Raw genomic sequence first — 56,053 nt, forward strand, 5'->3', positions numbered from 1 at the left:
GATTGGGCCGCCTGCGTCATTCCCTTCGTGCAGGAGGTGATAGAGCCTGGAGCGCAGGTGCGCACAGATGGCTCGGCCGCCTATCGGGCCTTGAAAGAGCTGGGATATGACCACCAACGCACCGTCATGCTTGGCTCAGGCGTACCCGCCCATGTGTCCATGGCAGGAGTGCATCGGGTGGCCTCCTTGGTACAGCGCTGGGTGTTGGGAACACACCATGGATCGGTGCAACCCGAGCACCTGGACGCTTATCTCGATGAGTTCGTGTTTCGCTTCAACCGGCGCACCTCCAACTCACGAGGCATGCTGTTTTATCGCTTGCTGCAACAGGCTGTGGTGACGCCACCGGTCACTTACTCCGATGTGGTGGGGCACAAGACAGCAGACGTGCAATCGGGTACCATTGCTGGATGAAAACACAGTATCTGGAGTGCCGCTGGAGCTAAGTGGATACCCCTTATGAAAATACAGTATTCCATCGCTTTCCCAGCCCTGCCGGGCAGGATGCCCCGGGGTGGGGTGCTCAAGCCGCACCTGTCTGCCTGACCCCGTGCATGTCCATCCCGGGTTGCCTTGCTCATGTCCGCCGTCCCCCTCCGTTCCGCGCCAACTGGTGCCCCGCCCCGGCTGGCAGGCGTGTGGCTGGCCGACCAACTGGGCACATCCGCCACCGCGCGGGTGCAGGCCACGGGGCATGCGGGGCTGGATGCGCATTTGCCGGGTGGGGGCTGGCCCCTGGGGGCCATGACTGAGGTATTGCAGCCGGCAGCGGGCCTGCATGTGTGGCAACTGGTGCTGCCGGCCCTGGCCCAGACCACGGCTGCCCGGCCCGGGGCCGTGGTGCTGGTGGCCCCGCCGTATGAGCCTTTTGCTCCCGCCCTGCGCGCGGGCGGGCTGGATGCGGCGCGGCTGTGCCGCGTGCAGACGACCTCTGCAGCGCAGGCGCTATGGGCAGCTGAGCAGGCGTTGCGCTGCCGCGATGTGCAGGCAGTACTGGCCTGGCTGCCGCAGGCCGCGCCCGAATCACTTAGGCGGCTGCAACTGGCCGCCGCGCAGATGGGGCAACTGCTGTGGGTGTTCCGCCCGGCCAAGGCACGCCAGCAGGCCTCGCCTGCGCCGCTGCGGCTGTGGGTCGATGCCGTTGCCGAATCGGGCGGGGCAGAGCTGCAGGTGCAGGTGCTCAAGCGCCGCGGCCCCCCCATGGAGCAAGCCCTGGTGCTGCCCGCCAGCAATGCCGCGCTGACCCGGGTGCTGGCCGCGTCGGCCGCACGCGGAGCAGGGCGGCGTGCGCAGCCGCAGCAACCGCCCCTGGTGCACGGCGCCGTGCTGCCATGGGCCGCATGGCTGGGGCGCCTGCCGGCAGGAGGTGTGCAGAATGCACTGGATCGCATGGCCGTTGGCGCCCATCCCCACTGACGGTTCGCACGGCGGTGCCGGCCCCGACGCGGCGGTGCAGGCCGCTGCCGGGCCGCGCGAGCCCGTGCCCCAGGCCCCGCATGCGCACTGGTGGGCGCTGCAGTTCACCCCGCGTGTGGCCCGGGTGGGCGACGAAGCCCTGTTGCTGGAAGTGTCGGCCACCGAGCGCCTGTGGGGCGGGCGCGGGGCGCTGCTCGCGCAGCTGCAGTTGAGCAGCCCACCCTGGCAGTTGGAGACGGCCGCCCCATCGCCCGAGCCATCCGCTCCCAGTGCGCAGCCCACGCCCTTTGCCGAAGCGCCCACCTCGCTGCAGGCCTTGGCCCTGCTGCGCCTGCGCTTGGCTGGCCAGCCCATGCCCCGGCACCTGCCCGATGGCCTGCCGCTGCACACACTGACGGCACTGCACCCGCACCTGCCCAGCCTGGCGCGCATGGGCTGCCGTACCTGGGGCGCCTTGCGAGCGCTGCCACGCGGCGGCGTGGCCCGGCGCCTGGGGGCCGCGGTGCTGCTGGCTTTGGACCAAGCCTACGGCCATATCGCCCACAGCCACACCTGGGTGGAACTGCCAGAGCGCTTCGAGCTGACGGCCGAGCTGCCCGCGCTGGCCACCTCGGCCGATGCACTGCTGTGGTCGGCGAGCCGCCTGTTGTCAGCCCTGCAGGCCTGGCTGCAGGCACGCCAGCAGGGCGTGCTGGCCCTGGAGCTGGCCTGGCGCCACGACCTGCGCCGGGTGGATGGCGTGGCCATCGCCCCCTGGCATGCGCTGCCCGTGCGCACGGCCCAGCCCACGCACGAGCTGGCCCACCTGCGCCGCCTGCTGGCCGAAAACCTGGCGCGCACGCCCCTGGCCGCGCCCGCCAACCAGATCACGCTGCGCGCGCTGGAGACCGCGCCCCTGCCCCATGCCAGCGCCCACCTGCTGCCGCCCGATGGATCGTCGGCCGCCGGTGACCAGGAGGGCGAGGCCTGGCACCAACTGGTCGAGCGCCTGTCTGCGCGCCTGGGGGTGGATGCCGTGCAGTCCGTCACCCTGCTGGCGGACCACCGGCCCGAATGCATGCAGCGCTGGCAGCCCATGGCCGGTGCGGGCCCGGTGCACGCACCGAAAGCACTGCAGGGCGAACATGTGCCCGAGGCCGTGCTGTGGCCTACCTGGCTGCTGCGAACCCCGCAGCGCCTGGCCATGCAGGGTCACCGGCCGTGCTACCAGGGGCAACTGGGCCTGCTGGCCGGGCCGCACCGTTTCGACATGGCCTGGTGGGAGGAGGGCGAGAGCCAGGTCCCTGCCAGCGCTACCGACATGGTGCAGCGCGACTATTTCGTGGCCGTGAGTCCGGGGGCGGGGCGGGTCTGGGTGTTCCGTGAACGCCTCGTGCATGCGCCGCCGGGGGCATTGGCCTACCGCTGGTTTTTGCAAGGCCTGTATGCATGAGTGGGCAGGGCCATGAGCCATACCCTTCCTGAGCGCAGCCCCACCGGGTTGGCATCGCCCCTCACCTTGCCGGACTATGCCGAGCTGCATTGCATCTCCAACTTCAGCTTCCAGCGCGGTGCCTCGCAGCCCCGCGACCTGGTGGCGCGTGCAGCCGAGCTGGGCTACCGCGCCCTGGCATTGACGGACGAATGCTCGGTGGCCGGCGTGGTGCGTGCCCATGGCCCGGCCAAGGAACTGGGCCTGCAGTTCATTCCGGGCAGCGAGTTTGCCTACCCCGGCTTTCGGTTGGTCGTGCTGCCGCGCAATGTAGAGGGTTGGGGCAACCTGTGCGAATTCATCAGCGCGGCACGCCGCACTGCACCCAAGGGCACCTACGAGCTGGGGCCTGCGTCCGATGTGGCGCGGCTGCAGGACTGCGAGCTGCTACTCATTCCCGACCGCAGCCTGCAGCACGCAATGGTGCCAGATGCCTTGCTGGCTTGCGTCCACCAGGCGCAGGCGGATTTTGGCCAGCGCTTTTGGCTTGGGGTGGAGCTGCTGCTCGCGCCCGACGACGACCTGTGGCTGGCCACGCTGCAGCAGGTGGGGCGTCAGACGGGCGTGCCCTTGGTGGCAGCGGGCGACGTGCACATGCACCTACGCTCGCAAAAGCGCCTGCAGGACGTGATCACCGCCGTGCGCCAGGGCTGCACCGTGGCCGAATGCGGCTTTGCGCTGCAGCCCAATGCCGAACGGCATCTGCGCCAGCGCGTGCGCCTGGCCGGCATCTACCCGCCCGAACTGCTTGCGGCCACCCTGGAGATCGCGGCGCGCTGCACCTTCAGCCTCGACGAGATCAAGTACCAATACCCGCTGGAGGCCGTGCCCGCGGGCATGACGCCGGCGGAAGGCCTGGCCTGGCTGACCTGGGAGGGCGCGCAAAGCCGCTACCCGCAGGGGGTACCGGACAAGGTGGTGGCTCAGATACTGCGCGAGCTCGTGCTGATCGCCGACTGCAAGTACGAGATGTACTTCCTCACCGTGCACGACATCGTGCGCTATGCGCGCGGCGAGGGCATTCTGTGCCAGGGCCGGGGCTCGGCCGCCAACTCGGCGGTCTGCTACTGCCTCGGTATCACCGAGGTGGACCCCGAGCGCACCAAGCTGCTGTTCGAGCGCTTCATCAGCAAGGAGCGCAAGGAACCACCTGATATCGACGTGGACTTCGAGCACAACCGGCGCGAAGAGGTCATCCAGTACGTCTATGGCAAGTACGGCCGCAACCGCGCTGCCATCGCCGCCGTGGTCACCACCTACCGCACCCGCAGCGTGCTGCGCGACGTGGGCAAGGCGCTGGGCGTGCCTGCGCGATTGGTCGATGCCTTTGCCAAGGACCACCACTGGTTCGATGAGGCATTTGCTGCGCACCGCTTGCAGGAGATGGCGCAGGACATGGGTGAGTCGCTGAGCCTGCACACTGCCGGGCTGTGGTTGAAGCTGTCAGGGGAACTCAAGGGATTTCCGCGCCACCTGAGCCAGCATGTGGGTGGCTTTGTGCTCACGCAAGGTCTGCTCACGCGCATCGTGCCGGTGGAGAACGCGGCCATGGAAAACCGCTCCATCATCCAGTGGGACAAGGACGACCTCGACGACATGGGGCTCATGAAGGTCGACGTGCTGGCCCTGGGTATGCTGAGTGCGCTGCGCCGCTGTCTGGACCTGCGCGCCGGCCTGCGCGACGAACGCCTGGCATTGCACCAGATACCGCCCGAAGACCCCGCCACCTATGACATGATCTGCGCCGCAGACACCGTGGGCGTCTTCCAGATCGAAAGCCGAGCCCAGATGAGCATGCTGCCGCGCCTGCGGCCGCGCGTTTTTTATGACTTGGTGGTGGAGGTGGCCATCGTGCGGCCGGGGCCTATCCAAGGGGGCATGGTGCATCCCTACCTGCAGGCGCGTGAAAAGCAGCGCAAGGGGGAAAAGCTGAAACTGGAAAAGGAAGAGCTGGGCGATGCGCTGGAACGCACGCTGGGCATTCCTATCTTCCAGGAACAGGTGATGCAGATCGCGATGATCGCCGCCAAGTTCTCCGCATCGGAGGCCGATGCCTTGCGGCGCTCCATGGCTGCATGGAAGCGCACAGGTGGAGTGCACCGTTTCGAGAAGCGACTGATCGATGGCATGGTGGACAACGGGTACAAACCTGATTTCGCCCAGCGCGTGTTCAAGCAGATGCTGGGCTTCGGCGAATACGGCTTCCCCGAAAGCCATGCCTACAGCTTTGCCCTGTTGGCTTACAGCAGCAGTTGGCTCAAATGCCATGAGCCCGCCTGCTTTCTCGCAGCGCTGCTCAACTCGCTGCCCATGGGCTTCTACACCGCCTCGCAACTGGTACAGGACGCGCGCCGCCACGGTGTGCGCGTACTGCCCATTGACGTGACCCGCAGCGACGTGGACTGCACGCTCGAAGGCACGCCCGAGGTGCTGCAGCCCGACAAGGGCCTGCCCGTGCCGCCCATGCCCCAGCCCGCGGTGCGCCTGGGCCTGCGCCTGGTCGGCAGCCTGGAGCAGGGTGCGGCCAAGCGCCTGGTGGCGGCCCGTGCACAGAACGGACCCTTTTCCAGCACCGAAGACCTGGCCCTGCGCGCGCGCCTGAACCACCAGGACATGCAGGTGTTGGCCGCGGCCGATGCATTGGCCCGCCTGTCGGGCCACCGCCGCCAGCAGATGTGGGATGCGTCTGCCCAGCATGCCGCCCCCATCCTGCTGCGCGATGTGCCGGTGAACGAGGCGCCGCTGCAGCTGCCCGAGGCGCCCGAGGGCGAGGAGATCCTGTTCGACTACGCGGCCACCGGCCTCACATTGCGCCGCCACCCGTTGGCACTGCTGCGCGGCCGGCTTGATCGCTGGCGCCTGCTCACCGCGCTGCAACTGCGCACCGTGCCCGATGGCCGGCTGGTGCGTGCCTGCGGCATCGTCACCGTGCGCCAGCGGCCCGGCTCGGCCAAGGGCACCATGTTCGTCACGCTGGAGGACGAGACCGGCCCCGTCAACGTCATCGTCTGGCCGGCCATGGTGGAGCAGTGGCGCGACGCCATACTGCGCTCGCGCCTGCTGGCCGTGCAGGGTTTATGGCAGTGCAGCCGGCATGGCGAGGATGAGGAAAAGGGGGCAGCAGGCGGTTCGGGGGAGCCCTTCGTGGTGCGCCATCTGGTGGCCCAGCGCTTCAAGGACCTGACACCGCTGCTCGGGCGCATGGCGGGGGCATTGGACGGAAGCCGGGACTTCCACTGAGCGCAGGTCGCAGCTTCACTGCTCTTGCAGGTAGGCGCTGGGGTCGATGAAGAAGGCCTTCTTGACCCCTTGGGTTGCCCCGTCGATCTCCCACGGTGCGGGCAGCAGCCGCACGATGGAATAGTGCAAATGCGGCGGCTTGCCCTGTGCATTGCCGCTGGCGCCCACGGTGCCGATGGCGCTGCCCGAGGCCACCGGCGCCAGCGCATGGGTGTTGATGCGGTCCAGGTGTGCAAAGTAATGCAGCCGCCAGCGCGGGCCCAGCACCAGCACCACCTTGCCGCCCTTGGCGATCTCGCCCGTGAAGAGCACGATGCCATCGGTGGTGCTGAGCACGGGCGTGCCCAGCTTGCCGAAGATGTCGATGCCCTTGTGCACGCCCGAGGTTCCCCAGGGCTCGAACCAGAAGGAGCGGGCATTCCAGTCCCGCGTGCTGGCCCCAGCCACGGGGATGCGGATGCGCTCCGGCATGGCCAGGCCCAGGGCCAGCACCACCAGGGCAGCGAGGCCCAGGTACTTGAGAAACTTCATGGACAGAAAAGAAGCGCCGCCCCGGGGGGCGGGCGCTTGGAGTGGCGAAGGGTGCGATTATTCCCGCACCCTTGCTTCCCTTCAGCGCGCGGCGGCAGGCTTGCTGGCCGCGCGCCGCGCAGGCTCGGTCGCGGCGCCCGCCGCACCCTCGGCGCCGGGCTTCACCGGCGCCTTGCCCAGGTCCAGCAGCGGCTTGCAGTAGGTGTCGTCATCGGCCGCGGGCACGGTCACGGGCACCAGGGCCAGCGCGGCAGGGGCCGCCACGGCGGCCACCACCGCCGCGCCCGCGCGCAACAGCAGCGGGCCGGGCTCCACGCCCACGTTGGGGTTGCCGAAGGTGCCCTTTACATACAGCGGCGTGCGCAGCGAGAAGAATTTCCACTCCAGCGACTCGGGCTTGATGCGCATGTTCATTTCTTCCGTGCCCAGGTCGATGGTGCCCGTGGCCTCGATCACGGCATCGTCAGTGCTCATCTTCACCACACGGCTCTGGGCCACGCCATCGACCACCGTGAAATCGGCAACGGCGCAGCGCAGGTGCACCTCCTTGTCGTCCCCGAACAGCTTGCCCACGATGATGCTGCCCACGTTCAGGGACGCCAGGTCCAGCATCTGCTTGCTCAGCGTGCCCTCGCGCACATACAGGCGCGCCTCGCCCGTGCCCTTGCCCAAGAGGCCCGCCACGCTGTTGCCCTGGCTTTGCAGGGCGATGGCGCCATCCATGCGGCCAAAGCTCTTCTTCATGAGTTCCACCTTGGGGAACAGGGCCGAGAGCTTGAGCCCTTCCACCTTGCCGTGGATGCGCGCCTTGAGCGGCGGTGCGCGCCCGTCGATGGCGACCTCGGACTCGATCTTGCCCTCGGCCACGCCAAAGGTCAGCGGCGCCAGCCGGAGCTGGGCGTTGTCCATCACGGCGCGCATGCTCAGGTTTTCGAGCGGCAGGCTTTCGGACCGGATGATGCTCTTGCCCTTGAACAGGATGTCCATGTCCATGGCGTTCCAGCGCTGAGCCGCAAATGGGGCGTCCGGGAGCACCTTGCCCTTGTTCTTGCCATTGCCCCGGCCGTCGCCCTTGCCGCGGTGGGTGTTGTCGCTCTTGTTGGTGCCCAGCGAAGGGCCCAGGTCGGCCAGGCGCAGCTGGTTCGAGGTCATGCTGCCAGTGAGTTTGGGGCGCGGTTGGCCCGAGGTGTATTTCAGGTCGCCATGCAGGTCGCTCTGGCCCACCTTGCCGTGGAAGTCGCTATAGCTCCACACCGCGCGCTCGGGCTCCAGGCTGCCGGTCAGGTGCCCGCGTATCTCGAAGGGCGGGGTGTTGGGCAGCACCAGTCCCGTGGCTTCATACAGGTCGGCCATGCTGTCGGCCTTGAGCATCACCTCAAAGTCCATGCCCGAGAGCGAGGCCGGGTTGGCCAGGATGCCCTCGGCCGACAGGGCCGCGCTGCCCGCCGTGGCATCGATCTTGATCGGGTAGTTGACCACCTTGTCGCGCAGGCTGATCACCTGGCCCGCCAGACCGCTGCCCTCAACCTTGGCCTTGGCGATGCGGCCCTGCAGCTCGAACTTCAGGCCATAGGGCACAGGGGTGCCGCTGTTACCGCTTTTGCGGGTTTCCAGATCGCGCGAAGCCGCTGCCTCGGCCGACGACGCGGCGGCCGAAGCGGGCAGAACGACCGGCTTGGCCGCATTGGCATGGGCGACCTTTGACGGGTCGATGGGCTCCGTGGTGTTGACCTTCGCCTGCACGTCCACGTCCTTCATCGCATCGGCGTAGGCCAGCAGGCCCTGGTTGACCACCAGCCGGTCCACATCGAAGGTCCAGGGGCTCTTGGGCTCGTCCTTGTGCTTGAAGGTCCAGTTGTTGGCGCCGTCCTTGGTGCGGGCCAGGGCCACCTCGGGGTCGGTCAGGGCCACGGTGTCGATGGACAGGTGGCGCCGCAGCAGCGGCAGCAGGCTGATGGCGACGCTGGCACTGCCGATGCTGGCCATGGTGGCCGTGCCCGGCAGCGTGGCGGTGGTCGGAGTAGTGGAGGCCGATGCCGAGCCCACCGACGCAGCGCTGGCCGCAGCCCGTGCGGCCGTGGCGGCCTGGGGCCTTTTGCTGCCCTTGCCTTTTTTCTCTTCGTCGCCGCTGAACGGGGACTCGAACCCTGTGGGGTTGTCCATCACCAGGCGCTCGGCCTTCACCGTCACGCCGGGCACCCAGCGGCGCCAGCCTTCTTCCAGCGGCTGGGGCCAGCGCCAGGCGGCAGACAGGTCGCCCTCGATCTCGAAGCGCCGGCCTGTGGCCTCGCTGACCTTCTCGTTGACCCAGGGCTTGTAGCGGTTCAGGTCCATCAATGCCAGCAATACACCGAACAGGATGAGCAGGCCCACGACGAGGCCCAGCACCACCATTGCCCACTTCAGCACGCGGCCCAGGGGGCGGCGCCGGTCAGGGGGGCGGCTTGCCGACGGGTTGGGCTGGTCGGTCGATGGCGTGGCGGCAGGTGTCATCAAAAAGCGCGGAGATAGGTGCATTTGCCGAGGATCGGCAAGCTCTTGGGTGCGGTTGCGGCCATGCTAGCCGGCAACCCGTCCGGCAGGGGCGGCCTGCTTTCAACTGCCGCCCTTGTCCTACAGCCCCGGTGCGGCCCTGGCAGGCCCCGCTTGCGCAGCAGGGCCTGGGCACATTCGACGAGTGCATCGCGCAGCGCGGGCGGGTGCAGCACCTCGAAGTCGAAGGACAGCCGCGCTAGCTGCCGCGCATACCAAGCAAGGTCTGGCCGTGCAGCAGCACGCCGCCTTCCTGCGGTGCAAACAGGCCGATGGCAACAAACAGCTCCTCGCGCGCCGTGGCCAGGTCGGTGTGCAGCAGCACCTGCACGCTGGTGGGTGGGCGGCGGGCCGGGCTGGGTGCCGTGGCCGGCGGGGCCTGCCACACGGCCATGGGGGCGCTGGGCGTGGGCGTGGTGCTCAAGCTGTTTCTCACTGCCTTCAAAGCGCTGCCGCTGGCGTCGGCCGGGACAGCATGGGAGGGCCGGCGGCTGTCACCCTAGAATCGCCCCCCATGCACAACGCCCACCACCCCTTCGCCCCGCCCATGCGCGACGGCGTGGGGCCGAGCTGCGTGGTGCTGCCCACGGCAGGGCAGGGCAGCATGCTCGACTTTCTGGCCGAACGCCTGCCTGCCGTGGACCGCTCCGGCTGGCTGGCCCGCATGCAGGCCGGTGACGTGGTGGACGAGCGCGGCGTGCCGGTAGCGCCGGATCGGCCGTTCGAGCCCGGGCTGCGCCTGTACTACTACCGCCACCTGGCCGACGAGCCCGAGCTCCCCTTCACCGAAACCGTGCTCCACCAGGATGAGCACCTGCTGGTGGCCGACAAGCCGCACTTCATGCCCGTCACGCCCTCGGGCCGTTACCTGCAGCACACGCTGCTGGTGCGCTTGAAGCGCCGCCTCAACCTGCCCGAGCTGTCGCCCCTGCACCGCATCGACCGCGACACGGCCGGGTTGGTGCTGTTCTCGGTGCAGCAGCGCACACGCGGCGCCTACCAGGCCCTGTTCCGCGACCGCAGCATCACCAAGCACTATGAGGCCGTGGCCCCCTGGCGTTCAGATATTGAATTCCCGCGCGAGCACGCGAGCCGCATGGAGGAAAGCCCGCAGTTCTTTCGCATGCACGAGGTGCCTGGCCCGCCCAACAGCCATACCCACATGGAGGTGCTGGAGGTGCGCGGCGACTGGGCGCGCTACCGGCTCTCGCCCGTCAGCGGCAAGCGCCACCAGTTGCGCGTGCACATGGCGGCGCTGGGCCTGCCGCTGCGCAACGATGCCTTCTACCCCGAGGTCAACGACCCACCCGAGGGCGATTACTCGCGCCCGCTGCAGCTGCTGGCGCGCTCGCTGGCGTTCACCGATCCGCTGACGGGTGAGCATCGGCAGTTTGAAAGCAGGCTGCAGCTGCAAGCGCTGGCCTGATGGGCGACCCGCTCAGGTGAATGCCACCGACAGCCGCGACAGCGGCGCGTCGAAGTCCGCGCTCCAGCGCTGGCCGGGCTGTACCGGCCAGGCATCGGTCCAGGTGCCGGTGGTCACCACGTCGCCGGGCTGCAGGTCCGGCGCGCCAGGGCAGGCGCGCAGTTCCTTCAGGAAATGGTGCAGGGCGTTCAAAGGGCCACCCAGGACGTTGGCGCCCTGGCCCTGTTCCCTGGTTTCGCCATCGCACTGCAGGACCACGCGCGCGGCGGCCAGGTGCTGGTCGAGTTCAGCCGCTGACCTCGCGAAATCGCGCACCGGCCGCTGCGTGCCCACCAGCAGGCGCGCATGCAGGGCGCTGTCGGCCACGGTCTGGGCGGCGGTGAACTTCCAGCCAGGCTGGTGCGACTGCACGATCTCGAAGCCCGGCGCCACCCAGTCGATGGCATCGAAGAGATCGTCCAGGGAGGCGTCGGGTGCGGGCGTAGCCTTCAGCCCCAACACCGCCTCGGGCTCCAGCCGTGGCTGGGCGCAGCGGTCCAGGGACACGCTGCCCTCACCCTCGCAGAAGCTCAGCGTGGTTGACCAGACCGTGCCCCAGATCGGGCCGAACACCTGGTAGTGCGCCCAGATGTTGCGGTTGGTGAAGCCGATCTTGTAGCCGCGCGGCACCTCGCCCCGCGCCTGGCGCAGGCCGCGCACGGCCAGGGCCTGCTGGTAGGCGGCGGGCACGTCAGTGGTGATGCCCGCGGAGACCAGGGCAGGCCACAGGGCGCCGCTGTCGTAGTGGGCGAGAAGGGTGTCGGCTTTCATCGTTGCAGGCTCCATTGAAGGCCAGTTTACAGGGCGGTCCGGCAGGAGCGGGACGCGGATTTCGCGCGTGCCTTGGGTTTCCCCGGGGTCGGGGCTCTGGCGGTGGGGCTTTCAAACGCTTACATTGACCCAGGTCAAGCCCCGATTGATGTGCTCAATCGATTCCAGGGAGCCTTCCATGAAAAACTTTGCCAGCCGGTCCATCGCGTTCAAGCTGTCTTTCGTGGCCCTTGCCAGCCTGCTGTTGGTGCTGCTGTCGACCATGGCCCTGGTCAGCAGCATGGTCTGGAAGAGCTTTGGCGCGGCCTCGCGCGGCGAGGTGCGGCAGAATGCCGCGCAGGTCGCCACCCTGGTCAAGACCATGGACGAGTCGGCCCAGCAACTGGCGCGGCGCGATTTCGGCCTGCTCAAATCCAGTTTTGCCGGCAACTTCAGCCTGGCCGAGCAGCCGGGGGCCGACGGCAAACCCGAAGCCGTGCTCAGCTTCGGGGGCAACCCGCTCAATGGCAATTTCGACCTGGTGGACCGCTTCACCAAGGATTCGCAGGGGGCGGTGGCCACGATTTTCGCGCGCACGGGCGACGACTTCATCCGCGTGACCACCTCGCTCAAGAAGCAGGATGGCGAGCGCGCCTTCAAGACCCTGCTGGACCGCAAGCACCCGGCCTATGCGCTCATGGCCGAAGGCAAGCCCTACATCGGCCGCGCCAACCTGTTCGGCCGCGACTACATGACTGTGTACGAGCCCATCCGCGAGGGCAACCGCACCATCGGCATCCTGTTCATCGGCTCCGACATCGCGCCCATCCTGAACAGCCTGGGCGAGCTCATGGCCAGCCGCAAGCTGTTCGACACGGGCGCCGTCTATGCAGTCGATGTTTCCTCGGGCCCGGCGCGGGGCCGTATCACCGGCCTGGGCGGCTCGGGCACGCCCCCGGTCGTGGATGAGAAGACGGAGGAGGGCAAGGCTTGGCTCACCTCCCTCACGGCGGCGGAGCAGTCCGGCGATTTCGAGGCCGTCTGGTCGCCGCGCCCATCCGCCAAGACAGGCGAGCGCCGCTTTGTAGCGGTGGAGCGCTACAAGCCCTGGAACTGGGCCATCGTGGCCGAGGCGCCCGTGGCCGAAATCACGGGCGAGGCCCGCAGCGCACTGACCTGGCTGTGGCTGGGCGTGCTCGTGGCATTGGTGCTGCTGGCCGTGGTGCTGGTGGCGGCCACCCGGCGCCTGGTGGGCGCTCCGGTGCAGCAGCTGAGCACGGCGCTGGGATACCTGGCGCAGGGCGATCTGACACACGGCGTCAGCATCCAGTCGCGCGACGAGATCGGCACCCTGGCACAGGCGATGGAAGGCTTTCGCATGCGCCTGCTGGAAAGCCTGGGCACCGTGCGCAACAGTGCCGAGAGCGTATCGGCCGCCAGTTCCGAGATTGCCCAGGGCAACCAGGATTTGTCGGCCCGCACCGAAAGCCAGGCCAGCTCGCTGGAGCAGACCTCGGCCAGCATGGAACAGCTGGGCGCCACCATCCGCCACAACGCCGATGGCGCCGCCCAGGCCAACCAGCTGGCGGTGCGTGCCAGCCAGGTCGCCACCGACGGCGGCAAGGTTGTGTCCCAGGTGGTGAGCACCATGCACGGCATCAACACCAGCAGCCAGAAGATCGCCGACATCATCGGCGTGATCGATGGCATCGCCTTCCAGACCAACATCCTGGCGCTCAACGCCGCCGTGGAAGCGGCGCGCGCCGGCGAGCAGGGCCGGGGCTTTGCCGTGGTGGCGGCCGAGGTGCGCAACCTGGCGCAGCGCACCGCCGCCGAGGCCAAGGCCATCAAGGAGCTGATCGGCGCCAGCAGCGCCATGGTGCAGCAGGGCTCGGTGCTGGCCGACCAGGCAGGCAGCACCATGCAGGAGGTGGTCGACGCCATCGGGCGCGTGGCCACCATGGTCGCCGAGATCAGCGCCGCCAGCCGCGAGCAGACCGCCGGCGTGGGCCAGGTGGGCGAGGCCGTCACCCAACTCGACCAGGCCACGCAGCAGAACGCCGCCCTGGTGGAGGAAATGGCGGCTGCCGCCAGCAGCCTGCGCAGCCAGGCCGAGCAGATGGTCGGCGCGGTGGCGCAGTTCAACCTGGGTGCGGTGTCGGGTTCGGCATTGCCCCGGCCATCATTGCGGCTTGCCGGTCGCTAGCCTCCACCCTCGCAGGGGCTTGACGGAAAGGGCGTTTGCTGCCGCAAAGCCGCTGCTGGAGGTTTAGGTCTGGTGTTTGCAAAAGGCCGTGGCTACACTGCCTGCCGCGCACGCGTTCGCACCATTCTCAAGAGGGACCCAGCAGGTATGACGATTCATCTGGACAGAGCTCCGCAGTTCATTGCGCCCACGCAAGGCCAGGTGGCCGGCACGGGTTTCGACAAGGGTGCGGTGGCCTTCAAGGGGCTGGAGCGCGCGGGCAAGGCCGACAAGCTCTGCGTGTTCCAGCCGTCTTCCCACAAGCACGTGATGACCGATGTGCCCAAGGCCGACTTCACCCGGCTGATGAAGCTGGACCCCGCCACGGTGCGCTTTGCCAGCAGCCATGAAAAGGAGTTCCAGGCGGCCCGGTCCATCCTCCAGCATGCGGGCGTGCCGGGCGTGGAAGGCATGAGCACGCGGCTCACGCTGAGCCTGGCCAAGCAGGTGGGCTCCGGCCAGATGACGCCGGAGGCGGCGGCGCTGGTGGCGCGCACCCCCAATGCCGCCCAGCGCGAGCACCTGATGGCACTTGCCGGTGCCAGCCCGCAGGTCGTTCAACTGATGGCTGCGGCGGACAAGGGTTCGGTCACGGCGTCCCAGCTTCAGGGCCTGCAGGACCTGGTCGGCATCCACCCCGCCGCGGCCGACCGCCTGGCGGAGAAGGTGCTCGCCCACCTGGCCGATCCTTCCCAACCCATGCCGGACATGGATGCAGGGATTGTCCGGGGCGGCATCGACGCGAGTGCCGAGGCCGGTACCCGTCAGGGCGCGAGCGGCCTTCAGGATGCAGGTGCCGCCAGGAAGACGGCCCTGTCGCTCAACCTGGCCAAGCTGGTCACCAACCCGGACGGATCCTTGAACGCGGGGCGCCTGGATGCTGCGATCACCCAACTGGGCCAACCGCCCACGCCGCAGACCGAGCACACGCGTGTGGCCGTCAAGATGCTGACCCGCCTGCGCGATGACGGCGACTTTGCCGCCCAACTGCAGTCCATCGGCGCGCCGCGCACGGCAGACAACCCTGCACACGGCATCCTGCGGGCCACCCTGGGCCTTAAACCCGACCAGACCGTGACGGCCGCACACGCGCGGCAGGCCGCGCTGTCCGCGCTGATGTCGGACCTGCGCCAGAGCAGCGTGGGCTCGTGCTTCGGCACGGCAACGGCCGTCATGGTGCACGACTCCATGCCGGAGACCTTCCTCGCCGAGATCAAGTCGCTGATCGAGGATGGACATTTCGACAAGACCGTCGATGGCCACGACGAGCAGGTGGCGATCAGCCAGCGCGTGAGCACGAAGGAGCTGCAGCAGAGCATCACGTTCAACGCCCAGGGCCTGCTGGCCACGGCGGGGGGCAAGCCGGTGGACCCGCCCACCGCGCTGCATGAAACGCCGGGCATGCGTGCCGGGCTGGCGGCCTTGGGCGTTGCACCGGATGCCATGGCGTCCACGGTCAGCGGCGCTGTGAAGGCCATGGGCAAGAACGCGGTGCTGACACCCCAGGCCATCCTGCAGCAGATCGCCATGCGGCAGGAGGGCCTGAGCGCCGAGCATCTGGCCGGTGTGGAGCGTGTCCGCACCCTGGAAGGGCAGGTGCGCGAGCTGTCCATCGCGGTGCAGCGTGGCGGCCCGGACGCCGCCGAGGCGCAGCGGCAAATGGCCGGCGTGCAGCGCGATCTGCAGAAAGCACTGAGCGGTATCGGGTTCAGCTTCAAGACGGAAGCCATGGATCGGCTTGCGCAGGCCATGGGCCGGGCGACCGATGCCTTCCAGGGGCAGATGGACAACCGCCTGCTGCGTGCCTGGGAGTACACCGTGTCGTCCGTGCTCGAAAAGGGCGAAGGCGACCGGGTCAAGGCCGATGCCCTGAAAGGTCTCAACGGCCGGATTGGATCTTCCGGTGCGGATACGGCGGAAATGGGCATGGACACCTTTGCGCGCCATACCCTTTTCTCATCGAATACGGTGACCATCGAAAGGGGCAAGCGGGGGCACCTGGACAAAACTGGCGAGGTCTTCACGGTGCGTCCTGATCTGGGTATGCCGGCGATCGACCGCTCGCTCGTGACCGAAGACGACCGGGCCAAGTTCAATCCCAACCCCGCGACCCGGGCGCCCAGCGAAGACAACCCCACTCCCAAGAACTGGCCACCCAGCGATGAGGTCGTCTTCCTGCACAAATTCCAGACCCAGATGCAGAGCCGCTTCGAGGAGGTCATGACGGAACGCCTGGCAGTGCAGTACGACGCTGCCGCCATGGGCTCCGGCGAGATCGCGGCGGATGGCAGCTCGGACCGGGGAGGCTTTGTGCTGCATGACACGGCGGGCCAGGCCGACCCCCTGACCTGGCGCCCCATCGACACCCCGCAGGCCTACAAGGCGCTGGCTGCCAGTGTCATGCGCGACGTGGGGCGCGAAGTGGCCGCCAGCGTGGCGCGCGGCCAACCCGCCGCAGTGCAGCAGTGGCTGACCCAGTTCAGCGACAAGGTGGGCGCCCATGCCGAAACCGAGGCCTTCACGGCCGTGATGGTGGACAGGGCGCGCTTCAATTCGCCCCTTCCCAGCGACTCCAACCCCAAGCCCTGGGAGCCCGCATCGGGCGGCAAGACCCATGTCACCGGCAAGTACCTGGGTTCCGGTGCCCCCAAGGAGGTGTCGCTGTATGGCAGCTCCGGTGAAAAGGGCGTGACTCCCGTTCATGCCCAGGGTGTGGATTTCGTGACCAAGGTGCTCGACACCTTCAAGGGCATGAAAGATGCATTGCCCCTGGCCGAGCAGGGCCGCGATGTGGGCGTTCCTGTGCGCACCACCGGGCACGCGTTCCTGGCCCGTCCAGGCCATCCGTCCCTGGCCGGCGCACTGGCATCGCCCGACACGGCGGCCTGGGTGACGGACAAGCTCGTGACCCCGGGGCAGGTCCAGGCCAGCACACCCCTGTCGGCGGCCGAGCAGCGACCGGTGATCGAGGCCGTGCTGACGGCGCTGAAAGTGCCGGACACCCATCCCAGCCGTGCGACCATCCTGGGCGCATTGGCCAGCGGCAAGACACCGGCCCAGTTGCATACCTGGGTCAAGGACCAGCTCGAAACCCACAATCCCGAGGCCTTCGGAGACAAGCTCAAGACCCCCGAGACCCGCGCCGCGGCCATCGAAGTCGCCATGGTCAAGAGCCTGAAACCGGCCGTGCCCGGCATCGTGATGGCAGACACCAACTGGGAGGTGCGGGGCGGCCGTGTGGAACTGGGCATGGTGTTCAATCCGATTTCGGGCGGTGTGGAGCCGTGGTTTTCGCACGAGGACGGAAGCCTGCTCGGCGCCAACGCCAAGCCGGAGGCATCGACCTGGGCATCCTGGAACCTGATGACCAACCCCGCCGAATTTGGCTACACCTGATTGATTGGACGAAGGAAAGAAGCGAGATGACCCTGAACGAAACGACCGTGGTGAACCAATGGCTGGCCGCACTGGCCGCCAAGGCCGGCCTCGACGGCCTGGGCCTGGATGGGCAGGGCGGCGTAGCGCTGCGCTACGGCGATGACATCGAATTGCTGATGGAACTGCCCGAGCAAAGCCCGGTGCTGCACCTCTATGTGCCGGTGCTGCAGCTGTCGCAGGGCATGGAGCAGGCGGCCATCTTTCGCCAGTTGCTGGCGCGCAACCTCTTTGCCCTGGAGACCCAGGGCGCGACCTTTGCGCTGGATGAAGGCAACGAGCGCATCGTGCTGCAGTACCCGCTGGTGGTGGCCCAGTCTGACGCGGCCCTGTTCGAGCGCGTGGTGGGCAACCTGCTGGAAGCCGCCGTGGCGTGGAAGGCGCGCCTGCGCGACGAGCAGTCAGGCGTGGTGCCGCAGACCCCGGTGGCCAAGGAGCCGGTGCTGGCGGTGGAGCCCGCTTCCTTCAACGCATTCATGGTGCGGGTGTGAGAGCGCGGCAGCACCACCATCGTTGATCGGCGCTGCGCACACAAAAAAGCCGGCCCTGCAATCCTGCGGGGCCGGCTTTTTGGCATCTGGAGCGGGTGAAGGGAATCGAACCCTCGTATGAAGCTTGGGAAGCTGCCGTTCTACCATTGAACTACACCCGCGTGCGCCGGATTATAGGGGCAGCGCAGGGTCGCGTTACGCCGCCTGTGCCAGCACCGTACGCCGCCCTTCGGTCGCAAGCACCTGCTGCGCATTGAGGCTGCGGATGGGAATCGACGCATCCTGCGGTATGCCGCCCGACAGCTGCAGGGCCATGTAGCGGCCGCAGCACACGCGCAGGAAGGAGGCGAAGTTCTCCACCTCCCCGCGCTCCGCCACCAGCTCGTCGTAGAGTTTGGTGCACAGCTGGGGCACGCCCATGCCGTCGCGCCGGGCGATCTCGCCAAGCACCTGCCAGAACAGGTTTTCGAGCCGGATGCTGGTGGCCACCCCGTGCAGCCGCACCGAACGTGCGCGGCTCTCGTACAGGGTGGGGTCGGCACTGATGAATACCTGGCACATGGCGTGGGCCTTTCAGAACGGCCTCCATCATCGGGGGCTGCCCTGACCGCGTCAAATCGGTTTACAAGCTGATGCGCGTGCCCAGCAGCGCCAGGAATTGAGCGATCCAGGCCGGGTGCGCCGGCCATGCCGGTGCCGACACCAGGTTGCCCTCGGTCACGGCGGCATCGATGGCAATCTCGGCGTAGGTGCCGCCCGCGATCTCCACTTCCGCCCGGCAGGCCGGGTAGGCCGAGCAGGTGCGGCCCTGGAGCACGCCGGCACCGGCCAGCAACTGGGCGCCATGGCATACGGCAGCCACCGGCTTGTTGGTGTCGAAGAAATGCTTCACTGCCGAGACCACCGCCGGGTAGGTGCGCAGGTACTCGGGGCCGCGGCCTCCGGGGATCACCAGGGCGTCGTAGCTGGCCACGTCCAGGCCGGCAAACGTGGCGTTGAGCGTGAAGTTGTGGCCCGGCTTTTCGCTGTAGGTCTGCGCGCCCTCGAAGTCGTGGATTGCCGTCTTGATGTGGTCGCCGGCCTTCTTGTCCGGGCACACCGCATGCACCGTGTGGCCCACGGCCAGCAGCGCCTGGAAGGGCACCATGGTCTCGTAGTCCTCGCAGTAGTCGCCGCAGAGCAAGAGTATCTTTTTCGCCGCCATGTTTGTCTCCTCAAAGGTCAGGGAAAGCCATTGTTGGGCTGCGGGGCGTGGGGCGGGTGTTAGCCGGCTACTACATGCGGCCCAGGTCCAGGGCAGCCCCGGTGTCTGCGGAGATCCCATTCGGTCCATCCGGTCATGCTCGCGCCTTTTTCGCATATCCAAGCGCGTTTTGCTTTGTTCCACTGGCGGCCGGGCTCCCCTAAATTCCATTCATCGGTTGCCGCAATGGTTGCAGCACCGGCCACCCGAAAGAAAGGATGACCCGCATGAGCCAGCCACAGCACACGACGACGATCCACCCCGCACAGCCCCTGGGCCGCCGCCTGAGTGCATGGGTGCTGGGCGCCGGCATGGCGCTGGGCGCATCGCTGGCCTGGGCCGCCACGCCCATCCCGGCTGGCCCGCTGGTCAGCACCGAATGGCTGGCGCAGAACCTGGACAACACGCAGGTGCGCATCGTCGAGGTCAGCGTGAACCCGGGCCTGTACGAACGCAGCCACGTGCCGGGCGCCGTGAACTTCTCCTGGCACCAGGACCTGAACGACAAGGTGCGCCGCGACATCGTCGGCAAGGAGGCCTTCGAGGCCTTGCTGTCCAAGGCCGGGATCGGTCAGGACACCACGGTGGTGCTCTATGGCGACACCAACAACTGGTTTGCTGCCTGGGGCGCCTGGGTGTTCGACATCTATGGCGTGAAGAACGTCAAGCTGCTCGACGGCGGCCGCAAGAAGTGGGAGGCCGAGAATCAGCCGCTGAACAACCGCGTGCCCGAATTCGCGGCCACCAGCTACAAGGTCACGCAGGTCAACACGCAGCTGCGCGCCCGCCTCACCGACACCCTGGCGGCCGCCGAGGGCAAGAGCAACGCCAAGCTGGTGGACATCCGCTCGGCCGATGAGTACAGCGGCAAGATCTTTGCGCCGGCCGGCGTGCCCGAGCTGAGCATCCGCGCCGGCCATATCCCGGGTGCTGCGAATGTGCCCTGGGGCCAAGCGGTCAAGGAAGACGGCACCTTCAAGTCGGCTGACGATTTGAAGAAGCTCTACGCCAGCGTCGGCATCGACGGCAGCAAGCCGGTCATCACCTACTGCCGCATCGGCGAGCGTTCCAGCCACACTTGGTTCGCGCTGTCCAAGATCCTGGGCTACAGCGTGAAGAACTACGACGGCTCGTGGACCGAGTACGGCAATGCCGTGGGCGTGCCCATCAACAACCCGGCCGGCACGGTCTGGGCCGCCAAATAAGGCGCACAGGGTTTTTTGGTAGGGGGTCTCTTCATAGCCCGCTTCGTGCGGGCTTTTTTTCGTTCCGATGCCATGGCCACGACAAGCAGCAATCACCACCATCCATTCCGACGGTACCTGTCTCCCGCTGCAGCCGCGCTCCTGCTGGCTGTGCTGTGCCTGTCCACCCGCTGGATCGAAGGCCTGACCGGCGGCCGCACGCTGGTCTTTGCCCTGGTGACGGGCGCCGTGCTGGGCCTGGTGCTGCAGCGCTCGCGCTTTTGCTTCTATTGCCATGCCCGCGACTGGTTCGAGGACGGCAACCCGCGCGGCCTGCTGGCCATCGTGCTGGCGCTGGCCGTGGGTCTCGTTGGCTACACGGTGGTGCTGGGCGGTTGGCTGCCGGTGCCGCAGCCTGGCAAGCTGCCGCCGGACATGCACATCGGCCCGGTGAGCTGGGTGCTGGTGGCGGCGGGTCTGTCCTTCGGTGCGGGCATGGTGGTTTCAGGCTCGTGCATCAGCGCGCACTGGTACCGGCTGGCCGAGGGCTCGGCCGTTTCGCCGTTCGCCTTGCTGGGATCGGCGCTGGGCTTCATCCTGGGGTTCAAGACCTGGAACAGCCTGTACAGCCTGAGCGTGGCCGAGGCGCCCGTGGTCTGGCTGCCCGCGCACCTGGGCTATGGCGGGGCCTTGCTGGCGCAACTGGCAGTGCTGGCCGTTGTGGCGGCCTGGCTGTGGCGCGGGTTTGCGCGCGAGGCCGCCAGGGAGGGGGCTCCAGCGATCCGCGTACCCGGTCTGGGCGCCGTGTGGCAGCGCTTGTGGGCCGGCCGCTGGAGTTACTGGGTGGGCGGCCTGGCCGTCGGGCTCATCGGCGCGTTGGCCATCGTGCGCATGCGCCCGCTGGGCGTGACGGCCACACTGGGCAGCGCGGCGCGCCAGTGGGCGCAGGGGCTGGGCTGGATCCCCGAGCGGCTCGATGGGCTCGACGGTTTTGCCGGCTGCGCCACGGCGCCGCAGTCCACCTGGCTCACGCCCAATGCACTGCTGCTGGCCGGGCTGGTGGCGGGCGCCTTCATCGCCGCACTGGCCAGCCGCCAGTTCGCCCCGCGCTGGCCCACCTGGCGCGATGCCGTTCGCGGGCTCTCAGGCGGCGTGCTGCTGGGCTGGGGCGCAATGACCGGGCTGGGCTGCACCATCGGCACGCTGCTGTCGGGCGGCATGGCGGGTGCGCTGTCGGGCTGGGTGTTCGCGGCGGCCTTGTTCCTTGCCGTGTGGGCGGGGCTGCGCATCAAGGCGATGCCGGTGCCAAAAGCCTGATACCCGTGGGGCCATGTCAAGGCGTTGGCTGACGCCGCTGGGCCGCAGGCTGCGGCACCATGCAGCGATGGCCCCGTGTGCGGGCCTTCATCGCGTGAGGAATGCATGGCATCGAAAGACAAGGACCAGGAAAAGGACACCAAGAAATCCAAGCAGAAGGCCGACACCGCCAAGCCCGGTGCTGCGCGCGAGGAAAAAGAGGCCAAGGCCCAGCGCGAGCTGGGCATCGTCGGCCCGCACGGCGACATGCGCCTGGCCTCGGTCGTGATCGAGGGCTACAGCCTGGAGCTGCGAGACGGCGATGGTTTTGTGGGCGACGTGGCCAGCCGTACCGCTTTCCGCCACATGCTTGACGCCTGGCGCAAGCTCTTCACCACCATGGCGGGCAAGGACCCCATGGGCAAGAAGACGACGCGTGAACTCAGCAAGGGCGAACTCGATGCCATGCTGGAGAAGGACGGCATCGCGGCCCAGGCCATAGCGGCCGCGTCCGAGGACTATGCGCTGCAACTGGCCCATGTGGTGCAGCGATTTCTCAAGCACAAGACCTGGAAGGGTGTGGAGCGCATCATCATCGGCGGGGGCTTTCACCAAAGCGAAGTCGGCGGCATGGCCATCGCGCGCGCTGGCAAGATCCTCAAGGCCGAAAAAGTGCCCGTGGAGCTGCGCACCCTGCACCACCATGCGGACGAGGGCGGCCTGATCGGCTGGGTGCATCTGGCGCCCCCCGCACTGCTGCAGAGCTACGACGCCATTCTGGCGGTGGACATCGGCGGCACCAACGTGCGCTGCGGCATCGTGCAGACCCATTTGCACAAGGCACCCGACATGTCCCTGGCCGAGGTGGTACGCCGTGAAAAATGGGCCCATGCCGACGACGAACCCAAGCGCGACGAACTGGTCGAGGGCATCGCCACCATCCTGGAGGACCTGATCGCCTATGCGGAGAAGAAGGAGATCCGCCTGGCGCCCTACATCGGCGTGGCCTGCCCGGGGCTGATCGTGGAGGACGGCTCGCTCGCCGGCGGCACGCAGAACCTGCCGGGCAACTGGGAGAGCACGCGCTTCCATCTGCCGCGCGACCTGTGCGAGCGGCTGCCGCACATCGGCGATGGCCGCACCCAGGTGTGCCTGCACAACGATGCGGTGGTCCAGGGCCTCTCGGAGATGCCCTTCACCAACGATGTGGACCGCTGGGCCATCCTCACCGTGGGCACAGGGCTGGGCAATGCCAGCTTCACGAACCGGCGCGATGCGCCAGGGCAGAGGTGAACTGGCGCGCTAGGGCCTTCCCTTCGGGTTGCCCGGCCTGGGGGCCGTCTGCGGCGTCCAGCCCACAGGCCGGGCAACGCGATCCCCGAAATTAGTGTCAACAGGCCCTGATCTCAGCGCTGGTAACAGCGGCTGGCGGCCTTCACCAGCTTGCAGTTGAAGCGCATACCGTCTGCACCGCCATAGCCGCGCAGGTACTCGGCGAGCCTGTTCTCGTCATACCGGGAATGGAAGGGGTTACCCGTGGGCTTGTCCAGGCTGTCGGACCAGATCATCACGCGGCAACTGCCCTTGTTCTCGTCCTGGCAGAACTTGTAGGCTACGCTTTCCATGTACTGGGTATCGTCGGCCTTGTTGGCGGGCACCATGGCGTAGTGCATGGTGCCGTGGGATTCGAAGACTTCCAGCGTTTGCGCATGGGCGGCGGAAATCGCTGCACTCAGCAGCGCAAGGATCAAGGCCTTCATGTTGGTTGGTTCCCTCTGTCAGTCTGTAAGCGCAGCCGGTGGGCACGCTCGGAATGCGCGCCTCTGATGGATGAAAAGCAAAGCAGCCCCCGTGGGGGCTGCTCGTGCATGTCGGCTGGTCGCCGGGATTTTGCACTGCTTCCGATGTGATCAGTGGCTCATTTCTGAACATCACCTATGCAGAGGTACTTGATCTCCACATAGTCGTCGATGCCGTGGTGCGAGCCCTCGCGGCCCAGGCCCGACTGCTTGACGCCGCCAAACGGCACATGCTCCGTGGCCAGGATGCCCACGTTCGCGCCGACCATGCCGTATTCCAGCGCCTCGCTCACGCGGAAGATGCGGCCCACGTCGCGGGTGTAGAAATAGCTGGCCAGGCCGAATTCGGTGGCGTTGGCGGCATCGATGGCCTCCTGCTCGGTCTTGAACTTGAAGACCGGGGCGAAGGGACCGAAGGTCTCCTCGCGTGCGCACAGCATGTCGGCGCGGGCGTTGGCGATCACCGTGGGCTCGAAGAACTGGCCTGCCAGGCGCTTGCCGCCGGCCACCACGGTGCCACCCTTGGCCAGGGCGTCGTCCACATGGCGCTGCACCTTCACCAGCGCCGCTTCCTCGATCAGGGGGCCCTGGTTCACGCCGTCCTCGAAGCCGTTGCCCACCTTGGCCGTCTTCACCTTGGCCGCGAACTTGGCGACGAACTCGTCGTACACGCCTTCCTGCACGTAGAAGCGGTTGGTGCACACGCAGGTCTGCCCGGCGTTGCGGTACTTGCTGGCGAAAGCGCCTTCCACCGCGGAGTCGATGTCGGCGTCGTCGAACACCAGGAAGGGCGCATTGCCGCCCAGCTCCAGCGACATCTTCTTGACCGTGGGGGCCGACTGCGCCATCAGGATGCGGCCCACCTCGGTGCTGCCCGTGAAGCTGATGTGGCGCACCACGTCGCTCGCGCACAGCACCTTGCCGATGGCGATCGAGTTCTCGCTGTCGGCCGGCAGGATGTTGAACACCCCGGCGGGGATGCCCGCGCGGATGGCCAGCTCGGCGGCCGCCAGCGCGGTCAGCGGCGTCAGCTCGGCCGGCTTGATGACCACCGGGCAGCCTGCGGCCAGGGCCGGTGCCACCTTGCGCGTGATCATGGCCAGCGGAAAGTTCCACGGCGTGATGGCCGCGCACACGCCGATGGACTGGCGCAGCACCAGCAGGCGGCGGTTGTTGTCGAACTGGGGCAGGGTCTCGCCGTTGATGCGCTTGGCCTCTTCGGCAAACCATTCCACGAAGCTTGCGCCATAGGCCACCTCGCCCTTGGCCTCGGGCAGGGGCTTGCCCTGCTCGGCGGTCATCAGGCGGCCCAGGTCGTCCTGGTTCGCCATGAGCAGGTCGTACCACTTGCGCAGGATGGTGCTGCGCTCCTTGGCGGTCTTGCTGCGCCAGGCGGGCCAGGCGGCGTTGGCAGCGGCGATGGCGGCCTCGGCATCCTGCGGGCCCAGGTTGGCCACGTCGGCCAGCTTCAGGCCCGTGGCCGGGTCGTTCACGTCGAAACGGCTGCTGCCTGCCACCCACTGGCCGTTGATGAGGCCATCGGTCTTGAGCAGGCTGGGGTCGTTGAGCAGGGAGAGGGGAGAGGTCTTCATGTCCATGGTGCGTTGTCTCGTTGGAAGGCGATGAAGGGGCAGTGGCGCATGCGCAGCGCGTAGGGAGCCAGGCTGGCTGGGCACCGCCCAAGGCGAAAATGAATATACACGCGGGGTGGCTGCGCTGTGAACCGCGCAGTCACCTCCCTGACAGCGTCATCGGTATCGAAGGCTTACTTACGGTCACGCGACAGCGGCGAAGCTGTCGGCCAGGATGGCCAGGCCTTCCTGCAGCAGTTCGTCGGACGCCGTGAGCGGCACCAGGATGCGCACTACGTTGCCGTTGGTGCCGCAGGACAGCAGGATCAGTCCGCGGCGCGCGGCCTCGGCGACGACCGCCTTGGTCAGCGCCGCATCGGGGCGCTGCAGGTCGCCGCCCTCGAACAGCTCGATGGCCACCATTGCGCCCAGGCCGCGCACGTCGCCGATGGCGGGCACCTTGGCGGCCAGGTTCTTGAGGCCGCGCACCAGCAGGGCACCCACGTCCTGGCTGCGCGCCAGCAGTTGTTCCTTCTCGAAGGCCTCCATCACGGCCAGGGCCGCGGCGCAGGCCACGGGGCTGCCGGCATAGGTGCCGCCCAGGCCACCGGGGGCGGGGGCGTCCATCACCTCGGCACGGCCCACCACACCGGCCAGCGGAAAGCCGCCGGCCAGCGACTTGGCGGTGGTGATCAGGTCCGGCGCCACGGGCCACTGCTCACAGGCGAACCAGGTGCCGGTGCGGCCGGCGCCGGTCTGCACCTCGTCGGCGATCAGCAAGATGCCGTAGCGGTCGGCGAGGGCCTTGAGGCCGCTGATGAATTCGGGCGGCGCGATGTAGAAGCCGCCTTCGCCCTGCACGGGCTCGACGATGAAGGCCGCCACGCGCTGGGGCTCGATGTCGTTCTTGAAGACCAGTTCCACCGAACGCAGCGCCTGCTCCACGCTGATGCCGTGCAGCGCGTTGGGGAACAGCGCATGGTAGACCTCGCCCGGAAAGGGGCCGAAGCCGATCTTGTACGGCGCGACCTTGCCGGTGAGGCCCAGCGTCATGTTCGTGCGCCCATGGTAGCCGCCGGTGAAGGCGATCACCCCCGGGCGGCCGGTGTGGGCGCGGGCGATCTTCACGGCGTTCTCCACCGCTTCGGCGCCGGTGGTCAGCAGCAGCGTCTTCTTGGCGAAGGCGCCCGGTGCCATGCTGTTCAGGCGCTCGGCCACCTCCACATAGGGCTCGTAGGCCACCACCTGGAAGCAGGTGTGGGTGTACAGGTCGAGCTGGGCCTTGACGGCCTCGACCACGCCGGCATGCAGGTGGCCGGTGTTGAGCACGGCAATGCCGCCCGCGAAGTCGATGTAGCGGCGGCCCTCCACGTCCCACAGTTCGGCATTGCGGGCGCGCTGCACGAAGATCTCGTGCGTCTGGCCCACGCCGCGGGCGATGGCGGCGTGGCGGCGGGCGAGGAGGGCAGCGTTGGTGAAGTGGCGGTCGTTCTGCATGGTGTGGAATGAAAGGGGGTGAGGAAGAATGGCGCCATTCTGGAAGCCGCGCTGCACACCGTCCATGTACACCGGCCTGCGGTTGCAGATGCACTGTGCAGGTCTAGAATCCAGTACACGCTATCCCACCCACCTGCGGGGCGCCCGCGGCGCGTCCCATTGCCAACGTGATGCTCACTCTCAGCCCCGACCTGGCGACCCCCCTGGTCAGCCAGATCGTCGAAGGCCTGCGGGGCCTCATCGCCAGCCAGGCCCTCAAGCCCGGCAGCAAGCTCCCCTCGATCCGCAGCTTTGCCGCCACGCACGGCGTGAGCGTGTTCACCGTGGTGGAGGCCTACGACCGGCTGGTGGCCCAGGGCTGTCTGGTGTCGCGCGCCAACGCCGGCTTCTTCGTGAAGCGGCGCGAAGCTGCAGCCCCCGGCATCGCCGCGCCCGAGCGGCCCGCGCCCACCTTCGACGCGCACTGGTACCTCAAGCAGATTTTCGAGAACCGCAACCTGCCCATGAAGCCCGGCTGCGGCTGGCTGCCCAACGACTGGCTGTTCGGCGATGCGGTGCGCCGCAGCATGCGCCAGCTCTCGTCATCCGAAGGCACGGAGCTCGATGGCTATGGCCTGCCGCACGGGCTGCTGGACCTGCGCACCGTGGTGGCCGAGGCCATGGCCGAGCGCGACATCACCGTGGATGCCGACCGCGTCATGCTCACCCAAGGCTCCAGCCAGGCGCTGGACCTGGTGGTCCGCCGCCTGGTCAAGCCCGGCGATGTGGTGCTGGTGGACGACCCGGGCTACCCCAACCTGCATTTCATCCTGCGCTTTGCCGGTGCCCATGTGGTGGGCGTGCCGCGCACGGCGGCGGGCTATGACCTCGGTGCGCTGGAGGCATTGCTGGCCGGGCACCGGCCCACGGCCTTTTTCACGCAGCCGCGCCTGCAAAGCCCCACCTGCTCGGTGGCTTCCATGGCGCAACTGCACCGCCTGCTGCAGCTGGCCGAGCAGCACGGCTTCATGCTGGTGGAAAACGACATCTACGCCGACATGGAAGCCGGCACGCGCCCCTCGCTGGCGAGCCTGGACCAGCTCGACCGCGTGGTCTACCTGGGCAGCTTTTCCAAGACCATCTCGCCCAACCTGCGCACCGGCTACCTCGCAGCGCGGCGCGACCTGGTGGACGGGCTGGTGCAGCTCAAGATGGTCTCGGGCCTGACCTCATCGGACATCACCGAGCGCATCACCCTCGGCGTGGTGACCGAGGGCCGCTGGCGCAAGCACCTCAAATCACTGCGCGAGCGCCTAGCCGAGGCCCACCGCACAGTGGGCCGCAGGCTCGAAGGCCTGGGCTTCGAGCTGTTCCACGAGCCTGAGGCCGGCATGTACCTGTGGGCCCGCCATCCCGACCTGCCCGACAGCGCCGAGCTGTCCCGGGAGGCCACGGGCGAAGGCATCATGCTCGGTCCGGGCGCCCTGTTCCTGGTGGAGCCGCGTCCCACGGGGTGGCTGCGCTTCAATGTGGCTTTCTGTGCGGACGAACGGATGTGGCGCTTTCTGGAGCAGCGCATCGCGCTCGGCAGCCCGTAAGCGTCCTACGGGCTGACGCGGGCGGACAGGTGCGCCGCCATGGCCGGGCTCATGAACTGCACGGGGATCTCTGCAACCAGCGCCTCCGGATCGTCCAGCGCGAGAAAGCAGGCCTCGAACTCGCGCTGCAGGTCGAACTTGGGCGGCAGCATCAGCAGGCTCTTGGGCGCCAGCGCAAAGGCCGCCTGGCGCACGGCGGGCGTCAGCTCCTTGGCAGGGATTTTGGCAAACAGCTCGTGCACCTCGGGGCGCGGCAGGGGGCAGCTGGGTGCCAGCAGGGCCAGGTACATGGCCTCGGTGCGCAGCTCCTTGGGGATCTTGGCGATGCGGGTGTAGTCGTTCCACACCACGTCGCGCCACTCCTGCGCCGTCTGCGGCGTGGCCATGGAGGCCAGGCTGCGCCCCTGGCGCAGGCCGGCACGCACCGATTCCAGCGACAGGGGGGATTTCTTGAGCAGCTTCTTCAGCGCGGCGGGCAGGCTCTCCGGGTCGTCGGGGTTCCTGCCGTCGGACAGGTCGATGCGCAGCAGCTTGCTGCCCTTGGCCGGCTGGCCCCGCACGTCGATGCCATGGTCGTCGTTGACCAGCGCCTGGGCGATGAGCTGGCCATCCACGACCAACTGGCCATGGTTGTAGTGGCCGTACACCACTTCTTCCACGCGCAGATCGCCACCCACGCGGATGTAGGAGCCGCCACAGCTGGCCTGGCGCGCGCTGAGGGATCCGGTGACCAGCAGCAGGGGGCCGGTCTCGCCGTCGGCATTCACCAGCGCACCGCCAAGGCGCAGGTCACCCTGCACGCACAGCCCGGCAATGTCCTGCCCGGCCACGGGCAGCCCCGCAAGAGTGGAAGCGATGCCGCCCCCGTTCCAGCCCGCATTCCAGTCGAGCAGAAGGTCGCCGTCCAGCGCCAGGTCGCCTTGGTGCACCAGCACATGTTCCGTGGGCGGCAGCCAGGATGGGGCAGTGAACGCAGAGGGCAGGGTGTCGATGGTGCAGAGTGTGAACATAGGGGCCCAGGGGTCTATCGATCAATGATTCGGCGCGCGAACTGCTCCAGGTAGTCCATGAGCTGGTTGGCGCCGGCCACGGCATGGGCCTCGTCGCCGCTGGCGATGCCCTGGGCCAGGTGCATGTGGGCGCGTGCGCCCTCGGTCACGTCGCCCTCGTGCTGGTAGGCGTACCAGAAGCGGCGGCACTGCACGATGAGCGGCGCCACGGATTTGACGGCCGACTGGTTCTGGCTGGCCAAGTGCACGATCTTGTCGAGCTCGTGGTCGGCCAGCATGTAGCCATCCAGGTGGCCGCGCTCCGCCTCGCGCACCATCTCCTCGGCGCAGCGCACGATGGCCTGGCGCTGGGGTGCGGTGGCACGGCGCGCTGCGCACGATGCGATCAACCGCTCCAGCACGCGGCGCGTCTGGATCACGTCCAGGTGGTCCGCCAGGTCGATGTTGGAGACCTGCAGCCCGCGGCGCGGCTGCTGCACGATGAGGCCGATGGACACCATGCGCAGCAGTGCCTCGCGCACCGGCGTGCGCCCGAGGCCCGTGCTCTCGGCGATCTCGGCCTCCACCACCGGGCTGCCGGGCTGCAGCTGCAGGGTGGCGATCATGGCCTCGATGGCTTCATACGCCACGTCCGCCGCGCGCCGCTTGGGGCCGGTGTCTTTGCGGGAAGAAGGGCTGCTGCTCAAGGTCATTGGGGAGTTCTGGTGGGGTGCGGCCCCTTGTGGGGCCGCCCTGGGCCGATCTTAAATCACAGCGTGGTCCCGGCCTTGCGCAGCTCCGCGATTTGCGGGGCCTTGGGCAGCCACAGCTTGTCGAACTCCTGGATGGTGGACTCGGGGTTGAAAAACGAAGCCGTCTTGAACGCGATGGAGGTGCCCTTGAACTTGTCGATCAGGCCGGCCTCGGTGGTCACGATGTCGTTGATCTGCGCATCGAGCGATTGGGCGGTGAGCTTTCTGACCAGTTCCTTGTCCTTGGCGTCCAGGCCTTGCCAGATGCGGCCCGAGACCAGCGGCGCGAAGGGCATGAACAGAGCGTTCATCTGCAACAGGGTCTTGGCCACCTTGTCGAAGCGCTGGTTCCACGAGAACTCGATGTCCGCCTCCAGCCCGTCCACCTGGCCGTTGCTCATGGCGTCGAACACCTGGGGTGTCGGGATGGGGGTGGGCGCGGCGCCCAGCATCTGGTAGAAATCTCGGTACACGGGCGTGGGGTTGATGCGCAGCTTCATGCCCTTGAGGTCGGTCGGCACGGAAATGTCCTTGGTGGAAAACACTGCACGCATGCCGGTGATGCCCCAGCCCAGGCCGATGGTGCCGGTCTCGCGCGGCAGCACTTCCAGCAGTTTGGTGGCCGCCGGGTGCTTGACCAGCTTGGCCACGGCGGGCGTGGAGCGCACGAGGTAGGGCGCATTGATGGCCGCGATGCTGGACACGCGCGAGCCCAGTTCGGCCGCCTGGATCCAGCCCATGTCGAGGGCACCCGACTGCAGTTGCTGCATCATGGCCGCCTCGTTGCCGAGCTGGCCCGAGTGGAAGACGGTCAGGCTCAGGCGGCCATCGGTCTCCTTCTTCAGCGCCTCGCCGAACTGCAGCGCGGCGCGGTTCCACGAGTGGCCTGCGGGGGTGATCAGGCCCAGGCGGAATTCCTTGGCCCCCGCACCCTGTGCGAACACGAGCGGGGCGGCAAGGGTGGCGGCAGCGGCCACGGCGTGGCGCTGTACGAACTGGCGGCGGGTGGTGGTCATGGTGGACTCTCCTGGGTCGGGGAAGGGGACGGACGGGAACGGGACGGAAAAGGGGGTGGCGCTATTCGAGCAGTGCCAGCGACAGGCTCGGGAACAGCGACAGCAGCACCAGCGCCACGCAGCTGATGAGGAAGAAGGGCAGCGTGACGATGAACATCTTTCCGGGCTTCGCCCCGGTCACGGCCGAGGCGACGAAGAAGCTCAGGCCCACGGGCGGCGTCATCAGCCCCAGCACCAGGTTGACCACCACCACCACGCCGAAGTGGCGCGGGTCGATGTGGTAGACCTCTGTGGCAATCGGCAGCAGGATGGGCACGGTCATGATGAGCCCGGGAATGCCGTCGATCACCGTGCCGATGACGAGCAGGATCACATTGGCCAACAGCAGGAAGGTGACCGGGTCGTGTGCCACGGTCTGTATCCACGCCGCCACCATCTGCGGCACCTTGCCGTAAATCAGCAGCCACGAGAACACGGCGGCCGCCGCCACCAGGAACAGCACGATGGCCGAGTAGATGGCCGAGCGCAGCAGCAGGGCCGGGATGGCGTTGAAGCGGAACTCCTTGGTGACGTAGCGGCCCACCAGCGCCGAGGCCAGGGCGCCCACGGCTGCCGCTTCGGTCGGGTTGGCGATGCCGCCCAGGATGGAGCCCACGATGACGATCGGGATCAGCAGGGTGGGGCTGGCCTGCACGATGGTGCGCGCGCGCTGGGCCAGCGTGCGCTTTTCGCTGCGCGGGTAGTCGTAGATGAAGCCCATGAGGGCGATCACGATGAAGAACAGCACGGTGAGCAGCACCCCGGGCAGGAGGCCGGCGATCAGCATGTCGCCCACGGCCACCTGGGCCAGCACGCTGAACACCACGAACATGACCGAGGGCGGGATGATGGGCCCAAGCATGCCGCCGTAGACCGTGAGGCCGGCCGCGAAGGTCCTGTCGTAGCCCTGCTTTTCCATCTCGGGCACCATGACCTGCGACATGATGGCCACCTGCGCCGTGGCCGAGCCGATGATGGACGAGACCAGCATGTTGGCCAGGATGTTGACGTAGGCCAGGCCGCCCTTGACCGAGCCGATGAAGGCCATGGACAGGTCCACCAGCCGGCGCGTGATGCCGCCGCTGTTCATGATCTCGCCGATCAGGATGAACAGCGGGATGGCGATCAGTCCATAGCTGTCCACCCCGGCGAACATCTGCATGGGAAACGACTGGAACAGCACCGTGCCGCCGGTGGCGAGGATGTAGACGATGCCCGACAGGCACAGGCACACGCCGATGGGCACGCCTACCAGCAGCGCAATGGTGAAGAAGAGGGTGGTGATCATGTGTGGCCTCGCGGTCGCTCAGTTCACGGCATCGGCGTTGACCACGTCGAAGCCCGGGTGGGTGCGCCGCTCCGCGGCCCCCATGTCTTCGAGCAGGTTGGCCAGCGCATGCACGCTGAAGGCGGCCGAGAAGACCGGCAGGATCAGCTGCAGCACCCAGGTGGGCCAGTTCAGGGTCTGCGTGCGCTCGGTGTACAGAAAATTGAAGCTCTCGGCCGCGTACTCCTTGGCGTCAAAGCCATGGCGTGCGATGCCGATGGGGTCCATCCACTGCCAGCACATCCAGAGCATGGCCACGCCGAAAGCCGTCACGCCCAGGGTGGCCACCGACTTGGCGACCCGTGCGCCGCGCGCGCCCAACTGGTCGGTGAGCATGGTCACGGCAAAGTCCATGCGCAACCGCGTCATGACCGAGGCGCCCACGAAGGTCAGCCAGACCACCGTGTACACCGCGGCCTCGTCGACCCAGTAGAGGGGCATGCCGCTGTAGCGGGTCACCACATTGAGCAGGATCAGCAGCACCAGCAATGCCATCAAGGCGGTCAATGCATGGCGCTCCATGCGCAGAAGCCAACCGGAGAAATCCAGCACCCAGCGGATGGGTGCCTTGGGACGAGAGGGCGGGGCAATTGTGCTGGGAGCGGTGGCCATGGCGTCGGGTTGTTGTGGGTGCTTGTGAACAGGAGACCGGAACTGGTGCGATAAATATCTTGCTGATATATGTAGAAGCAAAATGGATGCCGGGCTTGAGGTGCCAGCGCCCCTCAAGGGCCGCGTCAGCCCGGTGGGTCGCCAGGTGCCGCGGCGAGCGTGGCGATGCGTGCCGGCGCCAGCAGATGGCGCGGCGGCGCTGGCGTCCAGCCGAAGAGCTGCTGCGTGGCGGCCCCGCAGATGCGGCCCTGGCAGGCGCCCATGCCGCAGCGCGTGTGCAGCTTGGCGTCGATCCAGCCGCTGCGCCCGGCCAGTTCGGCATGGGGCACGTCTTCGCAGCGGCATACCAGCGTGTCCGGCCGGGCCAGTTGGTTGAGCGATGGGTTCAACGTGAACGAGCGCTGCAGCGCGTGGGCAAAACCCTCCCAGCGCTGCAGCCTGGCCTGCAGTGCATGCACCGGCGTGGCGCTGCCCGCTGCGGCATGCCCCGCGATGGCGCCCTGCGCCAGTGCACGCTCGCTGCCGCCAAAGCCTGTGCACTCGCCTGCGGCGTAGACGCCGGCAACGCTGGTGCGCATCTGTGCATCGACCCGCAGGCCCAGGCCATTGCTGAGCGCGCTGCCCAGGGCACAACCCAGCATCTGCGCAAGGTGCGTGTTGGGCACCAGGCCAAAGCCGCAGGCCAGCCGATCGCAGGCGATGGTTTCCTCGCCCGACGGCGTCTGCAGGCGCACGGACTGCACTTGGCCATCACCCTGGGCTTGGAGCACATGGCTGCCTGCGCGCAGTTGCGGCTGCAGCAGCGTGAGCGCCTGCACGGCCTTGGTGGGCCAGCGCGGCAGTTGCGCAGCAAAGCCCGCCAGCGCGCGCCAGCCGGCCTGCTCGGCCACGCGCACCACCTGGGCGCCCGCCTTGGCGGCTGTGGCGGCCGCTGCCAGCAGCAGCGGGCCCGTGCCCGCGACCACGATGCGCTGGCCCTGCACCGGCAACCCGGCCTTGACCAGGGCCTGCAGGCCGCCCGCGCCGGTCACGCCCGGCAGCGTCCAGCCCGGAAAGGGCAGCAGCAGCTCGCGCGCGCCGGTGCACAGGATGAGGCGGTGGCTGTGCTGGATCCAGCCGCGTTCGGCGTCTTCGAGCAGCAGGGAGGGGGCATCACCGGCCTGCGGTGCATCGCCCAGGCCCACGACACGGGTGCCGCGCAGCAGCGTGATGTTGGTGTGGCGTGCCAGCGCCTCGCGGCATTGCCGGGCCATCGGGGGCAATTGCGCGCCGCGGCCATCGCGCCAGATCTGGCCGCCGGCCTCGGGGTTGTCGTCCACCATCGTGATGGCTGCGCCACTGGGGGCTGCGGCCAGTGCCGCCGCCATGCCTGCTGGGCCTGCGCCGATGATGAGGATGTCGCAGCGCGCGGGCGCCTGGGGTGGGGTGAGAGCGTTCATGGCCTGGGAACACCGGTATCGGTGTGGACTTGCATGCCCTCGGTGCACACGGTCTGGCAGGCCAGGCGCACGCGGCCGTCGATGCGCACCCGGCACTCATGGCACACGCCCATGCCGCACAGCGGGGCACGCGGCTGGCCTGTGACGGAGGTGCGCGTGCGACCGGGCGGCACCTGGGCCAGTGCAGCGGCCACACTGGTGCCAGGGGCTACCTGCAGGCGCACGCCATCGGCATGGATATGGATGGTTGCGGCGTTCATGCCGCGAGGCTCCGCGCGAAGCGATCCGGTGAATACGGTGCCGGGTCCAGCGGCGGCGTGGCGCCCGTGATCTGCGCGGCCAGCAACCGGGCCGTGGCCGGTGCCGTGGTCACGCCCAGGCCTTCGTGGCCCACGGCCAGCCACAGGTCGCTGTGCTGCGGGTGGCGGCCAATGATCGGCAGGCCATCGGGCGTGGCCGCGCGAAAGCCGGTCCAGGTGCGGAGGGCATTGAGTTCTGCCAGCCCCGGCACATACTCCAGCGCGCGCTGCAGCATGCGCGCCAGCACCGCGTTGTCGATGGCCGGGTCGGTGGTGTCGAACTGGCGCGACGAGCCGATGAGCAGTTGCCCCGTGGGCCGCGGCTGCAGGTTGAAGGCGACCGAGGTGCCGTCGCTCTGGTGCGCATTGGTGATGTAGCCCAGCTCCACCAGTTGGTGCCGCACGGTGCCCGGGTAGCGGTCGGTGATGGCCAGGTGCCCCTTCTTGGGGCGGATGGGCAGGCCCGGGCACAGCTCGATGGCATGGATGCCCGCGGCCAGCAGCACCGCGCCGCCTTCGCGCACGCTGCCATCGGCCAAGTGCACGCGCCGGCCATCGATGCGCTGCACCTGTGCCTGTTCGAGAGTGATAGGCCGGGCCGCATGCGCCAGCAGCCACTGTGCGGCATTGGGGGCATAGACCACGCTGTCGCCACCCACCTTGAGCGCGCCGTGCAGGCCGGGGCGCAGCGCGGGCTCCAGCCGCGCCAGCGTGGCGGCATCCAGCAGCTCGCAGTCGATGCCGTGCGCGCGCAGGCCCTCGGCCTTGGCTTCTGCACCGGCCATTTCCTCGGCATTGGCTGCGATCCAGAGCGTGCCGCAGTTGGAATACGCGCAGCCGGGCAGCTCGGCGTTCATGCGCGGGCCCCAGTCATGCCACTGCGCCAGCGAGGCCTGGCTCAGCGCCAGCTCCGCCGCGTTGTCGTCCATCACCACCAGGTGCCCCATGCCCGCCTGCGTGGCGCCGCCCCGGCGCGCATCGAGCACCAGGACCGACAGGCCTTCGTTGGCCAGCAGGTGGGCGCAAGCGGCACCCACCATGCCGGCGCCGATGACGATCACATCCGCAGCTGGCATGGGGTTCAGAGGCGGATGCCCCAGGCGAAGGGGTCGTCCTGCGCGATCAGCAGCGTGGCCTCGGCGCTCATGTGGGCGCTGCCGCGCAGCGTCGGGATGATGCGGCCCGGCGCAGCGTCGGCTTGGTAGCTGGCCTCGAAGCTGCTGCCGATGATGCTGGCCTGGCGCCACACCTGGCCAGGCTGCAGCTGGCCATCGGCCGCCAGGCAGGCCAGCTTGGCGCTGGTGCCCGTGCCGCAGGGCGAGCGGTCGTAGGCACCGCCCGGGCAGAGCACGAAGTTGCGGCTGTCGGCCACCTCGTCGTCGGCGAACAGTTCGATGTGGTCGATCTCGCCGCCGTTGTCGCCGCGGATGCCCTGGTCCTTCAGGGCCTGCTGGATGGCGCAGGTGTAGTCGGTCAGCGCCTGCAGGTTGTCGCTGGCCACGCGCTGGCCGTGCTCGCTCATCAGAAAGAACCAGTTTCCGCCCCAGGCCACATCGCCCGTGACGCTGCCGATGCCCGGCACCGTGAGCGACAACCCCTGGTGCAGCCGGTAGGCCGGCACGTTGCGCACGCTGACCGAGCCATCCTCATGCAGCGTGGTGGTCACCGTGCCCACGGGTGTCTCGATGCCGTGCTCACCAGGCTGGATGCGGCCCAGGTAGGCCAGCGAGGCCACCAGGCCGATGGTGCCGTGGCCGCACATGCCCAGGTAGCCGGTGTTGTTGAAGAAGACCACGCCCGCCGCATTGGCCGGGTCCTGCGGCGCGCACAGCAGGGCCCCCACGATCACGTCGTTGCCGCGCGGCTCCAGCACCGTGGCGGCGCGCCAGGCGTCGTGCTGGCTGGCCAGCAGCGCGCGGCGCTCGGCCATGCTGCCCGTGCCCAGGTCGGGAAAGCCGCCGACCACGAGGCGCGTGGGTTCACCCCCGGTGTGGGAGTCAAGGATCTGGATGCGTTGCATGGCGGGTTTGGGGGTCATGGTCAGTCGATGGGGTTGGATGCGGGGATCGTAGCGATCCCCGCGCGGTGTCAATAGCTGGCGAGGGGGACGGGCGCTGCGTTCTTGAAGGTCAGCACGGTGATCGGCGCCTGCTTGAGGTTGCCCTTGTCGTCGTAGGCATAGGTGCCGGCCACGCCCTGGTGGCTCAACTGGCCCATTTGCGCGCCGACCTTGGCGGGGTCGGTGGACTGGGCCTTCTGCATGGCCTCGGCGATGAACATCACCTGGTCGTAGTACGAGGCCGCGTAGGCGTCGGCATCCTGCTTGAAGCGCGCCTTGTACTTGGCCTTGAAGGCCGGGCCGGCGGCCACCTTGTCGAGCATGGTGCCGCCCTGTGCGCAGACCACCGTGTCGTTGACCGCCTCGCCGCCGAGCTTGCCGACCTCGGGGCTGCACAGGGTGTCGCCGCCCAGCAGCTTGGCGGTCAGGCCCAGCTGCTTCATCTGGCGCGCCATGGGCGCGGCCTGCGGTGCATAGCCGCCGAAGAAGATGGCCTCGGGCTGCTTGCCCTTGAGGCTGGTGAGGATGGACAGAAAGTCCGTGGACTTGTCGGTGGTGAACTCCTGGCCCACCACGGTCAGGCCCTGCTTCTTGGCTTCCTTGCTGAACTGCTCGGCCACGCCCTGGCCGAAGGCGGTGCGGTCGTCGATCACCGCCACCTGCTTGACCTTGAGCTCCTTGGCCGCGTACACGGCCATGTTGGAGCCGATCTGGGTGTCGCTGGCAATGATGCGGAACAGGTTCTTGTAGCCGTTCTCGGTCACCTTGGGGTTGGTGCCCACGGTGGAGACCATGGCCCCGCCTTCGTTGTACACGCGCGAGGCCGGGATGGCCACGCCCGAGCAGTACGGGCCCATGACGAACTTCACGCCGCTGTCCACCAGCTTCTGCGCCACGCTCACCCCGGTGCGGGCATCGCACTGGTCGTCCTCGGACACCAGCTCGAACTTGAGGGTCTTGCCCCCCACCACGATCTTCTTGGCATTGAGTTCCTCGACGGCCAGGCGCACGCCGTTCTCATTGTCCTTGCCCGCGAACGCATTGGGGCCGGACAGCGGGCCGCTGTGGCCGATCTTGACGACCTGCTCCTGCGCGGATGCCGGTGCAACGAGCAGCGCGGCAGCCGCTAGCGCCACGGGGGCCATGAATCCAGACGATGTACGTGCCATGGGAAGCCTTTGCATGAAGAAGAAAGTGGAAGGGGCGGGTCAACCGGCGCTCAGGCGACCGACTGGTATTCGGTGGGGCGCGTCTCCAGCGCCTTCCTGACGATGCGCTCGACGAAGGCGCGCTCCTCGCCGATCAGCGGCAGGCGCGGGCGGCGCATGTGTTCGGTGCCCACGCCCACCAGCACGTCGATGAGCTTGAGGTTCTGCACCAGCTTGGTCGATACATCGAGGTGCAGCATGGGGGTCATCCACTGGTAGAGCTTGAGTGCTTCGGCAAAGCGGCCGGCCTTCATCAGGTCGTACAGCGCCACGGTCTCGCGCGGGAAGGCGCAGCCCACGCCGGCCAGCAGGCCATCGCAGCCCAGGGCCAGGCCTTCATAGGCCAGGTCGTCCACGCCCAGGAAGAGTTGGTAGCGGTCGCCCACGGTGTTGCGCAGGTCGGTGATGCGGCGGATGTTGTCCGTGCTCTCCTTGATGGCAGCGATCCACTCGCAGTCCGCCAGCTCCAGCATGTGCTCGGGCTTGAGGTCCACGCGGTAGGCCACGGGGTTGTTGTAGACCATGAGTGGCTTCTGCGCCACCTTGGCCATGGCGCGCACGTTGGCCATGGCCTCGCGCGCGTCGGCCACGTAGATCACCGAAGGCATCACCATGTAGCCGGCCACGCCGAGCTTGTTGCCGCCGTCGATGTAGCGCAGCGCCTCGCGGGTGCTGGTTTCCGACACATTGGCCAGCACGGGAATGCGGCCGTCGGCGGCTTCGAGCGCGATCTTGGCGACCTGCAGCTTTTCTTCCAGCGACAGCGTGCTGGCCTCGCCCAGCGAGCCGCAGGTCACCAGGCCATGGATGCCGTTGCGGATCTGGAAGTCGATGTGGCGCGCCGTGCCTTCGGCATCGATGCTCTCGTCGGCGTGGAACTTGGTGGTGACGGCAGGGAAGATGCCTTGCCAGCGGGGATTGGTCATGGGGGGCTCCTTAAAGAGGGGGAAGAACGGAAAAAAGGGGGGGAAGGTGCTGGGAGAGGGGGTGCTTGGCTTAGTCGTCTATTTAAATATATTAATAAAATATTTAAAATATCTTGTCAGGGTATTTAGCAGCTTGCGTGCCAGCCAGGTTTGCGCTTGGAGGTGCAAAAAGGCCTTAAAACACGGGAAGCCCGGGGGCGTGCGCCCCATTGCGGGGCAACCGGCACAATGCTGAAGCGCTGCGGGATGGAGCGGGGTGTGCCGTTGCAGGGGCGGCGGATCCAGGCCCGATTGCCGGGGGCGAAATGCCGCCGCAAGCTGCGCTGGCGCGCCCGCGCGACAGTGGCGTGCGGTGTCTCTGGGCCCGGCGGGCCGTTACACCCCGCGGTCTCGATAGAATCGTGGGTTCTCCCCATAAACCGGGTGGCCGCGCCGCGTGCGCGAGGCCCCTCACTGACCCAGGCCTGTTGCCCTTTTTCGCACATGACCAACCACACCACGCCATCGTTCTCGGTTGCCGACATCCGCAAGTCCTTCCTGGACTTCTTTGCCTCCAAGGGCCACACCATCGTGGCCTCGAGCTCGCTGGTGCCCGGCAACGACCCCACGTTGATGTTCACCAACTCGGGCATGGTGCAGTTCAAGGACGTGTTCCTGGGCACGGACAAGCGCCCCTACAACCGCGCGGTGTCGGTGCAGGCCTGCCTGCGCGCCGGCGGCAAGCACAACGACCTGGAGAACGTGGGCTACACCGCGCGCCACCACACCTTCTTCGAGATGCTGGGCAACTGGAGCTTCGGCGACTACTTCAAGCGCGAGTCGCTCAAGTGGGCCTGGGAGCTGCTGACCACCGTCTACAAGCTGCCGCCTGAACGCCTGCTGGCCACTGTGTACCAGGAGGACGACGAGGCCTACGACATCTGGACCAAGGAAATCGGCCTGCCGCCCGAGCGCGTGATCCGCATCGGCGACAACAAGGGCGGCCGCTACAAGTCCGACAACTTCTGGATGATGGCCGACACCGGCCCCTGCGGCCCCTGCAGCGAGATCTTCTACGACCACGGCGACCACATCCCCGGCGGCCCCCCAGGCAGCCCCGATGAAGACGGCGACCGCTTCATCGAGATCTGGAACAACGTGTTCATGCAGTTCGACATGGCCGAGGACGGTTCGGTCACGCCGCTGCCCGCCCCTTGCGTGGATACCGGCATGGGCCTGGAGCGCCTGGCCGCCATCCTGCAGCACGTGCACAGCAACTACGAGATCGACCTGTTCGACGCGCTGATCAAGGCTGCCGGGCGCGAGACCGGCGTGGCCGACCTCAACAACAAGAGCCTGCGCGTGATCGCCGACCACATCCGCGCCACCGCCTTCCTGGTGAGCGACGGCGTGATCCCCAGCAACGAAGGCCGCGGCTACGTGCAGCGCCGCATCGTGCGCCGCGCCATCCGCCACGGCTACAAGCTGGGCAAGAAGACCCCGTTCTTCCACAAGCTGGTGGCCGAACTGGTGCGCGTGATGGGCGATGCCTACCCCAAGCTGCGCGAGCAGGAGCAGCGCATCACCGAGGTGCTCAAGGCCGAGGAAGAACGCTTCTTCGAGACCCTGGCCAACGGCATGGAAATCCTCGATTCGGCGCTGGCCGGTGGCGCCAAGGTGCTGCCCGGCGACGTGGCCTTCAAGCTGCACGACACCTATGGCTTCCCGCTGGACCTGACCAACGACGTGTGCCGCGAGCGCGATGTCGAAGTGGACGAGGCCGGCTTCAAGGTCGCCATGGAAAAGCAGAAGGCCCAGGCCCGCGCTGCCGGCAAGTTCAAGATGGACAAGGCCCTGGACTACACCGGCGAGGTGAACCGCTTCACGGGCTACGAGCAACTGGCCGAAACCGCCAAGATCACCGCCATCTATGTGGACGGCACCAGCACCGCTGCCCTCAAGGCCGGCCAGGATGGCGTGGTGGTGCTCGACACCACCCCCTTCTATGCCGAAAGCGGCGGCCAGGTGGGCGACCAGGGTGTCATCACCAGCGGCTCGGCCCGCTTTGCGGTGGGCGACACGCTCAAGGTCAAGGCCGACGTGTATGGCCACCACGGCACCCTGGAAGAGGGCACGCTGAACGTGGGCGACACCGTGCAGGCCGAGGTCAACACGGCCCTGCGCGCCGCCACGGTGCGCAACCACTCGGCCACCCACCTGATGCACAAGGCCCTGCGCGAAGTGCTGGGCAGCCACGTGCAGCAAAAGGGCAGCCTGGTGAACGCCGAGCGCACGCGCTTCGACTTTGCCCACAACGCCCCCGTGACCGACGCCCAGGTGCGCGAGATCGAACGCCTGGTGAACGAAGAAGTGCTGGCCAACGTGCCCACCCAGGCCCGCGTGATGGACATTGAGTCGGCCCAGAAGACCGGCGCCATGATGCTTTTTGGCGAGAAGTACGGCGAGACCGTGCGCGTGCTCGACATCGGCACCAGCCGCGAGCTGTGCGGTGGCACGCATGTGCAGCGCACGGGCGACATCGGCCTGTTCAAGGTGGTGGCCGAAGGTGGCGTGGCCGCCGGCGTGCGCCGCATCGAGGCGGTGACCGGCACCAACGCGCTGGCCTACCTGCAGCAGCTCGAAGACACCGTGACCCAGGCGGCCGGCAGCTTCAAGACCCCGGTGGCCGAACTCAACAGCCGCATCGGCCAGACCCTGGACAGCGTCAAGGCTCTGGAAAAGGAAATCGCCGCGCTCAAGGGCAAGCTGGCATCGAGCCAGGGCGACGAGCTGGTGAACCAGGCCGTGGACATCAACGGCATCAAGGTGCTGGCAGCGGCCTTGCCCGGTGCCGATGCCAAGACCCTGCGCGACACCATGGACAAGCTCAAGGACAAGCTCAAGACCGCCGCCATCGTGCTGGCCGCCGTGGACGGCGACAAGGTGCAGATCGCTGCCGGCGTCACGGCCGACAGCGTGGGCAAGGTCAAGGCCGGCGAGCTGGTCAACTTCGTGGCCCAGCAGGTCGGCGGCAAGGGCGGCGGCAAGCCCGACATGGCCATGGCCGGCGGCACCAACGCAGCTGGCGTGCCGGCCGCGCTGGCCAGCGTCGAAGCCTGGGTGCGCGAACGCGCCTGAGGCCACGGGCCCGGGCCAGGCACGGAGGAAAGCAGGCACATCGGATGGGCCGTACCGTGCTGACCACCATTGCAGCATCGCACGCCTGGCGTGCGGGCGCATGGGGGCTTCTGGGCCTTTTGTGGCTGGCGTCGGCGCGGGCGCAAGTGCCAGCGCAGGCACCGATGCAGGTGCCGGACGCTGTCGAGCGCGTGCAGTTCGAGGTGCCTGCCGGTGATTCAGGCAGCAAGGTGACCCTGCAGGCCTGGTGGTACCGCCCACCGGCTGCGCTGGCCCCGGCAACGGGCAAGGACGGCGCCAAGCCCCTTTTACCTGCCGTGCTGCTGCTGCACGGCTGCGGCGGCATGCTCAACCGGCGCGGCCAGCCGGCCGAACGCATGCGCGAGTATGCAACCCTGCTCAACGAGCAGGGCTGGCATGCGCTGGCGGTGGATTCACTGACACCGCGCGGCGAAAAAGAGCTGTGCACCCAGCGCATCGGCACGCGCAAGATCAACCAGAACGACCGGCGGCGCGATGCCCTGGCCGCCCTGCAGTGGCTCGCTGCCCAGCCGGGCGTGGATGGGCAGCGTCTGGCGCTGCTGGGCTGGTCGCACGGCGGCAGTGCCGTGCTGGCCGCGAGCAACCTGCGCCATGCCGACGTGGCCGCCGCCAAGGTGCTGCCGCGCCTCTCGGTGGCCTTCTACCCGGGCTGTGGCTCCGACCTGCGCGGTGGCTACCGGCCGGCAACCGACACGCTGATGCTGGTGGGCAAGGCGGACGACTGGACTCCCGCCGCACCGTGCCAGGCCTTGGCCGCACGGCGTGGCGATACCCCGGGCAGCCGCGAGGTGCGGGTCGTGGCCTATGAGGGCGCCTACCACGGCTTCGATGGCACCGTGCCCCTGCGCCTGCGCACCGATGTGCCCAACGGGGTCTACCCTGGGCAGGGCGTGCATGTGGGCGGCCACCCGGTGGCGCGCGAGCAATCGCGCAAGGAGCTGCTGGCGGCGCTGAACAAGGCGTTTGGCCGCTGAAGGCCGGCCGCAGGCCAGCCTTCAGGGTCAGAACAATTCGACGTCGTCGTTGGCAACCTTGGCCGCCAGGTGCCCGCCGGCCACCAGGTCTTCGTAGAAACAGACCTGGTTGCGGCCATGCTCCTTGGCATAGTAGAGCGCCTGGTCGGCCTGACCCAGGATCTCGACCGGTGAGCCGCGCGCGGTGCCGACGAAGCCCAGGCTCACCGTCACCCGGCCCACCTGCGGAAAGTCGTACTCCTGCACGGTCTCGCGGAAGCGGTTGAACACCTTGTGCGCACGCGCCAGCGTGATGTTGCGCAGCAGCACCACGAACTCTTCGCCGCCGAAGCGGAAGATCCGGTCGTGCGAGCGGAACGAGCTGCGCAGGATGTTGGCGATCAGGATCAGCACCTCGTCGCCATAAAGGTGGCCAAAGCGGTCGTTGACCAGCTTGAAGTGGTCGATGTCCACCACGGCCAGCCAGTTCTGCGCGGGCTCGCTTTCGGCGGCCACTTCTTCATTGACCAGTGCTTCCGCGCTCTGGGGGCGGTTGCTGCTCAGGCCGCTGGCGGCATTGCGCGAGAACTGCTCATCGAAGGTCTTGCGGTTGAACAGGCCGGTCAGCGCGTCGCGCTCGCTGTAGTCCAGCAGGTTCTGGTAGTTCTGGTAGACCAGGAACACGCCCTTGATCACCTCGAGCTTGTGGGCCGAGAAGGGGCGCGACTGCGTGATCTCCAGGCAGGTGCTGACCTTTTCGTGCATCCACACGGGCAGCCAGAGCGTGTGGCGCCCGGGCCGGTGCGCCAGGGCGCTGTCGCCCTGGCTCTTCACGCACTCGCACAGCTCGGGGTACTGCTCCAGCAGCTCGCGCCGCGCGTCGGCAGCGGCCTCGGAATCGGTGGACACCAGCTGCCCTTCCTCTACCCAGGTGCGCGGGCGCACGTGTGCCACGCCCTTGTCGGTGAACAGCTCCAGCGCCCGGACCGCCTTGATGCCGCTGAGCTTTTGCAGGGTGGAGAGCACCGACACCTCCAGCCGCAGATGGTCGCGGTGGCCGGTCATTTCAACCAGGTGTTGCAGGATGGGCTTCATAGGCGGGGTGGTGGCGGTCCGGTGGGTGGGGCGGCGCTAGGAGCGCCGCACGAACACGAGGTCCCAGACGCCATGCCCGAGGCGCAGTCCGCGGTTCTCGAACTTGGTCAGCGGGCGGTAGTCCGGCTGCGGCGCAAAACCGCTGGCGCTGTTGGCCAGCAGGGGCTCGGCGCCCAGCACTTCCAGCATCTGCTGGGCGTAGGGTTCCCAGTCGGTGGCGCAGTGCAGGTAGCCGCCGGGCTTGAGCCGGGCGGCGAGCTTGGCCACCAGCGGCGGCTGGATCAGCCGGCGCTTGTTGTGCTTGGTCTTGTGCCAGGGGTCGGGAAAGAAGATGTGCACGCCATCGAGGCTGGCCAGTGCCAGCATGTGGTCGATGACTTCCACGGCATCGTGCTGCAGGATGCGGATGTTGCCGATCTCCTGCTCGCCGATGCGCTTGAGCAGGGCGCCCACGCCGGGCTCGTGCACTTCGCAGCACAGAAAATTGTCGTCAGGGCGCACGCGCGCGATGTGGGCCGTGGCTTCGCCCATGCCGAAGCCGATCTCCAGGATCAGCGGGGCGGTGCGGCCAAAGGCGGCGGGGGCGTCGAGCGCGGCGGCGGTGTAGGGCAGCACGAAGCGCGGGCCCAGGTCCTCGAAGGCCTTGGCCTGGCCCGTGGTGGTGCGGCCGGCACGGCGCACGAAGCTCTTGATGGTCTTGGGGTGGGTCACACCGGCGGGCACGGCGCCGTCGCCGGGTTGCCGCGGCGCCTTGGCCGCGGGGGCCGCGTTGTCAGCGGCAGGGGAAATGGATGGCAGTTCGGTCACGATGGGCCATTGTAGTTTCTGAACCACGCTGCAGCCCATTGCGCCAGCGCATCCCCGGTGCAAGTGTTGTGCGGATGTGCCAGTGCCGGCAGCCCCAGGGCCCGTGCAGCCTGCTCCAGTGCCCGCAGGGGGTTGCCGAGGTCCAGGGCCTGGGCGCCATTCTGCTTGGACAGCTTTTCGCCATTCTCACCGCGGACCAGAGGGGTATGCAGGTACTGCGGCGTGGGCACGCCGAGCGAGCGCTGCAGCAGGATCTGGCGCGGCGTGTTATCGGCCAGGTCCTCGCCGCGCACGATGTGGGTGATGCCCTGCGCGGCGTCGTCGACCACCACGGCCAGCTGGTAGGCCCACAGGCCATCGGCGCGGCGCAGCACGAAGTCGCCGATGTCGCTGGCCACATCCTGCTGCTGGGGGCCCAGGCGCCGGTCGGTCCAGTCCGTCGGCGGCAGGCCCGCCGGCACGCGAAAGCGCCAGGAGCGGCCGGTGCGCCCGTGCAGGCCATTGCGGCAGGTGCCGGGATAGGGCAGGGCGGCATGGCGCTCGCGCGCATGGCCGAGCGCCAGCTGGGCCTCCTCGATGTCCTTGCGCGAGCAGGCGCAGGGGTAGGCATGGCCTTGCGCGATCAGGCGCTCCAGCGCCTGCTGGTAGGCGGCGCCGCGCGCGGACTGCCACAGCGGCGGTTCGTCGGGCACCAGCCCGCAGGCGGCCAGCTGCCGCAGGATGAACGCGTCCGCGCCCGGGATGCAGCGCGGGGTGTCCACATCTTCGATGCGCACCAGCCAGCGGCCACCCGCAGCACGGGCATCGAGCCAGCTGGCCAGGGCGGCGACGAGCGAGCCGGCGTGCAGCGGCCCGGTGGGAGAGGGCGCGAACCGTCCAGTGTAGGCCGCGCTTGGCGTCATGCCACGGCCAGGGCCAGCTCCAGCCCGGACACGAAGGCATCTTCCAGGCGGTGGCCCAGGCACCAGTCGCCACAGGCGCCCAGGCCCAGTTGGGCGTCCCACAGGTGGCTGCGGCCCAGGGGGTGCGTTGTCTGTGCGTAGCGCCAGCGGCGCGTGTCGGCATGGGCCGGCTGGGCGCGGATGCCGGTCACTTCGGCAAAGGCCTTGATCAGCTTGGCCTGCACGCGCTCGGCATCGTCTTCGAGGTGCTCGGCCGACCAGGCCGGGCTGGCCTGCACGGTCCAGCGCTCCACGCTGGGGCGGCCGGGCTTGGAGGATTCGCGCGCCAGCCAGGCAATGCGGTGGTGCGTGCTGCGTGCGGCATTCCACTGCGGGCCCAGCGTGGTCAGGCCCGGGCGCACGGCCTGCGGGTAGGCCAGCATCAGGGTCCAGCACGGGGCGATGGCCACGCTGGACAGGGCCTCGGACAGGCTGCTGTCGATGGCCGAGGTGGACAGCAGGGCCTGCGCCGGTGTGGCGGGCTGGGCCAGCAGCACGGCGTCGAAGCCGGCGTACACATGCTGGCCGCCGTCGGGGCCTTCGGTGCGCAGTTGCCAGCCGCTGGTGTTCAGGGCGTCGTGCTCGATGCGCGTGACGCGGGTGTGGGTGATCAGCCGGCCGGCCTGGGCCAGCGGCTCGGCCCAGGCCGCGACCAGCGATTGCATGCCGGGGCTGGCGACCCAGTGGGCCTCGCGCGTGGGCAGGCCGGCGGCGGTCACGCGGCCGGCGGCGTCCAGCACGCGCACGGAATTGGCGCTCCAGCGCTTGCACAGGCCGGGCACGGTGTCGATGGCGCGTGCAAAGCGCGCATCGCGCACGGTGAAGTACTGCACGCCGGCATCGAAGCCGCCGAAAGGCGAATCGATGGTGGTGGTGCGTCCGCCCGCGGCGGAGGATTTTTCGAAGACGGTGACCTGGTGGCCGGCCTGCACCAGGGTGCGGGCGCAGGCAATGCCGGCCATGCCGGCACCGATGATGGCGAAATGGCGGGGGGCCTTGGCGCTACCGGCCGTTGCGCGTGGTGAGGCCGGTGCCGCAGCCGTTGCAGCTGCAGGGCGTCGGGGCCGTTTGGCAGGGCGGGAAACAGGTTTGCTCATTGGAGGCCTTTCGGGAACGGTTGGCTGAAAAACTCCGACATGGACCACTCTACACGCGTGGCGTGGTGCCGCGCATCAGAAATGATGGTGGTTTTCCAGCAGAGCGCGCCGCGTGGCGGGGCTTTGCAGCTGGTTCAGCCACCACTGCAGCGCGCGGCCCGGCGCGGTGAAACCCGGGCCGCCCCAGGCATAGTTCACGCGCACCAGGCGTTCAGGCCGGGCCACCTTGCGTGCCACCAGGCGCCCGGCCTCCAGGTAGGGCCGCACCATGGGCTCGGGCAGAAAGCCGCCACCCAGGCCGCGCAACTGGGCGCGGATCTTGGCCTGCATGGTGTCCACCGTGAACACGTCCTGCCCGCCCAGCAGGCCCATGGTGGCGCCGCCGCGCAGGGCCGAGTCGGCCACGGCGACGGCGCGGTGCTGCAGCAAGGTGGCATCGGTGATCGGCTCGGGCTCCTTGGCCAGGGGGTGGTGCGGCGCCACCACGAAGATGAACAGCATGTCGCCCAGCGGCGCCTGCTGCAGCCCGGCCACGCTGGAGCCGGCAATGGTCACGCCGATGGCCAGGTCCGCCCGGCCCGAGGTCAGGGCCTCCAGCGTGCCGGTCATGATGCCGTCGCGCAGCTTCAGGCGCGTGGGCGGTGCCATGGCGTAGAACGCATCCACCAGCTCCATCATGGTGTGCGGTGAAATCGCGCCATCGACCGACAGCGTGAGCTGCGGCTCCCAGCCCGTGGCCACGCGGCGCACGCGGTGCGAGACGGCGTCGATCTCCTGCAGCAGGCGCGCGCCCTCGCGCAGCAGTTCGGCGCCCGCTTCGGTGGGGCGTGCCTGGCGCGCGCTGCGGTCGAACAGCAGCACGTCCAGCGCATCCTCGATCTGGCGCACGCGGTAGGTCAGGGCGCTGGGCACCAGGCCGAGCTGGCGCGCTGCGGCGGCAAAGCTGCCGGCCTCGGCGATCACCTGCAGCATGGCCAGGCTGTCGGGGGTCAGCACATCGCGTGGGTTTTGCATGGTGGCACCATGGTAATTCAATTTTTTTGAATCATGCCATCAATATGCCAGCCCCTGGCGCGCAGGACGCAGGCCTACAGTCGAGTCTTGAAAGGGGCACACACCATGCTGACTGTTCGCAAATCCCAAGACCGAGGCCACGCCGACCATGGCTGGCTGCAGTCCTACCACAGCTTCTCGTTCGCGGGCTACCACGACCCCGAGCACATGGGCTTCGGCAACCTGCGTGTCATCAATGAGGACCGTATCGCGCCGGGCATGGGCTTCGGCACCCATGGCCACCGCGACATGGAGATCATCAGCTACGTGCTGTCGGGCGAACTGGCCCACAAGGACAGCATGGGCAACATCAAGGGCATTCCGCCCGGCGACGTGCAGCGCATGAGCGCCGGCACCGGCGTGCAGCACAGCGAGTTCAACCACGCCCAGGGCCAGACCACGCATTTCCTGCAGATCTGGCTGTTGCCCGATGTGCAGGGCATTGCTCCGGGCTACGAACAAAAGACCTTTACCGATGCCGAAAAGCGCGGCACGCTGCGGCGTGTGGCATCGCCCGATGGTGCCGAGGGCTCCGTCAAGGTGAACGCCGACGCCACGCTCTATGCGGGCCTGTTCGACGGGGCCGAGTCGGCGCACCTGGCGCTCGACCCCGCACGCAAGGCCTATGTGCACTTGGTGCGCGGCAGCCTCAAGGCCAATGGCCAGGCGCTGTCGGTCGGGGATGCCGCGCTGATCGAGCGGGAGACGGCCCTGGCGCTGAGCGATGGTCAGAACGCCGAAGTGCTGGTGTTCGATCTGGCCCCTTGACCCCCTGCCACCGTCCATTCACCATCATTTCCACCCGTCACTGAAAGAGTCCACCATGTTCAATTCCCTGCAAAACCCCCTGGCCCTGGCCTCGCGCCTGCTGCTGGCCGCCCTGTTCCTGCCCGCCGGCATCGGCAAGCTCACCGGTTTTGCCGGCACCGTGGGCTACATCAGCTCCGTGGGCCTGCCCATGCCCACCGTGGCGGCCGCCATTGCCGCTGCCGTGGAAGTGCTGGGCAGCCTGGCGCTGATCTTCGGCTTCGGCACGCGCTTTGCCGCCCTGGCGCTGGCGGTCTTCACGCTGGTGGCGAGCTTCTTCTTCCACGCCTACTGGTCGCTGCCGGCCGACAAGCAGATGATGCAGCAGCTGATGTTCTTTAAGAACGTGGGCGTCGTGGGCGGCCTGCTGGCCCTGGCGGCCTTCGGTGCCGGCGGCTGGAGCCTCGACGCGCGCCGTTCTTCCCGCTGACTCCCCGATACTGCGGCATCATCGGTGCTTCAACGTTTGCAAGGAAACGCCGCATGCCGCAGATCGCTGTCGTCTACCACTCGGGTTATGGCCATACCCAGCGCATGGCCCAGGCCGTGGCCCATGGCGCGGGGGCCGAGCTGATCGCCATCGATGCGGATGGCAACCTGCCCGAAGGCGGCTGGGAGGCCCTGGCCGCCGCCGCTGCCATCATCTTCGGCTCCCCCACCTACATGGCCGGGCCGAGCTGGCAGTTCAAGCGCTTTGCCGACGCCTCGTCCAAGCCCTGGTTCAGCCAGGCCTGGAAGGACAAGCTCTTCGCCGGCTTCACCAACAGCGCGGCGACCAATGGCGACAAGCAGGTCACGCTCGACTACCTGTTCCATCTGGCCATGCAGCATGGTGGCCTGTGGGTGGGGGCGGGCGTGCTGCCTTCCAACTCCAAGGCCGCCACGCGCAATGACGTGAACTGGCTCGGTGCCTACAGCGGCGCCATGGCGCAGTCGCCATCGGATGCATCGGCCGGCGAGATGGCGCCGGGAGACCTGGACACCGGGCGCTTTCTCGGCCAGCGCGTGGCCGGGTTGGCATCCCGATTCAAGGATTGACGAATTACACGCACGCAGGAGCTTCCCACGATGACCTCAGATACCTCTCCCGAAACCGGCCGCAACAGCAGTGTGCTGCGCCTGTCCGGCCACCCCAAGGACCTGGGCGGCGGCTTCACTGTACGGCGCCTGCTGCCGGCCGTGCAGTGCCGCTCGGTCGGGCCTTTCATCTTCTTCGACCATTTCGGCCCGGTGACCGTGGAGCCGGGGGCCGCGCACGATGTGCGCCCCCATCCCCACATCGGCCTGGCGACGGTGACCTACCTGTTCTCCGGCGCCATCATGCACCGCGACAGCCTGGGCTATGTGCAGCAGATCGAGCCCGGCGCCATCAACTGGATGACGGCCGGCAACGGCATCGTGCACTCCGAGCGCCGGCCCGAGTCGCTGGCGGACCAGCCTTATGTCAACCATGGCATCCAGCTGTGGGCGGCACTGCCGGTGGCGGCCGAGGAGGTCGATGCCTCCTTCGTGCACACGCCGGCCGCTGCCATTCCCGAGGTGCGGGTGGGCGATGCGGTGGTGCGTGTGCTCATCGGCACGGCCTTTGGCCAGACCTCGCCGGTGGCCACCTATGCGCCCACCTTGTACCTGGACGTGCAACTGCCCGCCGGTGGCGTGCTGGAGCTGCCGGCCCTGGCGCCGGAAATGGCGCTGTACCCGGTGGACGCCGAGTTGCTGCTCGATGGCGAGCCGCTGCCAGACCACACCCTGGCGGTGCTGGCCGCAGGGGCGGCAGCGCCCGTGCGGCTGCAGGCAGGCGACCGTGCGGTGCGCCTGATGGTCATCGGCGGCGATGCGCTCGACGGCCCGCGCCACATGTGGTGGAACTTCGTCTCCAGCCGCAAGGAGCGCATCGTCCAGGCGGCAGGCGATTGGGAGGCCGGGCGCATGAAGGTGGTGCCCGGCGAGACCGAGTTCATCCCCTTGCCGGAGCACCGCTTCCGCGCGGACTGAGCAAAGGGCCGGTCAGGCCTTTTCTGGCGTGTCGGTCGACAGGTCGGCCGCCAGCACCCGGCGCTCGTCGAAGACGAAGCAGCCGCCGTGGTAGTGGGCTCCATCGGTTTCCTCGAAGTACTTGAGGATGCCGCCTTCGAGCTGGTAGACGTGATCGAGCCCTTCCTCGCGCATGAGGATGGCCGCCTTCTCGCAGCGGATGCCGCCGGTGCAGAAGCTCACCACCGTCTTGTCCACCAGTTCGGCCTTGTGGGCGCGCAGGGCGGGCGGAAACTCGGTGAACTTGTCGATGCGCCAGTCGATGGCCTTGTCGAAGGTGCCCTCGTCCACCTCGAAGGCATTGCGGGTGTCGAGCGTGACCACCTCGCGACCTTCGTCGTCATGGCCCTGGGCCAGCCAGCGGTGCAGCGTGGCTGGCGTGACGGCCGGGGCCCGGCCGGCACTGGGCTGGATGGTGGGGTGGTCCATGCGGATGATCTCGCGCTTGACCTTGACCAGCATCTTGCGAAACGGCACCGTGTTCGACCAGCTTTCCTTGGGCGCCAGGTCGGCAAAGCGCGCGTCGGTGCGCATGGCGTCGACAAAACCGCGCACGGCCTCGGCCGTGCCCGCCAGGAAGAAGTTGATGCCTTCCCCGGCCAGCAGGATGGTGCCCTTGAGTTGTGCCGCCATGGCACGCTCGTGCAGCAGGTCGCGCAGCGCCTGCGCATCGGGCAGGGGCACGAACTTGTAGCAGGAGATATTGAGGACGTCGTTCACGGCGATGGCCAGGGGTTCACACGCAATAGGGAAGGGGGATCGGTCCGCCAGGCACCGTTCTCCTGGCGGGCGCGCACCAATGGTCGCGCGGTGGCGCGGCGGTTGCCCGCCGCACCGTTCAGACCGTGGGTACCAGCAGCGTGGTCTCGATCTTGTTGGCCAGCTGGGCAATGGCCAGCGACGCTGGGCAGCCCGGCGTGTTGAGCAGCAGCAGCTGGCGGCGCATCACGGCCTCGCGCACGGACGGGTCGGCCGGGATGTCGCCCATGTGGATCAGGCGCACGCCGCGGCCGGTCTCGGTGCTGACGAAGCGGTCCAGCACCTGCTGCAGCTGGCCGGCAATGGCCCGGCCATCGCCCGGGCGGGCGGCCTGATTGATCACCATGCGCACGTGCTGGCGCTTTTGCTGCATGGCCAGCACCTTGATGGCGGCGTAGGCGTCGGTCAGCGAGGTCGGTTCGGGAGTGGCCACGATCAGCACCTCGGAGGCCAGCGAGATCGAGAACAGCACCACGTCGGAAATGCCGGCGCCGGTGTCCAGCAGGATCACGTCGTAGTTCGGCGCAATGGCCTGGATCACGTTCAGGAACTGGTTGCGCACCTCGGGCGTGAGGCGCGAGTACTCCACCATGCCCGAGCCGGCCAGCAGCACCGAGAAGCCGCCAGGCGCCTGGATCACGGCGTCTTCGAGCAGCGCCTTGCCGGTGAACACATCGTGCAGCGTGATCTTGGGGTGCAGGTTGAGCACCACGTCCAGGTTGGCCAGGCCCAGGTCGGCGTCGAGCACCAGCACGCGCTGGCCGCGCCGCGTGAGCGCCGCCGCGAGGTTGGCCGAGACGAAGGTCTTGCCCACGCCGCCCTTGCCGCTGGTGATGGCGATGATGCGCGCACCGGTGGCCGCCGCGCCGGGTGGGCGGCCGGGCGAGGGTGGGGCGTCGGACGAGGTGGGTGGGGGGGACAGCGCGTCGCTCATCTTCTAACTTTCAGTTGGCGCTGCCTGTTGGGTCCAGCGGGGGCAGGTCGCCCCAGCCCGAGGGCGTGTACAAGGGGCCGAACAACAGGCTCTTTTCTTCGGCACTGACGGTACTGTCGGGTTGCTCTTCGATGCTCACCCGGTTGCGGCCCGACGACTTGGCCTGGTAGAGCTGGTGGTCGGCGCGGTCGGTCCACAGCAGGGTGGTCGAGCGGATCCACTGCAGGGCGAAGGCCCCGCCGATGCTGACCGTGACATTGAGCTCCACGGAGGGCGAAATCCTGACGGGCGTGTTGGCCACGGCGCGGCGGATGCGTTCCGCCACCACCTTGCCAAACGCCGCCTGGCATGCCGGCAGCACCACGGCGAACTCTTCACCGCCGTAGCGCGCCAGGGTGTCCATGGGGCGCACGCAGGCGCTCAGGGTGCGTGCCACCGACTGCAGCACCACGTCACCTGCCAGGTGGCCATGGGTGTCGTTGACCGCCTTGAAATGGTCGATGTCCAGCATCAGCAGCAGGGCGGCTTCGCCCGAGCGCGTCACGCGGTCGATCTCGCGCTCGAGCACGGCGCGAAAATGCCGACGGTTGGCCAGCCCGGTGAGGGGGTCCTTGAGCGAAAGCTCGCACAGGCCGTCGATCAGGCCCTGGAGGTAGCGGGACGGCGCTTCGCGTTGCAGCGAAGCTTCGCTGCCCGAAGCCTGCGCCACGAGCGCGTGGGCGATGTCCAGGCGCAGATCGCGCAGGTCTACGAGATGGGAGGCCGCAGAGTCAGACACAAATGGATTAGGCAGAGTTCATTGAGTGTAGCAGCGGATAGGGATTTTAGATGGTTATCGATAGTGCGTAAGGGTTTCATCCCGCCTGGAGGCTAGCCCCCTGGGCCAGCGGCTCGGCGGGGATCTGCTGCAGTGCCAGCAGAGCCTCCGCATCGGTGCGGTACATGCGCAGGCCGGGGCCGTCCTCCAGCAGGCCGGCGCGGCGCAGCACCTGCTCCACGGGCAGCTTCATGCCGCTCACATGCAGCGTGCCGCCGCGGGCCTGCATCGCGGCCCGCAGCGCGGCGAAGGTTTCCACGCCGGTGATGTCGATGCGGTTGATGGGCAGGGCCATGAGGCACAGCTCCGTGATCTCCGGGTGGGAGACCAAGTGGTCGGTCACGTAGCGGTCCAGCGCGCTGGCCGAGCCGAAATCCAGTTCCGCGTCCATGCGCAGCGCCAGCAGGCGGGGCGCCAGCGGCGGCAGATGCCACAGGTGGCGGTCGCGCAGGCTGCCGTCGGGATGCAGGCCCACCTCGATGATGCGCGGGTGCAGGCGCTGGTACAGAAAGTGGCTCAGGTTCATCACCAGCCCGACCAGCACGCCCCAGTACATGCGCGGCGCGGTGGCCAGGGTCAGCGCAAAGGTCACGCCGGCCATCATGGCCTCGACGCGCGAGATGCGCCACAGGCGCAGCAGGGTGGCGGGCTTGATGAGGCTGGTCACGGCCGTGATCACCACGGCGGCCAGCACCGATTGCGGCACATGGTAGAGCGCCGGCGTGAGCCACAGCAGGACCACCAGCACCAGGGCGATGGCGAACACCGTCGCCCAGCCCGTGCGCGCTCCGGCATACAGGTTGATGGCCGAGCGCGAGAACGAGGCGCTGGTGGCAAAGCTGCCGCACAGCCCGCTGCTGATCTTGGCCAGGCCCTGGCCGATCAGGTCCTGGTTCTCGTTCCAGCGCTCGCCCGAGCGCTGGCTCTCCACCTTGGCGCTGGAGGCGGTTTCGAGAAAGCTCACCAGCGTGACCACCAGCACCGGCATCACCAGGGCGGAAAACTGCGACCAGGACAGCAGGCCGGGCCAGTACAGCGAGGGCAGCCCCTCGGGCAGGGTGCCCACCACGTTGCCGCCGCCGTCGGCATAGCCGAGCGCCCAGCTCAGCGCCCCGGCCGCGCCCACGACCACGATGGCGGCCGGAAAGTTCGGGCGCCAGCGCCGGGCCAGCACCAGCAGCGCCAGGCTGCCCACGCCGAAGGCCGCAGCCACCAGGTCGAAATGCCCCAGCGACGGGGTGGCCCACAGGGCGCCGAGGTCCGAGCGCAGGCCCGTGAAGGCGCGCAGCTGCGAGGCCAGGATCAGCAGGGCGGCGGCCTGGGTGAAGCCGCTGAGCACCGGCGAGGTCACCAGGTTCAGCAGCCAGCCGAAGCGTGCCACCCCCATCACCAGCTGCAGCAGGCCCGACAGCAGGGCCATCCAGGCCGCCAGGGCCACCCACTGCGCGCTGCCCGGCTCGGCCAGCCCGGTCAGGGAGGCGCCGATCAACAGGCTGGTGAGCGCAGTGGGACCCACGCCCAGCCGGGTGGAGGAACTGAACAGCACCGCCACCAGGGCCGGAATCAGGGAGGCATAGATGCCGGTGACCAGCGGCATGCCGGCCAGCGCGGCATAGGCCACGCCCTGGGGCACCAGCATCAGCCCCACGGTCATGCCGGCGGAAAACTCGCCCTTGAGCAGGTGGCGGTCGGGGCGGGGCCAGGCGAGGAAAGGAAACCAGCGGGACAGTGCGTGCATGGAAGGCATGGCCCCGATTGTCGCCCGCTCCGCAGGCCTGCCTTGCGTCCTACAGCCACTTCGGAGCTCTCCGACCCGTTGTGCGAGCTCCGCCGCCTAAAGTACCAACCATGTTCCCAACCGCAAGGAGTTTTTCCATGAACACCGCACAGACTGCACAGCGTTCCACCCACCGCATCGCCAGCGTGCTGGCCGTCAGCGCCCTGGCGCTGGGCTTGGCTGCTTGCAGCAAGACCGAAGACGCCACCGTGGGCCAGCGCTTGGATTCGGCCGTGGGCCGCACCGAGCAGGCCGCCACCGACGCCCGCATCAAGGCCGAGGCCGCCATGCAGAGCGCTGGCAACAAGATGGAGCAAGGCTCGCAGACCGCGATGGAAAAGATCGATGACGCGACCATCACCGCACAGGTGTCCGCCGGCCTGGCCAAGGACCCTGACCTGAGCGCCATCAAAATCAACGTGGACACCGTGAACGGTTCCGTGACGCTCAACGGCCCGGCCACCACCCCGGCTGCCAAGGAGCGTGCAGAAACGATTGCCAGCGCCGTCAAGGGCGTGACCTCGGTCAACAACCAGTTGACCGTGACACCGAGCTAAGGTACGGCCGCACCGGTTGGCGCCCAGTCCCCAAGCTTCCTGGGGATGGCACGCGCACTGATCCGGGATGGACGTTGGATGCCGGTTGGCAGCAAAGCAGTGCTGCCGTCACATTGCGAGGACCGGCCATCCGACAACCGCCCGTACAGGTGATGCGTGGGACGCAAGCCTTCCGTGGCCAGGCCCTGGCCTTTGCCTGCCTCTTCAGTGGGGCCACCGCAAAGGAGTCGCGCCGCGTAAGGGCATGCCCTTGTGCGGCGCGCTACCATTGGCCGCATGCACGATTCCGCTTCCGACATCGCTTCCCGCCTGGTCCACCACGATTACATCCCACCCCCAGGCTTTGAGGCCCCGCAGACGCCGGTCTACAAGGCCTCGACCGTGATCTTCCCCAACGTGGCCGCCATGCGCAGCCGCGAATGGAAGGACAAGAGCGGCTACACCTACGGCCTGCACGGGACGCCCACCACCTTCATCCTCGAAGAACGCCTGTGCGCCCTGGAGGGCGGGCTGCAGTGCCTGCTGGTGCCGAGCGGGCTGGCGGCCATTGCCAACGTCGCACTGGCGCTGCTCAAGCCCGGCGATGAACTGCTGATCCCCGACAACGTCTACGGCCCGAGCAAGGACCTGATCCACGGCGAACTGCGCCGCTTCGGCATCACGCACGCGGTCTACGACCCGCTCGATCCGGCCGACCTGGCCGCGCGCATCACGCCCGCCACGCGCCTGGTGTGGCTCGAAGCCGCCGGCTCGGTCACGATGGAGTTCCCCGACCTGTGCGAGCAGGTGCGCATCTGCCGCGCGCGCGGTGTGACCACGGCGCTGGACAACACCTGGGGTGCGGGCCTGGCGTT

General features: G+C 68.2%; 50 protein-coding genes and 1 tRNA gene (1 of these 51 cut by a window edge). 20 read left to right on the forward strand and 31 right to left on the reverse strand.

What is annotated here, in order from left to right; genetic code table 11:
- The 4 genes from AC07X5_RS23980 to AC07X5_RS23995 form a co-directional block, all read left to right on the forward strand.
- A partial coding sequence (locus tag AC07X5_RS23980) for an IS1595 family transposase (RefSeq protein WP_494772157.1) occupies window positions 1-414 on the forward strand: 414 nt, incomplete at its 5' end.
- A 165-nt stretch (window positions 415-579) separates the two neighbouring features.
- Complete coding sequence (imuA, locus tag AC07X5_RS23985) at window positions 580-1,416, forward strand: translesion DNA synthesis-associated protein ImuA (protein WP_494772158.1); 837 nt, start codon at window positions 580-582, stop codon at window positions 1,414-1,416.
- Window positions 1,376-2,848: a Y-family DNA polymerase gene (locus AC07X5_RS23990; RefSeq protein WP_494772159.1), complete on the forward strand. Its 1,473-nt coding sequence runs from the start codon at window positions 1,376-1,378 to the stop codon at window positions 2,846-2,848. The genes imuA and AC07X5_RS23990 overlap by 41 nt, the downstream gene beginning before the upstream one ends.
- 12 nt (window positions 2,849-2,860) lie before the next feature.
- Entirely contained in the window at window positions 2,861-6,127 is a 3,267-nt protein-coding gene (locus AC07X5_RS23995; protein ID WP_494772160.1) for an error-prone DNA polymerase, read from the forward strand.
- Window positions 6,128-6,142: 15 nt separating this feature from the next.
- Here AC07X5_RS23995 and AC07X5_RS24000 read toward each other — a convergent pair whose 3' ends face one another.
- The 4 genes from AC07X5_RS24000 to AC07X5_RS24015 form a co-directional block, all read right to left on the reverse strand.
- Window positions 6,143-6,658, reverse strand: coding sequence for a M23 family metallopeptidase (locus AC07X5_RS24000; protein ID WP_494772161.1), 516 nt, complete (start codon window positions 6,656-6,658; stop codon window positions 6,143-6,145).
- A gap of 81 nt (window positions 6,659-6,739) precedes the next feature.
- The gene (locus tag AC07X5_RS24005) at window positions 6,740-9,151 is read right to left on the reverse strand and encodes an AsmA family protein (RefSeq protein WP_494772162.1); all 2,412 of its coding nucleotides are present in this window, start codon (window positions 9,149-9,151) and stop codon (window positions 6,740-6,742) included.
- On the reverse strand, window positions 9,151-9,384 hold the full coding sequence (locus AC07X5_RS24010; protein WP_494772254.1) for a hypothetical protein: 234 nt from the start codon (window positions 9,382-9,384) through the stop codon (window positions 9,151-9,153). Before AC07X5_RS24010 ends, AC07X5_RS24005 begins: the two co-directional genes overlap by 1 nt.
- Window positions 9,385-9,389: 5 nt before the next feature.
- Window positions 9,390-9,614: a hypothetical protein gene (locus tag AC07X5_RS24015; RefSeq protein ID WP_494772256.1), complete on the reverse strand. Its 225-nt coding sequence runs from the start codon at window positions 9,612-9,614 to the stop codon at window positions 9,390-9,392.
- 90 nt (window positions 9,615-9,704) lie between these two features.
- Between AC07X5_RS24015 and AC07X5_RS24020 the strand changes: the two genes are divergently transcribed.
- Entirely contained in the window at window positions 9,705-10,616 is a 912-nt protein-coding gene (locus AC07X5_RS24020) for an RluA family pseudouridine synthase (RefSeq protein ID WP_494772163.1), read from the forward strand.
- Between the two features lie 12 nt (window positions 10,617-10,628).
- Here AC07X5_RS24020 and AC07X5_RS24025 read toward each other — a convergent pair whose 3' ends face one another.
- A complete protein-coding gene (locus AC07X5_RS24025) occupies window positions 10,629-11,426 on the reverse strand; it encodes a 2-keto-4-pentenoate hydratase (protein ID WP_409955506.1) in 798 nt (265 codons plus the stop codon).
- A 178-nt stretch (window positions 11,427-11,604) separates the two neighbouring features.
- Between AC07X5_RS24025 and AC07X5_RS24030 the strand changes: the two genes are divergently transcribed.
- The 3 genes from AC07X5_RS24030 to AC07X5_RS24040 all read left to right on the forward strand — a co-directional run bounded on the left by AC07X5_RS24030 (window position 11,605) and on the right by AC07X5_RS24040 (window position 17,576).
- Window positions 11,605-13,611: a methyl-accepting chemotaxis protein gene (locus tag AC07X5_RS24030; RefSeq protein WP_494772164.1), complete on the forward strand. Its 2,007-nt coding sequence runs from the start codon at window positions 11,605-11,607 to the stop codon at window positions 13,609-13,611.
- A 147-nt stretch (window positions 13,612-13,758) separates the two neighbouring features.
- Entirely contained in the window at window positions 13,759-17,046 is a 3,288-nt protein-coding gene (locus tag AC07X5_RS24035) for a hypothetical protein (RefSeq protein WP_494772165.1), read from the forward strand.
- Between the two features lie 26 nt (window positions 17,047-17,072).
- The gene (locus AC07X5_RS24040; RefSeq protein ID WP_409955511.1) at window positions 17,073-17,576 is read left to right on the forward strand and encodes a CesT family type III secretion system chaperone; all 504 of its coding nucleotides are present in this window, start codon (window positions 17,073-17,075) and stop codon (window positions 17,574-17,576) included.
- Window positions 17,577-17,663: 87 nt separating this feature from the next.
- Here the strand turns inward: AC07X5_RS24040 and AC07X5_RS24045 are convergent.
- The 3 genes from AC07X5_RS24045 to AC07X5_RS24055 all read right to left on the reverse strand — a co-directional run bounded on the left by AC07X5_RS24045 (window position 17,664) and on the right by AC07X5_RS24055 (window position 18,780).
- Window positions 17,664-17,737, reverse strand: a tRNA-Gly gene (locus AC07X5_RS24045).
- Between the two features lie 34 nt (window positions 17,738-17,771).
- Window positions 17,772-18,137, reverse strand: coding sequence for a ribbon-helix-helix domain-containing protein (locus tag AC07X5_RS24050; protein ID WP_184863746.1), 366 nt, complete (start codon window positions 18,135-18,137; stop codon window positions 17,772-17,774).
- Between the two features lie 61 nt (window positions 18,138-18,198).
- A complete protein-coding gene (locus tag AC07X5_RS24055) occupies window positions 18,199-18,780 on the reverse strand; it encodes a DJ-1/PfpI family protein (RefSeq protein ID WP_409955515.1) in 582 nt (193 codons plus the stop codon).
- A 350-nt stretch (window positions 18,781-19,130) separates the two neighbouring features.
- Here AC07X5_RS24055 and AC07X5_RS24060 point away from each other — a divergent pair, with 350 nt between their 5' ends.
- The 3 genes from AC07X5_RS24060 (at window position 19,131) to AC07X5_RS24070 (ending at window position 22,592) form a co-directional block, all read left to right on the forward strand.
- A complete protein-coding gene (locus AC07X5_RS24060; protein ID WP_409955529.1) occupies window positions 19,131-20,024 on the forward strand; it encodes a sulfurtransferase in 894 nt (297 codons plus the stop codon).
- Between the two features lie 72 nt (window positions 20,025-20,096).
- Window positions 20,097-21,320 (forward strand): YeeE/YedE family protein, encoded by a 1,224-nt coding sequence (locus AC07X5_RS24065; RefSeq protein WP_409955517.1) that lies wholly within the window; start codon window positions 20,097-20,099, stop codon window positions 21,318-21,320.
- Between the two features lie 105 nt (window positions 21,321-21,425).
- Window positions 21,426-22,592 (forward strand): ROK family protein, encoded by a 1,167-nt coding sequence (locus AC07X5_RS24070; protein ID WP_494772166.1) that lies wholly within the window; start codon window positions 21,426-21,428, stop codon window positions 22,590-22,592.
- Between the two features lie 113 nt (window positions 22,593-22,705).
- Here the strand turns inward: AC07X5_RS24070 and AC07X5_RS24075 are convergent, their stop codons facing one another.
- The 3 genes from AC07X5_RS24075 to gabT form a co-directional block, all read right to left on the reverse strand.
- Window positions 22,706-23,059: a hypothetical protein gene (locus AC07X5_RS24075; RefSeq protein ID WP_494772167.1), complete on the reverse strand. Its 354-nt coding sequence runs from the start codon at window positions 23,057-23,059 to the stop codon at window positions 22,706-22,708.
- A gap of 158 nt (window positions 23,060-23,217) precedes the next feature.
- Window positions 23,218-24,696: an NAD-dependent succinate-semialdehyde dehydrogenase gene (locus AC07X5_RS24080; RefSeq protein WP_494772168.1), complete on the reverse strand. Its 1,479-nt coding sequence runs from the start codon at window positions 24,694-24,696 to the stop codon at window positions 23,218-23,220.
- Window positions 24,697-24,873: 177 nt separating this feature from the next.
- Window positions 24,874-26,166: a 4-aminobutyrate--2-oxoglutarate transaminase gene (gabT, locus tag AC07X5_RS24085; RefSeq protein WP_494772169.1), complete on the reverse strand. Its 1,293-nt coding sequence runs from the start codon at window positions 26,164-26,166 to the stop codon at window positions 24,874-24,876.
- A 170-nt stretch (window positions 26,167-26,336) separates the two neighbouring features.
- Between gabT and AC07X5_RS24090 the strand changes: the two genes are divergently transcribed.
- Entirely contained in the window at window positions 26,337-27,743 is a 1,407-nt protein-coding gene (locus AC07X5_RS24090; protein WP_494772170.1) for an aminotransferase-like domain-containing protein, read from the forward strand.
- 5 nt (window positions 27,744-27,748) lie between these two features.
- Here the strand turns inward: AC07X5_RS24090 and AC07X5_RS24095 are convergent, their stop codons facing one another.
- The 11 genes from AC07X5_RS24095 to AC07X5_RS24145 form a co-directional block, all read right to left on the reverse strand.
- Window positions 27,749-28,753, reverse strand: a complete 1,005-nt coding sequence (locus AC07X5_RS24095) for a hypothetical protein (RefSeq protein ID WP_494772171.1) — start codon at window positions 28,751-28,753, stop codon at window positions 27,749-27,751.
- Window positions 28,754-28,767: 14 nt separating this feature from the next.
- The gene (locus AC07X5_RS24100) at window positions 28,768-29,445 is read right to left on the reverse strand and encodes a GntR family transcriptional regulator (protein ID WP_409961608.1); all 678 of its coding nucleotides are present in this window, start codon (window positions 29,443-29,445) and stop codon (window positions 28,768-28,770) included.
- 56 nt (window positions 29,446-29,501) lie between these two features.
- The gene (locus tag AC07X5_RS24105; protein ID WP_494772172.1) at window positions 29,502-30,500 is read right to left on the reverse strand and encodes a TRAP transporter substrate-binding protein; all 999 of its coding nucleotides are present in this window, start codon (window positions 30,498-30,500) and stop codon (window positions 29,502-29,504) included.
- Between the two features lie 61 nt (window positions 30,501-30,561).
- Window positions 30,562-31,827, reverse strand: a complete 1,266-nt coding sequence (locus AC07X5_RS24110) for a TRAP transporter large permease (RefSeq protein ID WP_494772173.1) — start codon at window positions 31,825-31,827, stop codon at window positions 30,562-30,564.
- An 18-nt stretch (window positions 31,828-31,845) separates the two neighbouring features.
- A complete protein-coding gene (locus AC07X5_RS24115) occupies window positions 31,846-32,478 on the reverse strand; it encodes a TRAP transporter small permease (protein WP_494772174.1) in 633 nt (210 codons plus the stop codon).
- Window positions 32,479-32,603: 125 nt separating this feature from the next.
- Entirely contained in the window at window positions 32,604-33,917 is a 1,314-nt protein-coding gene (locus AC07X5_RS24120; protein ID WP_494772175.1) for an FAD-dependent oxidoreductase, read from the reverse strand.
- Complete coding sequence (locus tag AC07X5_RS24125; RefSeq protein WP_494772176.1) at window positions 33,914-34,177, reverse strand: (2Fe-2S)-binding protein; 264 nt, start codon at window positions 34,175-34,177, stop codon at window positions 33,914-33,916. The genes AC07X5_RS24120 and AC07X5_RS24125 overlap by 4 nt, the downstream gene beginning before the upstream one ends.
- Window positions 34,174-35,292 (reverse strand): NAD(P)/FAD-dependent oxidoreductase, encoded by a 1,119-nt coding sequence (locus AC07X5_RS24130; protein ID WP_494772177.1) that lies wholly within the window; start codon window positions 35,290-35,292, stop codon window positions 34,174-34,176. Before AC07X5_RS24130 ends, AC07X5_RS24125 begins: the two co-directional genes overlap by 4 nt.
- A gap of 5 nt (window positions 35,293-35,297) precedes the next feature.
- Window positions 35,298-36,236 carry a 4-hydroxyproline epimerase gene (locus AC07X5_RS24135; protein ID WP_494772255.1) on the reverse strand — a complete coding sequence of 313 codons (939 nt, stop codon included), beginning with the start codon at window positions 36,234-36,236 and terminating at the stop codon, window positions 35,298-35,300.
- Window positions 36,237-36,304: 68 nt separating this feature from the next.
- Complete coding sequence (locus tag AC07X5_RS24140; protein ID WP_409961615.1) at window positions 36,305-37,444, reverse strand: branched-chain amino acid ABC transporter substrate-binding protein; 1,140 nt, start codon at window positions 37,442-37,444, stop codon at window positions 36,305-36,307.
- A gap of 50 nt (window positions 37,445-37,494) precedes the next feature.
- Window positions 37,495-38,409: a dihydrodipicolinate synthase family protein gene (locus AC07X5_RS24145; protein ID WP_409961616.1), complete on the reverse strand. Its 915-nt coding sequence runs from the start codon at window positions 38,407-38,409 to the stop codon at window positions 37,495-37,497.
- Window positions 38,410-38,892: 483 nt separating this feature from the next.
- Here AC07X5_RS24145 and alaS point away from each other — a divergent pair, with 483 nt between their 5' ends.
- Both alaS and AC07X5_RS24155 read left to right on the forward strand, forming a co-directional pair.
- Window positions 38,893-41,526, forward strand: a complete 2,634-nt coding sequence (gene alaS / locus AC07X5_RS24150) for an alanine--tRNA ligase (RefSeq protein WP_494772178.1) — start codon at window positions 38,893-38,895, stop codon at window positions 41,524-41,526.
- A 44-nt stretch (window positions 41,527-41,570) separates the two neighbouring features.
- The gene (locus tag AC07X5_RS24155; protein ID WP_409961618.1) at window positions 41,571-42,542 is read left to right on the forward strand and encodes a dienelactone hydrolase family protein; all 972 of its coding nucleotides are present in this window, start codon (window positions 41,571-41,573) and stop codon (window positions 42,540-42,542) included.
- Window positions 42,543-42,569: 27 nt separating this feature from the next.
- Here the strand turns inward: AC07X5_RS24155 and AC07X5_RS24160 are convergent, their stop codons facing one another.
- The 5 genes from AC07X5_RS24160 to AC07X5_RS24180 form a co-directional block, all read right to left on the reverse strand.
- Window positions 42,570-43,616, reverse strand: coding sequence for a GGDEF domain-containing protein (locus tag AC07X5_RS24160; protein ID WP_494772179.1), 1,047 nt, complete (start codon window positions 43,614-43,616; stop codon window positions 42,570-42,572).
- A 36-nt stretch (window positions 43,617-43,652) separates the two neighbouring features.
- Window positions 43,653-44,462: a tRNA (guanosine(46)-N7)-methyltransferase TrmB gene (gene trmB, locus AC07X5_RS24165; RefSeq protein WP_494772180.1), complete on the reverse strand. Its 810-nt coding sequence runs from the start codon at window positions 44,460-44,462 to the stop codon at window positions 43,653-43,655.
- Window positions 44,420-45,325: a tRNA glutamyl-Q(34) synthetase GluQRS gene (gluQRS, locus tag AC07X5_RS24170; protein ID WP_494772181.1), complete on the reverse strand. Its 906-nt coding sequence runs from the start codon at window positions 45,323-45,325 to the stop codon at window positions 44,420-44,422. Before gluQRS ends, trmB begins: the two co-directional genes overlap by 43 nt.
- A complete protein-coding gene (locus AC07X5_RS24175; RefSeq protein ID WP_494772182.1) occupies window positions 45,322-46,461 on the reverse strand; it encodes an NAD(P)/FAD-dependent oxidoreductase in 1,140 nt (379 codons plus the stop codon). The genes gluQRS and AC07X5_RS24175 overlap by 4 nt, the downstream gene beginning before the upstream one ends.
- Window positions 46,462-46,536: 75 nt before the next feature.
- Window positions 46,537-47,475, reverse strand: coding sequence for a LysR family transcriptional regulator (locus tag AC07X5_RS24180; RefSeq protein ID WP_409961623.1), 939 nt, complete (start codon window positions 47,473-47,475; stop codon window positions 46,537-46,539).
- A gap of 105 nt (window positions 47,476-47,580) precedes the next feature.
- Here AC07X5_RS24180 and AC07X5_RS24185 point away from each other — a divergent pair, with 105 nt between their 5' ends.
- The 4 genes from AC07X5_RS24185 to AC07X5_RS24200 are packed head-to-tail and all read left to right on the forward strand — an operon-like array spanning window position 47,581 to window position 50,316.
- Window positions 47,581-48,282, forward strand: coding sequence for a pirin family protein (locus AC07X5_RS24185; RefSeq protein WP_494772183.1), 702 nt, complete (start codon window positions 47,581-47,583; stop codon window positions 48,280-48,282).
- A 55-nt stretch (window positions 48,283-48,337) separates the two neighbouring features.
- Window positions 48,338-48,751 (forward strand): DoxX family protein, encoded by a 414-nt coding sequence (locus AC07X5_RS24190; protein WP_409961625.1) that lies wholly within the window; start codon window positions 48,338-48,340, stop codon window positions 48,749-48,751.
- A 53-nt stretch (window positions 48,752-48,804) separates the two neighbouring features.
- Window positions 48,805-49,359, forward strand: a complete 555-nt coding sequence (locus AC07X5_RS24195; RefSeq protein WP_494772184.1) for a flavodoxin family protein — start codon at window positions 48,805-48,807, stop codon at window positions 49,357-49,359.
- A 30-nt stretch (window positions 49,360-49,389) separates the two neighbouring features.
- A complete protein-coding gene (locus AC07X5_RS24200; protein WP_494772185.1) occupies window positions 49,390-50,316 on the forward strand; it encodes a pirin family protein in 927 nt (308 codons plus the stop codon).
- A 12-nt stretch (window positions 50,317-50,328) separates the two neighbouring features.
- Here the strand turns inward: AC07X5_RS24200 and AC07X5_RS24205 are convergent, their stop codons facing one another.
- From AC07X5_RS24205 to AC07X5_RS24220, 4 genes are all read right to left on the reverse strand, one after another.
- Entirely contained in the window at window positions 50,329-51,075 is a 747-nt protein-coding gene (locus AC07X5_RS24205) for a sulfurtransferase (RefSeq protein WP_494772186.1), read from the reverse strand.
- A 118-nt stretch (window positions 51,076-51,193) separates the two neighbouring features.
- Entirely contained in the window at window positions 51,194-52,048 is an 855-nt protein-coding gene (locus tag AC07X5_RS24210) for a MinD/ParA family protein (protein WP_494772187.1), read from the reverse strand.
- 10 nt (window positions 52,049-52,058) lie between these two features.
- Complete coding sequence (locus AC07X5_RS24215; RefSeq protein ID WP_409961630.1) at window positions 52,059-52,826, reverse strand: GGDEF domain-containing protein; 768 nt, start codon at window positions 52,824-52,826, stop codon at window positions 52,059-52,061.
- Between the two features lie 76 nt (window positions 52,827-52,902).
- On the reverse strand, window positions 52,903-54,612 hold the full coding sequence (locus AC07X5_RS24220) for a SulP family inorganic anion transporter (protein ID WP_494772188.1): 1,710 nt from the start codon (window positions 54,610-54,612) through the stop codon (window positions 52,903-52,905).
- 128 nt (window positions 54,613-54,740) lie between these two features.
- Between AC07X5_RS24220 and AC07X5_RS24225 the strand changes: the two genes are divergently transcribed.
- Together AC07X5_RS24225 and AC07X5_RS24230 are read left to right on the forward strand one after the other, a co-directional pair.
- Window positions 54,741-55,199, forward strand: coding sequence for a BON domain-containing protein (locus AC07X5_RS24225; protein ID WP_409961632.1), 459 nt, complete (start codon window positions 54,741-54,743; stop codon window positions 55,197-55,199).
- 276 nt (window positions 55,200-55,475) lie between these two features.
- On the forward strand, window positions 55,476-56,053 hold the start of the coding sequence (locus AC07X5_RS24230) for a PLP-dependent transferase (protein WP_494772189.1). Its footprint extends 652 nt past the window's final position; the window shows 578 of its 1,230 coding nt (coding positions 1-578); its start codon is at window positions 55,476-55,478; its stop codon lies off the right edge, out of view.

It is taken from the genome of Acidovorax sp. GW458-11-26-14-TSB4 (assembly GCF_059423865.1).

Bases quoted from the DNA above. Each gene is read 5' to 3' on its own strand.
- imuA (WP_494772158.1), top strand. From the start codon at position 580: ATGTCCGCCGTCCCCCTCCGTTCCGCGCCAACTGGTGCCCCGCCCCGG.
- AC07X5_RS23990 (WP_494772159.1), top strand. From the start codon at position 1,376: ATGCACTGGATCGCATGGCCGTTGGCGCCCATCCCCACTGACGGTTCG.
- AC07X5_RS23995 (WP_494772160.1), top strand. From the start codon at position 2,861: ATGAGCCATACCCTTCCTGAGCGCAGCCCCACCGGGTTGGCATCGCCC.
- AC07X5_RS24000 (WP_494772161.1), bottom strand. From the start codon at position 6,658: ATGAAGTTTCTCAAGTACCTGGGCCTCGCTGCCCTGGTGGTGCTGGCC.
- AC07X5_RS24005 (WP_494772162.1), bottom strand. From the start codon at position 9,151: ATGACACCTGCCGCCACGCCATCGACCGACCAGCCCAACCCGTCGGCA.
- AC07X5_RS24020 (WP_494772163.1), top strand. From the start codon at position 9,705: ATGCACAACGCCCACCACCCCTTCGCCCCGCCCATGCGCGACGGCGTG.
- AC07X5_RS24025 (WP_409955506.1), bottom strand. From the start codon at position 11,426: ATGAAAGCCGACACCCTTCTCGCCCACTACGACAGCGGCGCCCTGTGG.
- AC07X5_RS24030 (WP_494772164.1), top strand. From the start codon at position 11,605: ATGAAAAACTTTGCCAGCCGGTCCATCGCGTTCAAGCTGTCTTTCGTG.
- AC07X5_RS24035 (WP_494772165.1), top strand. From the start codon at position 13,759: ATGACGATTCATCTGGACAGAGCTCCGCAGTTCATTGCGCCCACGCAA.
- AC07X5_RS24040 (WP_409955511.1), top strand. From the start codon at position 17,073: ATGACCCTGAACGAAACGACCGTGGTGAACCAATGGCTGGCCGCACTG.
- AC07X5_RS24050 (WP_184863746.1), bottom strand. From the start codon at position 18,137: ATGTGCCAGGTATTCATCAGTGCCGACCCCACCCTGTACGAGAGCCGC.
- AC07X5_RS24055 (WP_409955515.1), bottom strand. From the start codon at position 18,780: ATGGCGGCGAAAAAGATACTCTTGCTCTGCGGCGACTACTGCGAGGAC.
- AC07X5_RS24060 (WP_409955529.1), top strand. From the start codon at position 19,131: ATGGCGCTGGGCGCATCGCTGGCCTGGGCCGCCACGCCCATCCCGGCT.
- AC07X5_RS24065 (WP_409955517.1), top strand. From the start codon at position 20,097: ATGGCCACGACAAGCAGCAATCACCACCATCCATTCCGACGGTACCTG.
- AC07X5_RS24070 (WP_494772166.1), top strand. From the start codon at position 21,426: ATGGCATCGAAAGACAAGGACCAGGAAAAGGACACCAAGAAATCCAAG.
- AC07X5_RS24075 (WP_494772167.1), bottom strand. From the start codon at position 23,059: ATGAAGGCCTTGATCCTTGCGCTGCTGAGTGCAGCGATTTCCGCCGCC.
- AC07X5_RS24080 (WP_494772168.1), bottom strand. From the start codon at position 24,696: ATGGACATGAAGACCTCTCCCCTCTCCCTGCTCAACGACCCCAGCCTG.
- gabT (WP_494772169.1), bottom strand. From the start codon at position 26,166: ATGCAGAACGACCGCCACTTCACCAACGCTGCCCTCCTCGCCCGCCGC.
- AC07X5_RS24090 (WP_494772170.1), top strand. From the start codon at position 26,337: ATGCTCACTCTCAGCCCCGACCTGGCGACCCCCCTGGTCAGCCAGATC.
- AC07X5_RS24095 (WP_494772171.1), bottom strand. From the start codon at position 28,753: ATGTTCACACTCTGCACCATCGACACCCTGCCCTCTGCGTTCACTGCC.
- AC07X5_RS24100 (WP_409961608.1), bottom strand. From the start codon at position 29,445: ATGACCTTGAGCAGCAGCCCTTCTTCCCGCAAAGACACCGGCCCCAAG.
- AC07X5_RS24105 (WP_494772172.1), bottom strand. From the start codon at position 30,500: ATGACCACCACCCGCCGCCAGTTCGTACAGCGCCACGCCGTGGCCGCT.
- AC07X5_RS24110 (WP_494772173.1), bottom strand. From the start codon at position 31,827: ATGATCACCACCCTCTTCTTCACCATTGCGCTGCTGGTAGGCGTGCCC.
- AC07X5_RS24115 (WP_494772174.1), bottom strand. From the start codon at position 32,478: ATGGCCACCGCTCCCAGCACAATTGCCCCGCCCTCTCGTCCCAAGGCA.
- AC07X5_RS24120 (WP_494772175.1), bottom strand. From the start codon at position 33,917: ATGAACGCTCTCACCCCACCCCAGGCGCCCGCGCGCTGCGACATCCTC.
- AC07X5_RS24125 (WP_494772176.1), bottom strand. From the start codon at position 34,177: ATGAACGCCGCAACCATCCATATCCATGCCGATGGCGTGCGCCTGCAG.
- AC07X5_RS24130 (WP_494772177.1), bottom strand. From the start codon at position 35,292: ATGCCAGCTGCGGATGTGATCGTCATCGGCGCCGGCATGGTGGGTGCC.
- AC07X5_RS24135 (WP_494772255.1), bottom strand. From the start codon at position 36,236: ATGCAACGCATCCAGATCCTTGACTCCCACACCGGGGGTGAACCCACG.
- AC07X5_RS24140 (WP_409961615.1), bottom strand. From the start codon at position 37,444: ATGGCACGTACATCGTCTGGATTCATGGCCCCCGTGGCGCTAGCGGCT.
- AC07X5_RS24145 (WP_409961616.1), bottom strand. From the start codon at position 38,409: ATGACCAATCCCCGCTGGCAAGGCATCTTCCCTGCCGTCACCACCAAG.
- alaS (WP_494772178.1), top strand. From the start codon at position 38,893: ATGACCAACCACACCACGCCATCGTTCTCGGTTGCCGACATCCGCAAG.
- AC07X5_RS24155 (WP_409961618.1), top strand. From the start codon at position 41,571: ATGGGCCGTACCGTGCTGACCACCATTGCAGCATCGCACGCCTGGCGT.
- AC07X5_RS24160 (WP_494772179.1), bottom strand. From the start codon at position 43,616: ATGAAGCCCATCCTGCAACACCTGGTTGAAATGACCGGCCACCGCGAC.
- trmB (WP_494772180.1), bottom strand. From the start codon at position 44,462: ATGGGCTGCAGCGTGGTTCAGAAACTACAATGGCCCATCGTGACCGAA.
- gluQRS (WP_494772181.1), bottom strand. From the start codon at position 45,325: ATGACGCCAAGCGCGGCCTACACTGGACGGTTCGCGCCCTCTCCCACC.
- AC07X5_RS24175 (WP_494772182.1), bottom strand. From the start codon at position 46,461: ATGAGCAAACCTGTTTCCCGCCCTGCCAAACGGCCCCGACGCCCTGCA.
- AC07X5_RS24180 (WP_409961623.1), bottom strand. From the start codon at position 47,475: ATGCAAAACCCACGCGATGTGCTGACCCCCGACAGCCTGGCCATGCTG.
- AC07X5_RS24185 (WP_494772183.1), top strand. From the start codon at position 47,581: ATGCTGACTGTTCGCAAATCCCAAGACCGAGGCCACGCCGACCATGGC.
- AC07X5_RS24190 (WP_409961625.1), top strand. From the start codon at position 48,338: ATGTTCAATTCCCTGCAAAACCCCCTGGCCCTGGCCTCGCGCCTGCTG.
- AC07X5_RS24195 (WP_494772184.1), top strand. From the start codon at position 48,805: ATGCCGCAGATCGCTGTCGTCTACCACTCGGGTTATGGCCATACCCAG.
- AC07X5_RS24200 (WP_494772185.1), top strand. From the start codon at position 49,390: ATGACCTCAGATACCTCTCCCGAAACCGGCCGCAACAGCAGTGTGCTG.
- AC07X5_RS24210 (WP_494772187.1), bottom strand. From the start codon at position 52,048: ATGAGCGACGCGCTGTCCCCCCCACCCACCTCGTCCGACGCCCCACCC.
- AC07X5_RS24220 (WP_494772188.1), bottom strand. From the start codon at position 54,612: ATGCCTTCCATGCACGCACTGTCCCGCTGGTTTCCTTTCCTCGCCTGG.
- AC07X5_RS24225 (WP_409961632.1), top strand. From the start codon at position 54,741: ATGAACACCGCACAGACTGCACAGCGTTCCACCCACCGCATCGCCAGC.